The organism is Tahibacter harae, assembly GCF_024437735.1.
In the GTDB taxonomy this organism is placed as follows: domain Bacteria; phylum Pseudomonadota; class Gammaproteobacteria; order Xanthomonadales; family Rhodanobacteraceae; genus Tahibacter; species Tahibacter harae.
The window spans coordinates 110802-166864 of record NZ_JANFQO010000008.1 but is presented as its reverse complement, the minus strand read 5'-3'; the positions used below and the strand labels follow the sequence as shown (position 1 = coordinate 166864).

The window sequence follows — 56063 nt, the reverse complement described above, 5'->3', positions numbered from 1 at the left end:
TTGGCCAGGCTGAGGTTGTGGCGGATGGTGGTGGCCTCGTCCAGGTCCAGCAGGGCCTGGGCGCAGCGCGCGATCACGCCGCCGGAGCTGACCACCAGCGCCGTGCCGCTGCCGGCGCGGGCCTGGGCGCGTTCGTGCGCGCGGCGTACGCGGGCGCGGAAGGCGGCCAGGGTCTCGGGCATGGCGTGGTCCAGCACGCCCTGGTCCCAGGCGGCGAAGGCGCGGCCGAGCAGGGCCTGCACCCGGTCCGGTTCGTGGCCGGTCTGCAGGCTGGGCAGGTCCGGATCCTGCGGCGCCCAGGCCACATAGCCGCGCAGCAGGCTTTCGTGATCGAACTCGTTCCAGTCCGCATCGATCTCGGCTGTGGGCAGCGGTTTCTGCAGCGCGTGGGCAGCGGCCTGCAATGCCTGCAAGGTCTGCGCATGGCGCTTCTGCGCGCCGCTGACCACGTGGCTGAACTGCTCCGGCTGCGCGGCCAGCCAGTTGGCCAGCAGCTCGGCCTGGCGCAGGCCGCGCTCGGAAAGCCGGTCGTAGTCGTCGGTGCCGAAGCTGGCCTGGGCGTGGCGGATCAGCAGCAGGCGGGTCGAAGCCGCGGCATTCATGCGTAGGGCAGGTCCGTGCAGTTGTTGTTCGCTGTGGCCGTCAATTCGGCGCGGCCATCGGCTGGCAGGCGTCCATCGGCGTGCGCCGGTCGATACGTCCGTCAGTCGGTAATGTAGTTCTTGCTGAATTTCAGCGCGTAGCTGCGCGCGCTGCCGGCCGGCGTGATGGTCAGGTCGAAGTTCAGCGTGTCGCTGCCGCGCACCGGAAATTCGCCGAGGTAGTAGATCGCGTCGGCTTCGCGGATCTCGCGCAGGACCAGCTCGCTGCGCTGGCCGGCGAGGTTGGCCGCGGTGCCGCGGATGCTGGCCGCGACCGCGACCGGCGTCTGCGTGCCGTCGAGCTTCTGCACGGCAATATTCACCAGGCCCTGCTTGCTGGAACGGCTGAACTTGTACTGCGCCGCGACTTCGGCCGGCAGCATGTCGCTGGACAGCGCGTTGTAATGCACCTGGTAATCGTCGAAGCGCTGGACCTGTTCGGCGCGGCCGCGCGCCGGAAGCAGCATCAGCAGTGTGGCGCCGGCGAGCAGGCCGATCTTGTAGGCGAGTTTCATGGGCGGCTTCCGCAGCAGAATCGGACTGATCTTATCCCGGACCTGCGCTACAGCGGCAGCATGAAGCGGTACAGCGGCCCCAGCAGGTGCTGCAGCGCGAGCAGGATCAGGCGCAGCGCCACCGTCGCGTACAGCGGCGAAAGGTCGAAGGGCAGGCCGCGCGGCGGCAGGCGGCGGAACGGCTGCAGCAGCGGATCGGCCAGGCCGTACAGGGCTTCTACCGCGGGATTGCGCCGGTCCGGCGAGAAAAAGCTGGCCACGGCCGCGAACAGGACCACCCAGAACGCCAGGCCGACCAGGAAATGGACCACGCCGACCGAACTGATGAGCAATATCCAGTCCGCGCGCAGCGGATAGCCGAGGATCAGCAACAGCAGCACGACTTCCAGCAGCAGGATCAGCCATATCGCCAGCAAGGTCGCCAGGCTGAACTGGCGCAGCGCCCGCACCACCTGGCTGAGCGGGCCGATCACCGGGTTGGTGGCCTTGTATACGAATTGGCAGACCGGATTGTTGAAGCGCACCCGGGTCAGCGGCAGCAGCAGGCGCAGGGCGAACACCAGCAGCACCAGGCCGAAGGCGACCTGGATCAGCAGCAGGGCCGCGTCGCGGAAGAATCCCATGGTTCAGTCTCCGGATTTCGCTGCCAGTTCGCGTCCGCGCTGCGTCGCCGCGGCGACCGCGTCGGCGACGACGTCGCGCAGGCCGCGCGCGGCGAAACGGTCCAGCGCGGCCTGGGTGGTGCCGTTGGGCGAGGTCACGCGCTGGCGCAGCTGGGCCGGCGCCTCGCCGTCCTCGCGCAGCATGCGGCCGGCGCCGAGCGCGGTCTGGCAGGCCAGCAGGCGCGCCGCGTCGCGCGGCAGGCCTTCGGCCACAGCGGCGTCTTCCAGGGCTTCCACCAGCAGGAAGAAATAGGCCGGGCCGGAGCCGGAGATCGCGGTGACGATGTCCATTTGCTCCTCGGCCTCGATCCACACAGTGAGGCCCGCCGCGCCGAGGATCTGTTCCGCCCGGGCGCGCTGGGCCGCATCGACGCGGCCGTTCGCGCACAGGCCGCTGGCACCGGCGCCGATCAGCGCCGGCGTGTTCGGCATGCTGCGCACCACGGCCACGCCGCCGCCGCACCAGGCATCGAGCTGGTCCATGCGGATGCCGGCGGCGATGGAAATGAGCAGCGGCCGGTCCGCCTGCAGCACCTCGCGCAGCGATTCGCAGACAGGACGCATCACCTGCGGCTTGACCGCGAGCAGCACCGCCTCGGCGCCGGCGGCGGCGTCGCGGCCGTGCTCGAACACGGCGACGCCGAAGTCCCGTGCCAGGGCCTGGCGCAGGTCGGCATTGGGCTCGGCCACGCGGATGGCCGCTGCGTCATGCCCCTGGCGTACCAGGCCGCCGATCAGGCTGCGCGCCATGTTGCCGCCGCCGACGAAGGCGATGCGCGCGGAGGAAGAAGAGGTCGGATCGTGCATGGGTTCCACAGCCGTGCGGGGAGGGCCGGAGCATAGCCGCTGTCGCGGCCTGCGCGCAGCGGATAAGCCGCCGCGGCGCGGCAGGACGGGGCGGGTTGCGGTGTGGCTGGAGGGTGCGGTTTCGTGCGGGTCGCGCACCGCTGGCGCTGCAGGGCGGTCTCGGCGACGGCGCCGGCAACTGGGCGCAAGCGGCCTGCCTTCGGCCGCGCGTACCGCAGGCCGCTTCGCCCTTGGCCGCCGCCGCGTCAGCGCGCGCCGAACAGCGCCGAGCCTATGCGCACCAGGTTGGCGCCTTCGGCCACGGCCAGTTCAAAATCCTCGCTCATGCCCAGGGACAAGGTATCCACGCCGGGGTAGCCAGCCTGCAACTCGCGGTACAGCGCATGCATGCGGGCGAAGGCCGCGCGGCGCAGGGCCAGGTCCGCGTGCGGCGCCGGTATCGCCATCAGTCCGCGCAGGCGCAGCTGCGGTTCGGCGGCGACGGCCGCGGCCAGGGCCGGCAGCTGCGCCGGCGCGCAGCCGGACTTGGACGCCTCGTCGTCGATATTCACCTGGATCAGCACATTCAGCGGCCCGCGTTCGGCCGGGCGCCAGCGTGCCAGCGGCGCGATCAGCTTGGGCCGGTCCAGGCTTTGCAGCCAGTCGAAATGTTCCGCCACTTCGCGGCATTTGTTCGACTGCAGCGGGCCGATCAGATGCCATTCCAGGTCCAGGCCGGCCAGCTCGCGCTGCTTGGCCAGGGCCTCCTGCACATAGTTCTCGCCGAAGCGGCGCTGGCCCAGCGCGGCCAGTGCGCGCACCGCCGCGGCGGGCTTGGTCTTGCTCACGGCGAGCAGTTCGGCGGGGTGTCCATGCTGCGCCGCAACATGCCGCAGCCGGGCCTGGATCTCAGTAAAGGCAGTTTCGGAAGAACTCATCTCAAGCACGTGCGCCGGCGGAAAATTGGCGAGCTATACTCGACCGGAACCACGCCGGCCAGCGGCGCTTCGATTGCCTTTGGGGGAATACGCATGGATATTGCCGAGCTGCTTGCGTTCTCGGTCAAGAATAAGGCTTCCGACCTGCACTTGTCCGCCGGTCTGCCGCCCATGATCCGCGTCGACGGCGACGTGCGCCGCATCAATATCCCGGCGCTGGACCACAAGCAGATCCACTCGCTGATCTACGACATCATGTCGGACAAGCAGCGCCGCGACTACGAAGAATTCCTCGAAGTCGACTTCTCCTTCGAGATCCCCGGCCTGGCGCGCTTCCGCGTCAACGCCTTCAACCAGAACCGCGGCGCCGGTGCGGTGTTCCGTACCATTCCCTCGGAAGTGCTGAGCCTGGAAGACCTGGGCTGCCCCAAGGTGTTCAAGGACCTGATCGCCCAGCCGCAGGGCCTGATCCTGGTCACCGGGCCCACCGGTTCGGGCAAGTCGACCACGCTCGCGGCGATGGTCGACCACGTCAACAAGAACGAATATGCGCACATTCTTTCGGTCGAGGATCCGATCGAATTCGTGCACACCTCGCAGAAGTGCCTGATCAACCAGCGCGAGGTGCACCGCGACACCCACGGCTTCAACGAGGCGCTGCGCTCGGCCCTGCGCGAAGACCCGGACTACATCCTGGTCGGCGAGTTGCGCGATCTGGAAACCATACGCCTGGCCCTGACCGCCGCGGAAACCGGCCATCTGGTGTTCGCCACGCTGCATACGTCCTCGGCCGCCAAGACCGTGGACCGCATCATCGACGTGTTCCCGGCCGGCGAAAAGCCGATGGTGCGCTCGATGCTGTCCGAATCGCTGCGCGCGGTGATCTCGCAGTCGCTGCTGAAGAAGGTCGGAGGCGGCCGCATCGCGGCGCACGAGATCATGGTCGGCATCCCCGCCATCCGCAACCTGATCCGCGAGGACAAGGTGGCGCAGATGTACTCGTCCATCCAGACCGGCGCGCAGTACGGCATGCAGACCCTGGACCAGTGCCTGCTCGATCTTGTGAAGCGTGGACTGGTTACGCGACAGCAGGCCATCGGCTATGCGAAGAGTAAGGAAATCTTCAAGTAGCGCCGCCGGCGCGGCGGGGCGCAGCGTCCCGTCCGGCGCGCGCCGCGCGCTTGAGGTTTCCCGTACCCCGGTTCACGCGGACGCAACGGCAGACAGCGAGGCAGGCCCCGGCGCCGCATCGCGGCCGGCCCCGGTCCGCTCTTGGAGCAGGCAATGAGCAGCGTAGATTTCACCTCGTTTCTGAAGCTGATGGTGCACAAGAAAGCGTCCGACCTGTTCATCACGGCCGGCGTGGCGCCTTCGATGAAAGTGCACGGCCGCATCAGCCCGATCACGCAGAACCCGCTCACGCCGCAGCAGTCGCGCGACATGGTGCTGAACGTGATGACGCCCTCGCAGCGCGAGGAATTTGAAAAGACCCACGAATGCCAGTTCGCCATCAGCGTGACCGGCGTGGGCCGCTTCCGCGTGTCCTGCTTCTACCAGCGCAACTGCGTCGGCATGGTGCTGCGCCGCATCGAGACCAAGATCCCGACCATCGATGAATTGTCCCTGCCGCCGGTGATCAAGACACTGGCCATGACCAAGCGCGGCATCATCATCTTCGTCGGCGCCACCGGTACCGGTAAGTCGACCTCGCTCGCGGCCATGGTCGGCTACCGCAACCAGAACTCCACCGGCCACATCATCACGATCGAAGACCCGATCGAATACGTGCACAAGCACGAGGGCTGCATCATCACCCAGCGCGAGCTGGGCATCGACACCGATTCCTGGGAAAACGCGCTGAAGAACACCCTGCGTCAGGCGCCGGACGTCATCCTGATCGGCGAAGTGCGCACGCGCGAGACCATGGAACACGCGATCAACTTCTCCGAAACCGGCCATCTCTGCCTGTGCACGCTGCATGCGAACAACGCCAACCAGGCGCTGGACCGCATCATCCACTTCTTCGGCGAAGACCGCCGCGAACAGCTGTTCATGGACCTTTCGCTGAACCTGAAAGGCATCGTCGCGCAGCAGCTGATTCCCACGCCCGACGGCAAGGCGCGCCGCGTCGCCATGGAAGTGATGCTGGGCACGCCGCTGGTGCAGGACTACATCCGCAAGGGCGAGGTGCACAAGCTCAAGGACGTGATGAAGGAGTCCACCAACCTGGGCATGCGCACCTTCGACCAGAGTCTGTTCGAGCTGTACCAGTCCGGCGAGATCAGCTACGAGGATGCCCTGCGCCATGCCGACTCGGCCAACGAAGTGCGCCTGCGCATCAAGCTGGCCCAGGGCGGCGACGCCCACACGCTGAGCCAGGGCCTGGACGGCGTCGAGCTGATGGAAAGCTGAGGAATCTGCGATGAGCACCCAGATCCGCCTGTTCGACAAGCACGACGGCCGCGAAGTGGCGCGCATAGAGCGCAGCGACCTGGATTTCCTGATCGACGTGTTCGAGGAGGAATCCAGCACCGACCGCGATTACTACCTGGACCGCGATTCGCTGGACTACCTGGCCGAGCGCGGCGCCGAGGCCTCGCTGCTGCACGCGCTGCGTGCGGCCCTGGGCGGGCGCGAGGAAATGGAGTTCCGCTGGGCGCCGGCCTGAGCCGCGCTTCTGCTGCATCGGCCTGCCGCCTGTACGCGGCGGGCCTGCCCTGATCCGCTGCACCGGCACGATCACGCCGGCGTGACCGGCGGATTCCAGGCAGTGTCAGCACGGACGGCGGCCGCTTGCCGCCGTCCGCGTCGTTGCACTCAGCGCGTCTGTATGACTTCGACGAAGACCAGGCCCTGATCGGTGGCGGTCAGGCTGAACTCGGCGTGGTCTATCCATTTCTGGTACAGGTCGAACAGCTTTTTCTGGCTGTCCATGTCGGCGCGCTGTTCCTCCGGCAGGAACAGGGCGAACTTCTCCATCATGCTGCCGAACTGGGCGTACAGGCTGCCGCTGAAATAGGTGCGCAGGAATACGACCTTGTTCGCGGCCGGCGCTTCCAGATAGGCGCCGAGGCCGGCTTCCTCGCCGGCGCCGGCGGAAAGCGCCAGCGCGCTGTTGTTCATGGCGGCGAACATCGGCGGCAGCTGCGCCGGCGCCAGGTCCGCCGGCAGGGCGACGGGCTTGCCGTCCGGCATCAGTTTCAGGTCTTTCAGCGGTGCCAGCGCGAGTTGGCCCATGGCCACGGCGCCGGCCGGATTGGTCAGCGCGACCAGCAGCTTGCCGGCGTAGTCCGGCGCTTCCTTGTCGTTCTTGAATTCCAGCTTGCTCAGGCTCACGCGCAGGCCGGTGAGATCGCTGGCCGGCGGCGGGATGGTGGTGTCCAGGCTCTTCTTCAGATTGGCGAAGGCGTCGTTGAGATCGGCCAGGTCGGGGCAGGCGTAGGGCTGGTCGGTGACCGCCTTGGCCTGCTTGAGCCAGAACGCCTTCTGCTTGAGCACCGGCAGGGACAGGCTGAAATCCAGCAGGCCCTCGGCCTTGGCGCCGGTGCCCGGCGCGGCCGTCCAGGCGGCAGTGAAGTCCTTGGCCAGGGCGGCGTCCATGTCCAGCTGCGCATGCAGGGTCATGCGCTTGGTGTCCAGTTCGGTATAGCCCAGGCTGATGCGCGGGAAGCGGCTGGCGATCTGGCCCAGCTCGGTCTTGCATACCGGATCCACCTTCTGCAGCGCATCGCCGGGCAGGGCCTGGGCCAGCTCGCGCCGCACCGGATCGGCTTCATTGGTGTAGAAATCCATCAGGCGGGCAATGTCCACATAGCCGGAGCCCTGCGGGGTGTAGCCGTGGCGCTTGTTCAGCGCGACCAGCACTTCCGGATCCAGCGTCTTGGCCGGGCGGGTGATGCCCAGCAGCTGCTTGCGCAGCTCGTCGCTGATCGCGGCCGGGGCCACGCTCAGCACCAGCTGCCTGCCGCTGACGGCAAACAGCAGCTGCGCCTTTTCCACCGTCAGCGACCAGTAATCCTGGCCGCCGAGAGTGGCCACGGGCAGCTTGGCGCCGGACTTGGCCTCGACCCGGGCGATGGTGGCGCGCAGCGCGTCGGGGTCGGCCAGCTGCAGGCGCAGCACCGGCAGCAGGCCTATGCCGTAGACCGCGGCATGGGTGCTGCCCTTGAAGCCGAGTTTTTCCGGCGTGTTCGCCGCGAGATTCGCGCTGACTTCCTCCAGCACCGCGCGGGCCGCCTTGATCTGCACGCTGTCCTGCGGCTCGGCCTTGTCCAGCATGCGCCGGTACATATCCAGCGAGATCGGCCAGACCTCGCGCGACATGCTGGTCCACTGATCCAGCACCGGCTGCGCCACCGGCTCCAGGTTGGCCATCACATACGGCGTGTCGGCCGGCACGAAAGCCAGCGGCGAATCGGGATCGGGTTTCTTGGTGCAGGCGGCCAGGGCGAGCAGCAGGGCCAGCGGAACCAGGCGTCGTGCAGTGGCGGACATGAGTTTTCCCCAGGGGTTGGCTGCGTTGAACGTCGCGGCGTTCAGGTGTCGAACAATTCGGCCAGCACGGCCATGCGCACGAAGACGCCGTTGCCGACCTGCTCCAGGATGCAGGACTGCGCGCCGTCGGCCACGGCCGACGCGATCTCCACTTCGCGGTTGATCGGCCCCGGATGCAGCACCAGGCAGTCCGGCCGTGCCAGGCGCAGGCGCCGCGCGTCCAGGCCGTAGCGGGCGTAGTACGCCTGTTCCGACGGCACCTGGGCCTGCTGCATGCGCTCTTTCTGCAGGCGCAGCATGATGACCACGTCCACGCCGGCCAGCGCCTGGTCGAAATCTTCCACGATCTCCACGCCGGGCAGTTCTTCCTGCGCCGGCAGCAGGTTGGCGGGGGCGCAGATGCGCAGTGCGCCCACGCCCAGCGCGCGCAGGGCGTGGATATCCGAGCGCGCCACGCGCGAATGCAGGATGTCGCCGCAGATCAGTACGCGCAGGGCGGAAAAATCCGGCCGGTGGCGGCGGATGGTGAAGGCGTCGAGCAGGCCCTGGGTCGGGTGCGCGTTGTTGCCGTCGCCGGCGTTGATCACGCAGGCGCTGCCGCGCACATGGCGGGCGAGGAATTCGGCGGTGCCGTTCTCCTTGTGCCGCACCACGAAGGCATCGCAGTGCATGGCTTCCAGCGTGTGCAAGGTATCGACCAGGCTTTCGCCCTTGCTGGTGGAGGAACTGGCGATATCGAAGTTGATCACGTCGGCGCCCAGGCGCTTGGCGGCCAGGTCGAACGAGGTGCGGGTACGGGTGGAGTTCTCGAAGAACAGGTTGACCACGGTGCGGCCGTGCAGCAGGTCCAGCTTGCGCCGCTGGGAAAACCATTCCGCGCGCAGCGCCTCGGCGCGGTCGAGCAGGCGCGTGATCATGTCGGCGCCCAGGTTTTCCAGGGTGATCAGGTGACGCAGGCGGCGCGGGGTGGAGGCGGAAACGGTCATGAGGGATCGGCAAGCCAGGTTTCGGTAATGACTTCGGCGGCGACGGCGTCGATGTCGGCCGCATGTTTTTTCTTGGCCAGGCCGGCGGCGCGGCGCTGGGCGAAGCGGCGTGCCGCCTCGATGGAGCTGCGCCGCTCGTCGACCAGGTGCAGCGGCAGGCCGCTGCGCTTGTGCAAGGCGGCGGCGAAGGCGCGCGCGCCGCGGCTGGCCTTCTGTTCCTCGCCGTCCAGGGTCAGCGGCAGGCCGACCAGCAGGGCTTCGGGCTGCCATTCGCGTATCCAGGCGTCTATGCGCTCCCAGGCCGGGCCGCTGCCGCCGTTGCCCACGGTGCCCAGCGGACGCGCGGTGCCGGTCAGGCGGTTGCCCAGGGCTACGCCGATCACGCGGCTGCCGTAGTCGAAACCCATCACGTTCATGCCGCTGTTCCGCGCGCGCGCCGGCGCGCTTCACGCATGGCCGGCGTAATCGGTCAGCTGCGCCATGCTGCTGACGCCAAGCAGGGCGGCGGCGGCTTCCCAGCGCGTGTCCAGCGGCGTGGTGAACAGCAGCTGCTCGCGCACGTCGACGGTGAGCCAGGCATTGTCCATCAGTTCCTGTTCCAGCTGGCCCGGGCTCCAGCCCGCATAGCCCAGCGCGACCACGGCATGTTCCGGCCCTTCGCCGGCCGCCATCGCGATCAGGATGTCGCGCGAGGTGGTGACGGAGATGCGCTCGGAAATGCGGAACGAGGATTCCCAGTTGCCGCTGGGCGCATGCAGCACGAAGCCGCGCTCGGGCTGGACCGGGCCGCCGATCAGCACGGGTGCGTCGTTGACCTCGGCGATGTCCGAGGTCAGGTTCATCTGCGCCAGTACGTCGCCGAGGCGGTATTCCGACAGGCGGTTCACCAGCAGGCCCATGGCGCCGTCTTCATTGTGCTGGCAGACGAAGGTGACTCCGCGGGCGAAATTCGGATCGCGCATGGCCGGCATGGCGATCAGCAGCTGATTGGATAGCGAGGCGAAGGTCATGGGGCGGATTGTACCGGCATTCGCGCCGGGGCGACCCGCGTGCCGCAGCATATGTGCCAAGGACAACGGCGTTAGCTGCGGGTGAAGAACCATGGCCGGGGCGGACTCGTCCGCGCTGCGGCCTGGGGCGCCGAGCGCGGCGGCCGGGCGCCTGCGCGCCTGTCCTTGTCTTGCGCGCGCCGCGTTCCTCAGCGGTTGCGCAGCACGTCGCCCGGCAGGAACTGCCAGGTGCGCGTGATGTACAGCTCGTCGATGTCCTCGGCCGTCTTGGGAATCGGCGGGAAGGGCGCGGCCAGCTGGACAATGCGCTGGACCGCGTCGTCGAGCACCTTGTGGCCGGAGCCCTGGATCACGTCCATGCGCTTGACCGTGCCGTCCTTGTTCAGGGTGACGGTCAGCAGCACGTCGCCGTGCAGCTTCTGCCGGCGCGCCTCGTCCGGATAGTTGAGGTTGCCTATGCGCTCTATGCGCGCGGCCCAGCCGGCCAGGTAGGAGGCGTAGGCGTATTCCTTGGTATTGGCAGAGAGGAATTTCTTCTTCGGCCGCTTGGCGTAGGAATCCTTCTGGCGCTGATATTCCTGCGCCAGCTGGGCCATTTCGGCGTTTTTCTCGATCAGTTCCTGCGCCGTGGGCTTGGGCAGTTCCGGCGATTCGGGCGCCTCGCGCGCGGTGGCGACGGCGAATTCGGCCTGCTTCTGTGTCAGCACCTCGGCCGGCGTGGCCGGCGTGGGGCGCGGCGCGCCGGCTTCCAGCGGCCGCGGCGCCACGCCCGGCGTGGGCTTGGGCAGCGGGCTGGACAGCGGATCGGCCGGGCGGCGCGCCTCGTCGCGGTCGCCGCCGCCGGAGTTGTTGGCCTGGGCCAGGAAATCCGCCTTGTCGGCTTTTTCCTTGTTGGTGGACTGAATCAGGATCACGTCCAGCGAGGGCAGGCGCGAGGCCGGCGCCGCATAGGTGAAGGTGATGCCGAGGATCACCACGGCATGCGCGATCAGCGAAAACAGCAGGGTGACGCCGAAGCGGTCGTTGCTGGAGGCGGTGCGGGTCGTGCTCACGCGAGTCGGGCTTCGATGCAGTCGAACAGGGACCCGGCGATGTTAAGGCCGAACTGGGCATCCAGTTCGCGTATGCAGGTGGGAGATGTGACGTTGATCTCGGTCAGCCAGTCGCCGATCACGTCCAGGCCGACGAAGATCATGCCGCGGCGCTTGAGTTCCGGGCCGACCTGGGCGGCGATCCAGCGGTCGCGCTCGCTCAGCGGACGGCCTTCGCCGCGTCCGCCGGCGGCCAGGTTGCCGCGGAAATCGTCGCCCTGGGGAATGCGCGCCAGGGCATAGGGCACCGGCTCGCCGTCGATCAGCAGGATGCGCTTGTCGCCGGCGCTGATCTCAGGCAGGTATTTCTGCGCCAGAGCGAAGGCGCGGCCGTTCAGGGTCAGGGTTTCGAGGATGGAATTCAGGTTGGGGTCGCCGTGGTGCGAGCGGAAGATGCCGCGCCCGCCCATGCCGTCCAGCGGCTTGAGCACGACCTGGCCGTGCTCGGCGACGAAGCGGCGCAGCTCGGCGCGGTCGCGCGCGACCAGGGTGGGGGCGCAGCACTGCGGGAAATGCTGGGTGAACAGTTTTTCGTTGGCGTCGCGCAGGCCGCGCGGGTCGTTCACCACCAGCACGCCGGCCATCTGGGCCAGCTCCAGCACCATGGTGTCGTAGAGGAACTGGGCATCGAAGGGCGGGTCCTTGCGCGCCAGCACCGCGTCAACTTCGGACAAGTCGGTCCAGGCGGCCGTTTCCAGGCTGAACCAGTCGTAGGGATCGTCGCGCACCGTCAGCCGGGCCAGCTGGGCCCAGGCGCGGCCTTCGCGTATGGCCAGGTCGCCCTGGGTGCAGTAATACAAGGTCCAGCCGCGCCGCTGCGCCTCCAGCAGCATGGCGAAGGTGGAGTCCTTTTTTGTCGTGATCGTGGCGATGGGGTCCATCAACACGGCGAGGGAGCGGGCCATGCGGGGGCGGTCCTGGCAGGGTGGGAAGCGGCGTGCGTGCGCACTGCGGGTCCCATCTATACTAGCATCGCGCTACACTGGCGCAGCCGTAGGGGAAGCGTCGCCCGGGCAAGGTTCCTAAGCGACGGCGGCTACTTAGGCGATTAACTTGACATGTTTGCTGACTAGCGGTTAAACAGCGGTAAAGCCCAGCTACAGCGCCCCGTGCAGCGTTGCGGCAAGGCTGCGGACCAACGTCGCAGTGGCAATGGCAAGACTCGTGCATGGGGATTCCCCCGTGCCACAGACTCAGGTGGCTTGGAGGGTACGTGGAAGACGCGACGAAATCGGGCAGTCTCAGCGGCATGAAGGTAATGGTCATCGACGACTCGAAGACCATTCGCCGCACGGCCGAGACGCTGCTGAAGAAGGAGGGCGCCGACGTCGTCACCGCGACCGACGGCTTCGAGGCATTGGCGAAGATCTCCGATCACCAGCCGCACATCATCTTCGTCGACATCATGATGCCGCGGCTGGACGGCTATCAGACCTGCGCGCTGATCAAGAACAACCAGATGTTCAAGGGCACGCCGGTAATCATGCTCTCGTCCAAGGACGGGCTGTTCGACAAGGCCCGCGGCCGCATCGTCGGCTCGGAACAATATCTGACCAAACCGTTTACCCGCGAAGAGCTTCTCGGTGCGATCCGGCGCCACGTGGATCTGAAGGCGTGACGCGGCTGCAGTAGTTGGGGTAACGCCATGGCGCTCACAGGGGGAAGCGATGGCTCACATTTTGATCATTGACGACTCGCCTACCGACATCCGCGTCTTCACGACGCTGCTGGAGAAGGCGGGTCATCGCGTCAGCAGCGCGGGCAATGCCGAGGACGGCATCGTCGCGGTGAAACGCGAACGGCCGGATCTCGTCATCATGGACGTGATCATGCCGGGCATGAACGGCTTCCAGGCGACGCGTACCTTGAGTCGCGACGAAGCCACGGCGCATATTCCGATCCTCATCGTGACCACCAAGTCGATGGAGACGGACCGCGTCTGGGGCCTGCGCCAGGGAGCGAAGGACTTTGTCACCAAACCGGTAAGCGAGAAGGAACTGCTTGCCCGAATCCAGACCCTGTTGCCGAGTTGAGCGTCCATCACATGTCTGCAACGACCGACACGCTGCAACTGACACCGTTCGAAGTGCTCGCCGACTACGAGCGGCGCAGCCTCGCGCACATTGCAGGCATGCCGGAGGAGGTCGAGGCCTCCGGCCTGTGGCGCGGCATCGGCTTCCGCGTCGGCTCGCGCTATCTGGTCAGCAGCATCGCCGAAGTCAACGAAATCCTGACCTTCCCGCAGCTCACCGTCGTGCCGGGCACGCGGCCGTGGCTGCTGGGCGTGGCCAATGTGCGCGGCAACCTGGTGCCGATCATCGACCTGCGCAACTTCGTCGAGAACGAGCGCAGCCAGCTGGCCGATTCCAGCCGCGTGCTCATCATCCGCCAGCACGGCGGCAGCGTCGGACTGCTGGTCGACGAAGTGCTGGGACAACGCAATTTTTCCGACGAACAGCGGGCCGAGGCCGAGGCGGAATCCGACTCGCGCTACGGCCGCTTCGTACCCGAGCGCTATCAATTGGGGGATGTGCTCTGGGGGCTGTTCAGCATGGCGTCGCTGGTACGCACCCCCGAGTTCCTGCAGGCATCGGCGTGATCCCGCGCGCGTCCAGCCACACAAGACGCGGGGCGAACTCATTGGCTGTTGAGGTGAAGGCATGAGCACAACATCGGGGGCCGTCAAGGAACGTGCGTCGGGCACGAACACTTGGCTGATCATTCTTCTGCTGCTGGCGCTGGCCGTCGCGGCAGTCGACTTCTTCCTGCTCAACAAGAAGAACGGCGAGGATCGCCAGGCGGTTGCGCTGACCACGCAGATCCAGGTGTTGTCGCAGTCCATCGCGAAGTACGCCGCGGAATCCGCCGGCGGCAACATCGAGGCCTTCAAGGAACTGGAAGCCACGCGCAACAGCATCGACAAGTACATCCAGGCGCTGAACCGCGGCTCCGCGGCCGCCGGGCTGACCGGCCGCGAATACCTCGGCATGCCGGGCTACGCCAGCGAGGCCATCGTCGAGAAGCAGCTGGGCGAACTGGGCCGCGCCTGGGCCTCGCTCAACACCAACGCCACCAAGATCCTCGGCAACAAGGAACTGGTGCTCAGCTCCGCCGCCACCGCGACGGATTTCTCCGGCCAGATCCCGATTCTCAATTCGCGCATGGACGAGGTGGTCAACATCCTGACCAACCGCGGCGGTTCCACCCAGCAGGTGCTGATCTCCACCCGCCAGATGCTGCTGGCCGACCGCATGATCCGCCGCGTGCAGGAAATCCTGCTCGGCGGCCAGGGCGCCCAGTCCGCCGCCGACGGCTTCTCGCGCGATGCGCGTCTCTACGGCGCGGTGCTCAACGGCCTGATCAACGGCAGCCCGGATTTCAACATCAAGGCGCTGGACAACCCCAACGGCCGCGAAATCCTCACCGACATCTACGCCAAGTGGACCGGCATGGCCGAGCCGGTGCAGAAGATCCTCGATTCCGCCTCCGGCCTGCAGGAAGTCAAGGAAGCCGCCGACAACATCTTCCCGGATTCGCAGACCGTGCTGCTGCGCGCCAACGACGTCGCCACCAAGGTCGGCGAGCTGGCGACCAAGCGCCTGTTCCCGAACGTGTGGTGGGGCCTTGCCGCCGCCGGCCTGCTGCTGCTGCTGCTCGTCGCCCAGGCGCGCGACCAGCGCCGCCGCTACTCGGTCACGGCCGAACTGAACCAGCGCAACCAGGAAGCCATTCTGCGTCTGCTGGACGAAATGGGCTCGCTGGCAGAAGGCGATCTCACGGTGAAGGCAACGGTGACCGAAGACATCACCGGCGCCATCGCCGACTCGGTCAACTTCGCCGTGGAAGCACTGCGCTCCCTGGTGACGACGATTAACGAAACGGCCGTGCAGGTGTCCGCCGCCGCCCAGGAAACCCAGGCCACGGCAATGCACCTCGCAGAGGCCGCGGAACACCAGGCGCAGCAGATCACCTCGGCCTCGGCGGCAATCAACGAAATCGCCGTCTCCATCGACGAAGTCTCGAAGAACTCGGCCGAATCCGCCGACGTGGCGCAGCGCTCGGTGCAGATCGCGTCCAAGGGCGCGGCCATCGTGCGCCAGACGATTCAGGGCATGGACTCGATCCGCGACCAGATCCAGGAGACGTCCAAGCGAATCAAGCGGCTGGGCGAGTCCTCGCAGGAAATCGGTTCGATCGTGGAACTGATTAACGACATCGCGGAACAGACCAACATTCTCGCCTTGAACGCCGCCATCCAGGCGGCCTCCGCCGGTGAAGCGGGCCGCGGCTTCGCGGTCGTGGCCGACGAAGTGCAGCGCCTCGCGGAACGCGCGTCCAACGCGACGAAGCGAATCGAAACGCTGGTGCAGACGATTCAGTCCGACACCAACGAAGCGGTGAGTTCGATGGAACAGACCACCGCGGAAGTGGTGGCCGGTGCCCGCCTGGCCGAGGACGCCGGTCTGGCCCTGGGCGAGATCGAAAAGGTGTCGAACGACCTTGCAGACCTGATTCAGAACATCTCCGAGGCGGCGCGCCAGCAGTCGGCAGCGGCAACCAACATCTCGGCGACCATGAACGTGATTCAGGAAATTACGACGCAGACCTCGCTGGGCGCGAGCCAGACCGCCGAATCGATCGGAAACCTGGCCCAGCTCGCCGCGGACCTGCGCCGTTCGGTTGCGGACTTCAAGCTGCCGACCTGACGGTCGGAAGCTTGCTTGACGGGAGGCATAGCGGCGCGCATGGCCCTCGCGATCGGCAATTGGTCGGCGCTTTCAGCCCTTCCGGGGATGGACGACGCCGAGTTCGCGCGCTGGGCAGACCTGCTCGAACGGCGCACGGGCGTCGTTGTGCCGCCGGCGAGGAAGCCCTTCCTCGTCACTGCGGTGCGCGGACGCATGCGCGAGACCGGCCATCTGCGCTTCGACGACTACTACCGCGACCTGCACCGCGTGCCGGAAGGGGCGATCGAGTGGACCACGCTGGTCGACCGCCTCACCGTGCACGAGACCCATTTCTTCCGCCATCCGCCGTCGTTCGACCTGATCGCCAGCGAATGGCTGCCGCGCCTGGTCAAGAGCGGCAGCCAGGGCGCGCTGCACGCCTGGAGCGTGGGCTGCTCCACCGGCGAGGAGGCATACACCCTGGCCATGGTGCTGGACCGCCATATCAGCGCGCTCAGCGACGCCCGCGTCTACTTCGGCGTGACCGCCACCGACGTGAGCCAGCCGGCGCTGGCGGTGGGCCGCTCGGGCCTGTATCCGCGCAACAAGTTCAATGAAATCCCGGCCGATTACCGCGAGCGCTATGCCGAGGAAATCGACGCCGATTCGTTCCAGGTGCGCGAAAGCCTGCGCAAGCGCGTCGGCTTCGCCCAGTTCAACCTGCTCGACGTGGCGCGTTCGCCGCTCAAGCGGCTCGATCTGATCTTTTGCCAGAATGTATTGATTTACTTTGCACGGGATCGCCGGCGCGAGCTGCTCGCGGCGTTGGCGGGATTGCTCAAGCCCGGCGGCATGCTGGTGCTGGGCGCCGGCGAAGTCACCAGCTTCGCCCATCCCACCCTGAGCCGCGTGCCGCACAAGCAAGCACTCGCCTTCCTGCGCAACCGTTGAGAGAAAAGCGCATGAGACTGCAAGACGACATCGACTTCACCACGCTCAACTGGGTCAAGCAGGAGCTGGACGAGACCCTGAAGCAGGCGCGCCAGGCGCTGGAGGCGTATGTCGACGATCCCGCCGACTCCAGCCTCATGCGCTTCTGCGCGACCTACCTGCACCAGGTGCAGGGCACCCTGCGCATGGTCGAGCTGTACGGCGCCTCGATGGTCGTGGAGGAGATGGAGCGCCTCGCCCAGACCCTGCTCGACGGCGAGATCCGGCAGAAGGACGAAGCCTATTCCGTGCTGATGCGCGGCATCGTGCAGCTGCCCGACTACCTGGAGCGCCTGCAGAGCGGCCACAAGGACATTCCCATCGTCCTGCTGCCGCTGCTCAACGACCTGCGCGCGGTGCGCGGCGAGGAACTGTTCTCCGAAAGCGTGCTGTTCTCGCCGGACCTTGGCCTGCCGCTGCCGGCCGCGGCCAACGGCGCGCCCCAGGCGCTGTCCGAGGGCGAACTCAAGCTCAGCGCCGGCCGTCTGCGCACGGCCTACCAGGTCTCGCTGCTGAAATGGCTGCGTGCGGCCGACCCGCGCGCGGAGACCGACAAGCTCATCGACCTGCTCACCCGCATCCAGGCCATCAGCCACGCGGTGGAACCGCGCCGGGTGTGGTGGATAGGCAGTTCCGTGCTCGAAGGCGTCGGCGTCGGCGCGATCGAGGCCAGCCCGGCGGTGAAGCTGCTGTTCGGCAAGATCGACCGCGAGATCAAGCGCCTGGTCGACAATGGCGAGGCCGCGTTCCAGGCCGCGCCGCCGCGCGAACTGCTGAAGAACCTTCTCTACTACGTCGCCCATGCCAACGGCGATTCGCCGCGCCTGGGCGCCGTGCGCCAGGCCTTCAAGCTGCAGTCGCTGCTGCCCAGCGAGAAGGAACTGGAACACGCCAAGGGCTCGATCTCCGGCCACAACCGCGCACTGCTCGACACCGTTTCCGCGGCGATCAAGGACGACCTGCTGCGCGTCAAGGAAGCGCTGGATATCTTCCTGCGCGCCCAGGGCAACGATCCGGCCGAACTCATGGCCCAGGTCGACGTGCTCGACCGCGTCGGCGACACGCTGGGCATGCTCGGCCTGGGCGTGCCGCGCCGCGTGGTGGTGGAACAGCGCGGCATCGTCGAGGAAATGGCCAACAAGACCCGTTCGCCGGACGAGAGCACCCTGCTCGACGTAGCCGGTGCGCTGCTCTATGTCGAAGCCTCGCTGGACGACCACATCGAACGCCTGGGCGCCGATACGCCGGAAGACACCGGCAGCGGCGGCATGGAACTGCCCAAGGCCGAAGTGCGCAAGATTCTCGACGCGCTGATGAAGGAGGCCACGACCAACCTGGCCCAGGCCAAGAACGACATCGTCGCCTTCATCGAATCGCCCTGGGATCACGCCAAGGTCGAGCAGATACCGCGCCTGCTGGAGGAAGTCTCCGGCGCGCTGCGCATGCTCGATCTGCAGCGTCCGTCCGAACTCATGCACGGCCTGGTGCGCTTCATCGAAGTCGAGCTGATGCGCTGGCGCCGCGTGCCCACGGCCGAGCAGATGGACAAGCTGGCCGACACCATCGCCTCGATCGAGTACTACCTCGAAGCCACCCGCGACCAGCGCGCCGGCCGCGAGAAGATCCTCGACGTCACCCGCGAGAGCCTCGAAGCCCTGGGCTACTGGCCCGTGCCCGAGGACGACGGCGATGCGCCGGAACCGCCGCCGCCGCCGCGTGCGCCGCTGCCGGACACCTCGGCCGGCCCGTCCGCGCCGACCGCCGCGCCGCTGGTCAGCAGCGCGCCCACGCCGCCGCCGGCGTCGCGTGGCGGCAGTGCCTTCAGCCTCGAACTCGAAACGCCGGCCGCGGCGGAGCCGGATCCGGTTGCGGCCGCCGCGGCGCCGCTGGCGCTGGATCCGATCGCTCCCGCCGAAGCGCGCGCGGCGGATCTGTCCATAGGCCAGTTCGTCTCCTTTGCCGAAACCCTGCCCGACGGCCGCGGCCCGGCTCCGCGCCAGGAACTGGATTTCAGCAGCAGCGCCGATTCCGACCTGCCCAGCGTCGAGATGGACCTGGGCAGCGATGTCGACGAATACATCGCCCGCCTGGGCCTGCCGGATGCCGGCGAGCCGGTGGTCGAGGAACTCACCCTGGCCGAGGTGGAACCCGACCAGGCCGAGCAGCCGCGCGAACTCGAAGTCGCGGTGGAGATCGCCCCGGGCCGCGCGCTGGACGACCTTGTCATCGGCGAGGCCTCCGTTGTCGTCGACGAAGCGCAGGACCTCACCGGCCTGCGCCTGACCGAGACCGAACCCACCCAACCGCCGCCGGCCGAAGTGCCGGCCGTCGCCGTCGCGCCGGTGTCGCCGGCGCCCGTGGTTCCGGCCGCGCCGCCGGCGCCGCGCTTCCGCACCATCGAGATCGAGGAAGAGATCGAGGAAGAAGTCGAGGACGACGCCGCGCCCGCCGGCGCCGACGCCAGCTTCCAGGCGGTCGCCTCCGACGATATCGACGAGGAAATCCGCGAAGTCTTCGTCGAGGAAGTGCAGGACGAGATCGAGAATCTCAACGTGCACATGCCGGTGTGGAAGGCCGACCTCAACGACTTCGAACGCCTCAAGCCGGTGCGCCGCTCGTTCCATACGCTCAAGGGCTCCGGCCGCCTGGTCGGCGCGATGGCGCTGGGCGAGTTCAGCTGGAAAGTCGAGAACATGCTCAACCGCGTGCTCGACAAGACCATCCAGCCCAATGTCGCGGTGATCACCCTGGTCGACCAGGCCGTGGCCGCGCTGCCGGAACTGCTGGCGGCGCTGCGCGGCGAAGGTGCGCCCACCTCCGACATCGCTGGCATCATGGCCGTGGCGGACAAGCTCATCGCCGGCGAGGAAGCCTTCCTCGCGCCGGCGCGCAAGCGCACCCGCCTGGTCAAGCGCAAGATCAAGCGCCTGGTCGAAGTGCCGGTGGAGGACGAACCCGTCGCCGCCGCGGCGCCGGAACCTGTAGCTGCGGTTGCCGCCGCCAGCGTGGTCGCCGCGCCGGTGGAACTGACCCGCACGCTGGATATCGAGCGCGAGATCGAATCCGCGCCGCCCGCGAACGAGATCGATGCCGACGCATTGCCGTCGTTCGGCCCGCTGCCGAACATCGATCCGGTGCTGTTCGACATCCTGCGCAGCGAAGTCAGCCAGCACCTCGCCGTGGTCGACGGCTTCGTCGACGGTTCCAGGCACCATCCACAGGTTGCAACCGATACCTTGCTGCGTTCCGTGCATACCCTGCATGGTGCGATCGCGATGGTCGACATCCCGGTGATCAGCCAGGTGCTGGCACCGCTGGAAGGCTATATCAAGCGTCTGCGCGCGCGCGACGCCGCGCCGGAACCCGCCGGCCTGGCCGTGCTGGCCGACGCCAGCACCCTGGTGCGCCATGTGATGCAGTCGCTGGAACGCGGCCAGCTGGAGCTGCCGCACTCGGAAACCCTGATCGAGCGTATCGTCGCCCTGCGCGACGACCTGCCCGAGCCGGAACTGGCGCATACCCTGTACGTACCCAGCGACGACGATTTCGACACGATCGAACTCGGCGGCAGCGCGGCCGCCGCGGATGCCGCGGGTGAGTCCGCGCCGGCGGCCGAGGCGGTCAGTGCGCTGGCCGGGCTGGCGCTGGAATCCAATGTGGAAGACGCCGCGCCCGACGCGGCGGTACAGGAACCGGCCCGCGCCGAAATCACCTTCGACCTGCCGGCCGCGGCCGATGCCGCGCCGCAGGAGTCGTCCGGCGCCGAGTTCACGTTCGACATTCCGGCCGCGTCCGAAGCAGCGCCGCAGCAGCCGACAGGCGCCGAATTCACCTTCGACATTCCGGCCGCGGTCGAGGAAATCTCCCTGGCGGAGCCGGTAGCGGAAACGCTCGATACGCTGGAGCCGGCCTCCATCGAGATCAGCGCCGAACCCGTTTCCGCGCTGGACCTGGATTTCGACGGAGCCGCGGCCCAGGACGACGGCGCCGTCTCCATTCCGCTGGAGGACGAACTCAGCATCGCCCTGGACGGCGATTTCGTCAGCGACATCCCCAGCGCCGCGGTCAGCCCCGGCAATGCCGACGACGCCTCGCTGCAGATCGAGGAACTGTCGCTGGAAGACCTGGCCCAGTTCGATTTCCCCGGCCTCAAGGATGCGGCGGAAACGCCGGACGAATCCGTCAGCCTGAGCCTGGCCGGGCCGGCCCCGGCCGACGATGCGTTGATGCTGGACAGCCTGTTCTCCAGCGACGAGCAGGCCGAGTTCGATGCCATGCTCGCCGGTGTCGCGCCGGCTGAAAGCAGCCCCGTGATCGCCAGCGGCCTGGCCGACATTCCGCTTGCCGGCGGCGCCGATCTTTCCGCCGAAGCCAGCGAACTCGATGCGCTGCTGGCCAGCGCCGCGGCCGAGGAAGCTGCCGAAGCCGCCCGCGCCGCGCAGGAAGCCGCCCGCGCCCGCGCCGAGGCCGAACGCGAAGCCGCCGCCCTGGCCGAAGCCGAAGCGCGCGCCGAGCGCGAACGCGCCGAAGCCGAAGCCCAGGCCGCGCGCGCCGAAGCCGAGGCCGCCGAACAGGCCCGCGCCGAGGCCGCCGCCCGCGCCGAACGCGAACAGGCCGAAGCGCAGGCCCAGGCCGAACGCGCCGCGGCCGAAGCCGCCCAGCGTGCCGCCGCCGAAGCGGCCGAGCGTGCCCGCGCCGAAGCCGCCGCGGCGAGCCAGGCGGCGCAGCGCGATATCGTGCTGCCGCCCATCGCCGAGGATCCGCAGCCGGAAGGCAAGCTCGATCTGCCCGATATGGACGAGGACCTGCTCGAAATCTTCGTGCAGGAAGGCAGCGACATCCTGGATCACTCCGACGGCCTGATCGCGCGCCTGCGCGAAGCGCCGCACGACCGCGACATCGTCACCGGCATACAGCGCGACCTGCACACGCTCAAGGGCGGTGCGCGCATGGCCGGCCTGGCGCCGATCGGCGATCTCTCGCACACCATGGAATCGCTGCTGGAGGCCATTTCCGAAGGCCGCCGCAGCATGGACCGCGCCACGGTCGAATCCTTCGAGCGCGGCTTCGACCGCCTGCACGCCCTGGTCCAGCGCATCGCCAAGCGCCAGGCCATCGCCATGCCGGAGAACGCCATCGCGCGCTTCGAGGCGCTGGTCTCCGGCGACCTGTCCGGTCAGCTCGGCCCGGCCGGGGGCGATGCGTCCGCGGCGCCGGTCGCGGAAGCGCCGGCCGCACCCGCCGCACCGGCGCCGGTGGAAGCCGCGCGCGCACCGGCCAGGCCCGCCGCGCCGGCGCGTCCGGGCGCGCTGCCGCCGGTCGAGGACGACGAGCCGCGTCCGGCCCAGGAAATGATCCGCGTACGTTCGGACCTGCTCGACTCGCTGGTGAACTACGCCGGCGAAGTGTCGATCTATCGCTCGCGCCTGGAACAGCAGGTCACCACCTTCCGTTTCAACCTGGTCGAATTTGAACAGACGGTCGCCCGCCTGCGCGAACAGCTGCGCAAGCTGGAAATGGAAACCGAAGCGCAGATCATCGCGCGCTACCAGCGCGAGCATCACGAACCCGGCGAGACCGTGTTCGATCCGCTGGAACTGGACCGCTTCTCCCAGCTGCAGCAGCTCTCGCGCGCACTCGGCGAGTCCGTGTCGGACCTGGTCTCGATTCAGAACCTGCTCGACGACCTCACGCGCCAGTCGGAAACCCTGCTGCTGCAGCAGTCGCGCGTCAGCTCGGACCTGCAGGAAGGCCTCATGCGCACGCGCATGGTGCCGTTCGATTCGCTGGTGCCCAGCCTGCGCCGCACCGTGCGCCAGGCGGCGCAGGAAATCGGCAAGCGCGCCCAGCTCAAGGTCGAAGGCGCCCAGGGCGAAATGGACCGCAACCTGCTCGAACGCATGAAGGCGCCGTTCGAGCACATGCTGCGCAATGCCCTGGCCCACGGCATCGAATCGCCGGAAGAGCGCTCGCGCAACAACAAGAACCCGGAAGGCACGGTCACCATCCAGGTCAGCCGCGAAGCGACCGAAGTGGTGCTGCGCGTGTCCGACGACGGCCGCGGCATGGACCGCGACGCGATCCGGCGCAAGGCCATCGAACGCGGCCTGCTCAATGCCGAAGCGCAGCTGTCCGACCGCGACCTCTACGCTTTCATCCTGGAAACCGGCTTCTCCACCGCCGAGCAGGTCACCCAGCTCGCCGGCCGCGGCGTCGGCATGGACGTGGTGCACAACGAGATCAAGCAGCTCGGCGGCGGCCTCACCATCGATTCCGAACGCGGCAAGGGCTCAGTCTTCACCATCCGCCTGCCGTTCACCCTGGCGGTCACCCAGGCCATCCTGGTGCGCCTGGGCGAAGCCACCTACGCGATTCCGATGTCCTCGGTGCAGGGCGTGGTGCGCATAGGCCGCGAGGACCTGGAGCGCCGTCTCGCCACGGCCAACCCGGTCTACGCCTACGCCGGTGAAGAATTCCACATCTACGAACTGGCGCAGTTGCTCAACGTGCCGGTGCCGCGCCTGGCCGACGAAGCCCAGGTGCCGCTGCTGATGACCCGCACCGGCGACCAGCGCGCCGCAGTGCGCATCGACGGCGTGGTCGGCTCGCGCGAAGTCGTGGTGAAGTCGGTCGGTCCGCAGATCAGCTCGGTCGCCGGCATCTTCGGCGCCACCATCATGGGCGACGGATCGGTGGTGATGATTCTCGACCTCGCCCCGCTGGTGCGCCGCTACGTCGCCCTGCGCGCGGCCAGCGTCGAAGCCGGCGTGGATATCGCCACGCTCGCGCCGCAACCCGTTGCACCGCCGGTGGAGGAACGCCGCCAGCCGCTGGTCATGGTGGTCGACGACTCCATCACCATGCGCAAGGTCACCACGCGCGTGCTGGAACGCAACGACATGGACGTGATCACGGCGAAGGACGGCCTGGACGCAGTCGAGAAGCTGCAGGACAAGGTGCCCGACCTGATGCTGCTCGACATCGAGATGCCGCGCATGGACGGCTACGAACTCGCCACCTACATGAAGAACGACCCGCGTCTCAGGCTGGTGCCGATCATCATGATCACCTCGCGTACCGGCGAGAAGCACCGCCAGCGCGCGCTGGAAATCGGCGTCGAGCGCTACCTCGGCAAGCCGTACCAGGAAGTCGATCTGCTTCGCAATGTGCAGGAAACCTTGAGGTTGAGCCGTGCCTAAATCTGTCGATCGTGACGAGGCGGTCAGCGTTGCGCTGCTCTATCAGACCAGCCAGCTCGAAGGCCACCTCAAGGATGCGCTGAAAGAGCTGGGCGCCGCCGTCGTCTACGAGGCCCTGACCGCGCAGATGGACCGCGATGCGCTCGAAGGCTCGGGCGCCCATGTCGTCATCGTGAACCTGGATCCGGAGATCGAGTCGCACCTGGACGAGGTCTACGACCTGCTCGACGACGAGCGCTACAACGTCGTGTTCAACGACGCCCAGGTCAGCTCGGAACTGTCCGGCTGGGAACAGGCGCGCTGGTCGCGCCATCTCGCCGCCAAGATCATGGGTCGGCCCGAAGTGGCCGATCCGCCGCGTCCGCCCGGTGCGGAAGCACCGCCGTCGCCGGCACAGAAGATTGCCCGCAGCATTCCCGACGCAGCCCAGCCGCAGCCGCCCAGCGCCACCTTCGCGCCGGACGCCGCGGCCGCCGCGCTGTTCGGCGGCGAGAGCGGCCTGTCCGATGCGCTGGACGCGCTGTTTGCGCCGGAACCGCCGGCGGCCAGATCCGCCGCCGCACCGCCGGCCGCCGCGGCGCCCGCCGCCGGCTTCGGCTTCGATCTGGATGAATTGCTCGGCCCCGCCGCCGCACCGCCGGCTGTCGAGCCGCCGGCTGCCGCGCCGTCCCCGGCGGCCGTGACGCTGGAACTGCCGCAGCCGCCGGCCGCGGCCGCAGCAGCCGCCAAGGCCGACGCCTTCGATTTCGACTTCGATCTCGCTCCGGCACCCGCCGCCCCGGCGGCAAGGGCCGATCTCGACCTGGACCTGGATCTGGATTCGCTCGGCCCGCCGGCACCGGCCGCCGCGGCCAGCAGCGACTTCGGCCTGGATCTGGACCTCGACGCCGCACCGCCGGCGGCGACCAATCCCGAATCGCTGGATTTCGATTTCGACCTCGGCTCGCTGGACCTGCCGCCGCCCTCGGTCACCGCACCGCCGGCGCGCAGCGCAGCGCAGGATGCCGCCGCGGACTTCGGCTTCTCCGAAAGCGACTTCGGCACCGATCCCTTCGGCGGCATCGAGGCGGCACTGGATCCCGGCAGCATCAAGCCGGCGATGGGCGACGACACCGAGCCGGATTTCAGCTTCGGTGCCGAACTCGACGCCATGTTCGGCTCCACCCCGGCCGCACCGCCGGTGCAGGAAGAGAAGCTGGTCGATTTCGACGCCACCTTCGCCGGCGGCGCCGCCTCCGCGGCGGCCGACGAATTCGCCGCCAAGGTGCCGACCGCACGCGAGGCCCAGCCCGCCGCGCCCCGGCGCGAGGCGGCAGCCGAGGGCGGGCGCACGTTCGACCTGTCCAAGTTTTCGCTGGAACCGATCAGCGACGAGGACGCCGCGCCGGCCGCGGACGCGGGCAAACCCGAGGTGGCCAAGGTGCAGAAGGTGTCGGCCGAAGATTTCCTCTCCGGCGGCAACTGGACGCTGGAGGAAGTGGTCGAATCCGATCCGGACGAAGCCGCGCCGGCCGCGCCCGCCGCACCCGCCGTCGACAAGGTCGCCGCCCAGGACTACCTCGCGCCCGAGGGCGGCGATGCGAGCAAGTTCGATTTCGATACCACGCTCAAGCTCGACCTGATCCCGATGGAGGAAGCTGTCGCGCCGCAGGAATCGCGGGCGGACTTCTTCGTCGAGCACCGCCTGGACGGCTCGGCGGTGGCCAAGCCCATCCGCCGCGTGATCGTGCTGGGCGCTTCCATCGGCGGTCCCGAGGCCGTGCGCGAATACCTCGCCGCGTTGCCCGCGCGCTTCCCGGCCCTGTTCGTGCTGGCCCAGCACATGGGCGCGGAGTTCCTCGAACTGATGGCCTCGCAGCTGGCCAAGGCCACGCCGCTGACCGTGCGCGCGCCCGGCCACGGCGATCGCGTCAGCCATGGCGAAGTGCTGGTCGTGCCGACCACGCACCGCCTGCTGGTCGACGCCGACGGCGTGATCCAGCTGGCCCATCTGCCGGAGGCTTCGCCGTACACCCCGTCCATAGACCTGGTGCTGCGCGATATCGCCGACCGCTTCGAGGGCGCCGCCACCGCGATCATCTTCTCCGGCATGGCCCATGACGCCATCGAGGGCGCCAAGCACCTCGCCGGCAAGGGCGGCCAGATCTGGGTGCAGGATCCGGACACCTGCGTCATCAGCTCCATGGTCGACGGCGCCCGCGATGCCGGCATCGTCACCTTCACCGGCTCGCCCGCCGAGCTGGCCAAACAAACCATCGCCGCCATCGGCAAGGCCTGACGACCATGATGGAAACTCCCCGCGAAATCCGTGGCGTACTCATCCCTATCACCAACGGCCGCGTGCTGCTGCCCAATGCGACCGTGGCCGAGGTCATCACCTTTGCCAATGTGGAAAAGATTGCCAATGCGCCGGAGTGGATCCTGGGGCGGCTGTCCTGGCGCGGCTGGCGCCTGCCGCTGTTCTCCTTCGCCATTCTTTCCGGGCTCACCCACGAAGAGGGCTCCACCGGTGCCCGCGTCGCGGTGCTGAAGGCCATTGGCGGCCACGCCAAGATGCCGTTCATCGCAATGCTGACGCAGGGCTTCCCGCGCCTGACCACGGTCAGCCAGGAACTGCTGATTCCGACCGGCGACGAGCATCATCATCCGCAGGGGGTCAGGGCGCAGGTGCTGGTGCGGGATGACCAGGCGGTGATTCCGGACTTGAACCAGATCGAGATGTTGATGGCGGAGGCGCTGGCAGCCTAGGACGGTTGGCCCGGGAGCGCAGTTTATTCGGCGTGTCGGGAGCTTGGGGTGTGGGCTGGGCGTCGTTTGGTGCTTGTTTTTGAAGCAGCGCGCTTAGGGCGCGAGTTGGGCGATGGTGCCCTGGTGAGGCGGCGCACATCCTTGTGCGCAGAAGCGAAGGCAAAAGCAGCGACAGCTGCACGGGCCGCAGCGGCGGGAAAGTCACAGCGTTATTGATTGCTGGTTTCAGGGCCGGAGTTTCGGCTCGTGCCTGATCTGGGCTGAGGTCGATCTGTGCTGAAACCGGAGTGGGCGTGCTGATTTGCGCCGCTGCATCCGGTGGCCGCCGAAATGCCTACGAATCCCCGGCGTCGACCCTCTCTCCCAAGCTTGCTTGGGGGAGGGCTGGGTGAGGGGCGACGCTTCAGTCGCGTGGGATTTCGATGTTCGCCGGCTCTTCGTGTGTTGAAGATTTCGGCGAAAATCCAATGGCGAGGCGGGTTGGTCGTCGCCCCTCACCCCAGCTCTCTCCCCCAAGCGGGCTGGGGGGAGAGGGAGCTTCCGTTTTTTCTCGAACAAATCCGGCAATTCCACTTGCCGGAAGCCCCGGCTTCCGCCGCACAGTCCCTGCGAACCCGAACCCGAACCCGTACCCGTACCGGAACCCAAATCCCCTCAGACAAAATCCCCGGCCACCGTCTGCAGCGCCGCGATCGCCGCCAGCCCGGCAGTTTCGGTGCGCAGGATGCGCGGACCCAGGCGCAGGCCGCGGAAGCCGGCGTTGCGGGCTACGGCGATGTCGTGGTCGGAAAGGCCGCCTTCGGGGCCGATCAACAGCAGGGCGCCGCGGGGCAGGGGGCCGATAGCGCGTGGGCCGGCTTCGGCTTCGGGCAGCAGGGCGAAGCGGGCGTCGGTGTCGGCTTGGGTGAGGCTGGCGCAGTAGTGCATCAGTTTCTGCGGGGCGAGGATTTCCGGCAGCACGTTGCGGCCGCATTGTTCGCAGGCGGAGGCGATGACCTGGGTCCAGTGGGCCAGGCGGCGGCTGCCGCGTTCCTCGTCCAGGCGGACTTCGGTGCGTTCGGTGACGACGGGGACTATGCGCGCGACGCCGAGTTCGGTCGCTTTCTGCAGGATCCAGTCCATCTTTTCGCCGCGGGCCACGCCTTGCACCAGGGTCAGCGGCAGCGGTGATTCGAGCGAGACCTCACGCCGCGCGCCGACTTCGGCGGTGACGCCGCGCTTGGCCAGCGCGGCCAGGCGGGCGTCGTATTCGGCGCCGTCGCCGTTGAACAGGACCAGTGGGTGGCCGGCTTCCAGGCGCAGCACGCGGGCCAGATGTTCGCCGGCCTGTTCCGGCAATTGCAGGACGTCGCCGGCATGCAGCGGAACGGGGACGTGGATGCGGGGAATGCGCATGGGAAAGGAATTTCACGAACGGCCTGCCATTGTCAGTGCGGTCCGGCGGCTTTGGCAAATACGCTGCAGCGGTGCGGTTTCACTGCACGCTGACCAGCTCCGGCGGCGCGGCGGGCTGTGCGGTTACCGGGTTCGATGCGCAGCCGTGCGGGCAGGCATCACGCGGTCGTCGTGCTTCCGTATTGCCGGAAACGAATCCGGTCGCCAGGTCCCCGCAGCAAGCGGAGAAACAGGCTGAATTTCAACGCCTGTCCGGATGAGCGGCAGTCCTGGCCGCGGGTCCGGCTTCAACCTGCCCGCGCCAATCCCTGCAAGGGCGGAATCGCCCGTCCCGTCAATCGTCCCAGCAAAAACGGCCGCTGCGTTGCTGCAGCAGCCGGGAAAAAACGAGTCGGATTTCAATACGGGATTCAGTGCACCGCGGCCGCCGCCGCCGGCCTGGCATGCGCCTGCCTGGCGTCGGCCTGCCCGGCCAGCGCACGCTCCAGCACTGCATCGATCTGCGCGCGCGTGATGGTCTCGCCGTTGCCGGCTTTGTCGGCGAGGTCGAACAGTGCCTCGAAGCGAGGGCGCTCGTCCAGCATATGGGCAAGATCGTATTCGCGCCGCTGCTGCGCCGCATCGGCCCAGGCCTTGCGCACTTCGGCCCAGAAGGCAGCGGTCTTCTGCCAGTAGACGCGGCCGGGTGAAAAATCCACCTTGTCGGTGCGTTCGTAGCTGTTGATGCCGACTTCGCGTACCAGCGCGGTGACCTTGCCGTCGGCGGACAGTTCCAGCTTCTGGTTGTCCTGCTCGTGCATCCAGCCGCCGGGCGTCAAGGTATGGCGGTTGATCGCGCCCAGTACCTGGTAGTCGTTGCGCTTGGTGTATTCGCGCCGCGGCAGGGGACGCCAGGTGAAGTCCGAAGTCCAGGCGTCGATGCCGTTGGCGTGGGTCCAGCGGCCGACGCCGGCGTAGCGCGGCGCGTCATCCACTTCGTAGACCGACTGCGCCCAGGCGCCGCGGGCCTGTTCCGCAGGCACGGCCTGCAGGGCGAAATGCTTGTTGCCGCGGAAGGCCAGGATCTCGCGCGGCTGGTATTGCCAGTCCTGGCGCCAGTGCTTGATGACCATGGCGTCCTTGCCGCTGCCGGCGACCAGGATGTGCTGCAGGGCGATGAAGTCGCCGCGGTCCTCGGCCACGAACACGTATTCATCGCCGCCGGAGCGTTGCGGCGCCTTGGGCTTGTAGCCGGGCTTGAGCGCCAGGGTTTCGTCGAAGGCGAACTTGACGCGGAAATCGCCGACCATAGCCAGAATGCTGCGGCGGTCGCAGTCGAAGGCCTGTTCCGGCGTTGCCGGCGCGTCCTGGCACGGGCGCTGGTAAGCGGCCGGTGCCGGCGTGGCCGGTGCCAGCCCGGTCAGCGCCGGCGCGCGCTTGGTAGCGCCGGCGGCGCAGGCGCTGGTCAGGGCGGCGACCAGCAGTATCGAAAAATGTCGCATTGTAGTTTTCTCCAGTATCTGGCTCAGTCGAAGCTCAGCTTGATGCCGGCGCTGGCGGCGCGGCCGGGGGCGCTGTAGCGGTCGATGGCGGGAATGGCGCCGAGGCTGCGCACGCTGTTCCATTCCCAGTAGCGCTTGTCGGCGATGTTGGTCACGCCCAGGTAGACGGTCAGGTTGTCCAGCGCGGCGTAGTTCAAATAGGCATCGACCACGCCGTAGCCCGGCGCGGCAAAGGCCGTGCCGCTGGCGGCCGGGGCCAGGCGCGTCTTCTCGCGGGCGAAGCTGCCGAGGATCTCGGCGCTCCAGTTTTCCGCCTCGTAAGCCAGGCCGAGCACACCCTTGACCGGCTCTATGCTGCTGAGCGGCACGTTGCGCACACGGTCGTCGCCGCGGGCGCTGGCGACGGCGGCGCGGATCTCGAAGCCTTCCAGCGCTGCGCTGAAATGCCCCAGGCGCAACGCGGCGCCGGCTTCCACGCCGCGGATGTCGACGCGGCCTATGTTCTGCGACTGGAACAGCATCAGCCCGGTGGCGGGATCGGTGCCGACATTGACCAGGGATTCGATGAAGTCGCGATACCGGTTGCGATAGGCCGCGACCGAGGCATAACCGGCGTCGCCGTCCACGCGCAGGCCGACCTCGACGCCGCGGCTGGTCTCGGGCTTGAGATCCGGATTGGGCAGGGCGGTATAGCCGAACTGCAGGTTGGTGAAACCGACATTGATGTCGCTGTAGGGCGGTGCGCGGAAGCCGGTGGTGTACTGGCCGTACAGACGCCAGCGGCCGGCGATGTTCCAGATCGCGGCGAACTTGGGCGAGAAATGGCCGCTGTCCAGCTGCACCGGCTTCACGCCGGGGTTGTCGGCGTTGAACACCGCGTCATTGCGCGGATCGATTTCAAAGCGGTCGTAGCGCAGCGCCGGCACCAAGTGCAGGCGGCCGTCGAGCAGGCGGATGTCGTCCTGGGCGAACACGGCGTAGCGGCGGGTGTCGGTGAGCGGGAAATCGCGCACCGGGAACACGTCGGGCGAGACCACATTGCTGACCGCGCCGGTGGTCAGGTTGCGCTGGAAGCCGTCGCGCTGCTCGCGGATGCGGCCGCCGGCGTATTCCAGGCCGTAGGCCAAGGTGTGCGTGGCGGTGCCGGCGGCGATTTCCTTGTGCGCCAGTGCCTCGACGCCGTTCTCGCGCTGCTCGTACTCGAAGCGGCGGTAGCGGGCGATGGGATTGACCGGCGCGCCGTTGGCGAAGCCGGAGCGGTCCTCGTAGGTGTCCTGGCGGGTTTCGCTGGTCTGCACGTAGGCGCGCCATGCCAGCGTGTCGGCGAAGCCGCCGTCCCAGCGGTATTTCTGGTCGAAGGACAGGCGCGCGCGTTCCTTGCGGTCGTCCGCGTCCAGGCGCGTATACAGCTGCGGCGCACCGCCCACGCTGCGCAGGCCGAGCTGATCCAGCGCATTGGTGAGGGAATCGTTGCGTGCTGCGTCCAGCGTCACGCGGGAGAAATTCTGCGCGTCGCCGTAGACGTACTTGGCCAGCAGCGCGTTGCTGTCGGTTTCCTGCGGATTGGGCCGGGTGCGCATGCTGCCCAATGAATCGCGCTCGCCGCGATTGTCCAGCGCGCGGCCGTCGCGGTGGGTGAGCACGGCGAGGAAGCCGTGTTGGCCGCTTTGCAGCGCGCCGGTAACGCTTTCGGTGGACTGGCGATCGGCGCTGTCGTACAGCGCCTTGATGCCCAGATGCGTGCCGTCGGCACCCCGGGTGTAGTCGACCGGGTCCTTGGTGACGAAGCTGACCACGCCGCCCAGCGCATCCGAGCCCTGCAGGGCCGAAGCCGCGCCGCGCACGATTTCCACGCGCTTGAGCGTGTCCAGATCGACGAAGTCGCGCCCGGCATTGGAAAAGCTGCCGATGGCGAAGGCGTCCGGCGCGCTGACGCCGTCGACTTCGATGCGCACGCGGTTGCCGTCCAGGCCGCGGATGGAGAAGCCGCTGAGGCCGAAGCGCCCGCCGCCGGTCACGCTGATGCCGGGCTCGTAGCGCACCAGGTCGCGCAGATCCTGGTTGAGGCGCCGGTCCATGTCTTCGCGCAGCAGCACGGTGGTTTCGGCGGCGACATCCTTGACCGCCTGGGCGGCCAGCGTGGCCGAGACGATGATGCGTTCGAGCTGGTCGTAGGTTTCCGCGGCGGGGGCGGGCGCCGGCGCGGGAGCGGCCCGGGCGGCGGAAACGGCAAGTGCGCCTGCGATGGCAAGCGAAAGACGGGTAAGCGGCATAGAGCGGTCAGCCTGTGCGTGCGAATGAACGCGGCTGGCAGGCATCCTGGGATGACCGGCTGGCTATGCGGATGGAGAGGTCAAAGTTTCGTTAATGATAATCATTCTTGATTGCGAGTCAAACGGATGTTGGAGCGTGCCAGGCAGCAGATGGCCGCGCCGGTACACAGCGCCGCCTATTCCGTCGCGCGATCGATCCCTGCCGCAGCCACCGCCACCATGGCGTCGATCTGCTCCGGCGTAATCACGTACGGCGGCATGAAATAAACCACATTGCCCAAAGGCCGCAGCAGCATGCCGTGTTCCAGGCCGTGGCGGTACACGCGCAGGCCGCGGCGTTCCTCAGCCGGGTACGGTTCGCGTGTGCGCCTGTCGCGCACCAGCTCCACCGCGGCGATCAGGCCGCACTGGCGCACGTCGGCTATCTGCGGGTGCGCGCGCAGCGGTTCCAGCGTGCGCGCCAGATGGGCGGCCAGTTCGCGGTTGCGCTGCAGTATGGGTTCGTCGCGGAACACGCCCAGGGTGGCCAGCGCCGCGCGGCAGGCCAGGGCGTTGCCGGTATAGCTGTGCGAATGCAGGAAGGCCTTGCCGCTGCGGTATTCGGCGTAGAAGGCGGCGTAGACATCCTGCGTGGTCAGCACCGCCGACAGCGGCAGCATGCCGCCGGTGAGTCCCTTGGACAGGCAGAGAAAATCCGGTGTGATGCCGCCTTGCTCGCAGGCGAACAAGGTGCCGGTGCGGCCGAAGCCGACGGCGATCTCGTCGGCGATCAGATGGACCTCGAATTCGTCGCACAGCGCGCGCAGGCCGCTCAGGTAGTCCGGGTGGTACATGCGCATGCCGGCGGCGCATTGCACCAGCGGCTCTACGATCACTGCGCAGGTCTGCGCGGCGTGTTGTTGCAGCAATTGGCGCAATTCGCCCAGGCGGCGCGCGGCGACGTCGGCCGCGCTTTCGCCGGGTTCGGCTGCGTAGGCGTCGGGCGAGGGCGTGAAGACCGGCTGCAGCAGCAGCGGCGCGTAGGTGTCGCGGTACAGCGCGACATCGGTGACCGACAGCGCACCCAGTGTCTCGCCGTGGTAACTGCCGCTGAGCGCGATGAAGCGCTGCTTGGCGCCGCGGCCCTGGTTGCGCCAGTAGTGGAAACTCATCTTCAGCGCGACTTCGACCGCGGCCGAGCCGTTGTCGGCGTAGAACACGCGCGCCAGCCCCGGCGGCGCGATGCGCAGCAGTTCCTCGGCCAGTTCCAGCGCGGGTTCGTGGGTGAAGCCGGCCAGCATGACGTGGTCCAGCGTATCCAGCTGCTCCTTCAGCGCCGCGACCAGGCGCGGATGGCGGTGGCCGAAGATGTTGGTCCACCAGGAGCTGACCGCATCCAGGTAGCGGCGGCCGTCGGCGTCGTACAGCCACACGCCTTCGGCGCGCACGATCGGCAGCAGCGGCAGGGTTTCGTGGTCGTGCATCTGGGTGCAGGGATGCCAGAGCACGGCGAGGTCGCGCGCGGCCAGCGCGGCGTTGGAGCGGGGCAGGGAGGATGACATGGCTTTGCTATGATCGGCGACGATTTCGTCCCGCCGCAAGCAAAGGCCCCGCATGACCTGCGCCAGAACCGCGTCCCGCCCCACCGCCGCCCTGTCGCGCGGCTTCACCCTGATCGAAGTGCTGGTCGTGGTGGTGATCCTCGCCATCCTCGCCGCCGTGGTGGTGCCGCGGGTGATGGAGCATCCGGGCGAGGCCCGCGTGGCCCGCGCCAAGGCCGACATCCAGGCCATAGGCACGGCACTGAACACCTACAAGCTGGACAACTTCGTCTATCCCGCCACCGAGCAGGGCCTGGAAGCCCTGGTGAGCAAGCCCAGCGGCGCGCCGGAAGCGCCGAACTGGCGCAAGGGCGGTTACCTCGATGGCGTGCCCAAGGATCCCTGGGGCCGTCCCTATCTCTATCTGCAGCCCGGCGCACACGGCGAAATGGACGTCTATACCCTGGGCGCCGACGGCAAGACCGGCGGCGAAGGCGAAGCCGCCGACCTGGGTAACTGGAAGAACTGAACACCATGGCTCCGCGGCGCCGGCCGCCATCGCCGCGCGGCTTCACCCTGATCGAGATTCTGGTCGTGGTGGTGATCCTGGCCGTGCTCGCCGCGGCGGTCAGCATCGCGCTGTCCGGCGCCGGCGGCGAACGCCAGCTGGAGCGCGAGGCGGAACGCCTGCAGGCCCTGCTGGGCTATGCCTGCGAACACGCCGAGATCGGCGGCAAGCCGGTGGGGCTGAGCCTGGTCGAGGACGGGTACCTGTTTGCCCAGCCCGGCCCGCCCAGCCAGGCCAATAGCGAAACCTGGAAAACCTTCGACAAGGGCGAACTGCGCCGGCGCGAATGGCCGCGCAACCTGCGCGCCGAACTCAGCCGCGACGGCCGGCGCGTGGAAATCACGCCGCAGCCGCCGGAGCGGCCGCAGATCGTCTGCTTCGCCTCGGGCGAGCTGACTCCGTTCCGGCTGGAACTGGGCCTGCCCGATCTCAACCTGCGCTGGCGCCTGGAACTGGCCGCCGACGGCAGCGTCACACGGGAGCGGCGCGATGCTTCGCGCTGAATCACGGCGCCGGCCGCGCCGCGCTGCGCCGGCCGAGCGCAGCGGCCGCGGTTTCACCTTGCTCGAAGTGCTGATCGCGCTGGTTGTGCTCAGCCTGGCGCTGACCGCGCTGGTGCATGCGGCCAGCGTCAGCACACGCGATTTCAGCGGCCTGCGCGAGCGCAGCTACGCCGGCTGGATCGCCGCCAACGTGCTCAGCGAGACGCGGCTCAAGGAACGCCTGCCCGAGGCGGGACGCCGCGACGGCCAGCTCAACTACGCCGGCCGGCCCTGGTTCTGGCGGCTGCAGATTTCCACCACGCAGGATGCGCAGATCCGCCGCCTCGACGTGCAGGTCTATACCGACGCCCAGCGCAGCGATCCGGTCGCCCAGCTCAGCGGCTTCACCGGCGACAGCATCGCGCCATGAGGCCGGCGGCGCGCGCGCGGGGCTTCACCCTGGTCGAGGTACTGGTCGCCACGGCGGTGTTCGCGATCATGTCGGCGCTGGCCTGGGGCGGGCTGAACGCGGTGATCCGCGCGCGCGCCGCGCTGGTCGCCGAGCAGCAGGATTTCAGCCGCACCCTGCGCGCCGTCGGCGCGCTGGAGCGCGATCTGCAGGCCGCGGTGGCGCGGCCCGTGCGCGGCAACTACGGCGAAACCCTGCCGGCGCTGCGCGGCGACGGCGATCATCTGGAACTGACCCGGCTGGGCTATGCCAGTCCGCTGATCGAGGCGCGCTCGGCGCTGGAGCGCGTGATCTACCAGCAGGACGGCAAGACCCTCAAGCGCGGCCGTTTCGCCGTGCTCGACCGCGCCGCCGGCAGCCTGCCCGAGTTCAGCGAGCTGCGCGACCGCCTGCGCCGTTTCCAGCTGCGCTACATGGACGCCCAGGGCAACTGGCTGGAAGCCTGGCCGCGCCGCGACGATGCGCCCGAAGCGCTGCCGCGGGCGGTGGAGTTCCGCCTCGACATCGACGGCGTGGGCGAGATCCGCCGCCTGATCGAGCTGCCGTCTTCCGCCGTACAGGCGGCCAACTGATGCGCCGCGCCCAGTCCGGCGTCGCCCTGGTCATCGCCCTGCTGGTGGTGGCGCTGGCCACGGTGCTGATCGCCGGCCTGCTCGACCGCGGCGAACTGGCCGCGGCGCGCACGCGCAACCTGCTGCGCACCGAGCAGGCCGATGCCTATGCGCGCGGCCTGGAGCAATACGCCGCGCGCGTGCTGCTGCGCGACGCCGAACAGGGCGGCGGCGACAACAACAGCGATATCTGGGCCAATCCGCTGCCGCCTACGCCGGTGCCCGGCGGCCGCATCACCGCCCAGCTGCGCGACCAGAACGGCTGCTTCAATCTCAACAACCTGGTCTCCGGCGACAGCAGCCAGCCCGAGTGGCGTGCGCGCTTCAGCCGCCTGCTGACGGCGCTGCGGCTGGATCCGACCCTGACCGAAGTAGTGGTCGACTGGATCGACAAGGACGGCGAGCCCGGCGGCAGCGGCGGCCATGGCAGCGGCGCCGAGGATGGCGTCTACGCCGGCGCGCTGCCGGCCTACCGGGCGGCCAACCGCCAGTTCAGCCATGTCTCCGAGCTGCGCCTGCTGCAGGGCTTCGACAGCCGCGTCTACGCCGCGCTGCAGCCGCATGTGTGCGCGCTGCCGCCGCGCAGCCTGCTCAATGTGAACACCGCCAGCATTCCGGTGCTGCAGTCGCTGGACGCGCGCATCACCGAGGAAATGGCGCGGCGCCTGTGGAACGACGGCCAGGCGCGCTGGAGCAACGTGATGGAGTTCAAGCAGGAGCTGGCCAAGCTGATCCCGCTGCAGCCCACGCTGGACCTGGGCCTGGGCACTGAAAGCGACTACTTCGTCGCCCGCGGCGAGATCGAGCTGGACGGGCTGGTATTCCATCCGACCAGCCTGATCGAGCGCGGCCAGCGCGGCGTGCGGGTGCTGCAGCGGGCGCGTGGGGAGTAGGAGCTGGAATTGGGGATTCGGGATCCGCGACGGCGCGAGCGACGTGGCGCGCTGGTCGGAGCGGTTGTCCCTTGGGGCTGACTCCGGAGTAGTGAGCCTGGAGTGGTGCGCCCGGAGCGGCTGCGCAATCTGTGAGCGCGCCGACATTCCGGCGGCTTGTCGCGAATCCTCAGTCTCGAATCCCCGATCCCACGCCTAGGCTACAATCCCGCGATCCCCTTCGCCCCTGGCCGTATGTCGCAACGTCTGCTGATTCGCCTGCAAACCTCCGGGCGCCATACCTGGCTGGCGCCGGGCGCCAGCGCCGCCACGGCGGGGCTGCCCACCGCCCAGGCACTGGCGCGGGCGCAGCAGGTCATCGTGCTGGTGCCGGCCACCGAAGTGGTGCTGCTGGAGGCGCCGGCGGTCAGCCGCAACCGCGCCCAGCTGATGAAGGCCGTGCCCTACGCGCTGGAAGACCAGCTCGCCCAGCCGGTGGAAGAACTGCATTTCGCCCTGGCCGCGCGCGTGGACGGGCCTACCGTCGGCGTGGCCGCGGTGGCGCGGCGCCGGCTCAAGAGCTGGCTGGAAGAACTGGCCGCGGCCGGCGTCCACCCCGATGTACTGTTTCCCGAATCGCTGGCCCTGCCGTTGGGCCATCTGCTGATCGAAAGCGGCAATGCCCAGTTGCGCCTGGGGCCCTGGCGCGCCGCGGCGATGGAGCCGGACCTGCTGGCCGAATGGCTGGAGTTCGCCGACGACGGCAACCTGCCCGAGATCGAAGTCTTCGATACCCGCTTCCAGCCGCCGCAGGCGCTGCCGCTGGCTCCGCGCGCCTATCACGAGCGCCAGGGCGATGCGCTGGTGCTGCTGGCGCGCGGCCTGGACACGGAGCTGCCGCTGAACCTGCTGCAGGGCGAATACGCCCCGCGCCACCGCAGCGCACCGGCGGCGCGCTGGTGGCGGCTGGCCGCGCTGGCCGGCGCCGGCGTGCTGCTGCTGGCCTTCGCCCAGCTGTTGCTGGAACGCCAGGTGCTGGCCGGCGAGTCGGCGCGGCTGGAGGCAGCCATGCGCAACGTGCTGGTGCAGAGTTTTCCGGAAATGGAAAAAGTCGCGGGCGATCCGCCGGCGCTGATGAAGAGTGCGCTGGCGCGCCTGGGCGGCGGCGAGTCCAGCGGCGGCCTGCTGCGCACCCTGGGTCAGATCGCGCCGGTGCTGGGTTCGACTACGCGCCTGACCACGCGCGGCATGGAATTCCGCAACGGTGTGCTGGAGCTGGCGGTGACTGCGCCCGACGTGCCCACGCTGGATTCTTTGCGCGAACGCCTGGCTACCTTGCCGGGCCTGAAAGTGGAGCTGACGGCGGCCAATCCCGGCCAGAACGGCGTGGACGGGCGCATGCGCCTGAGCGGGGCCACGCCATGATGCGGGCCTGGTGGAATGCGCGCGAGCCGCGCGAACGGCAGGTGCTGCTGATCGGCGGCGTGCTCAGCGCGGTGCTGCTGGTCTGGGCGCTAGTGTGGCATCCGCTGCAGCGCTCGCGCGCCGAGCTGCGCGTGCGGGTGGAATCCCAGCGCAGCGACCTGGAGCAGATGCGCAGCGACGCCGCGCGCGTGGTGCAACTGCGCGGCCAGGGCGCGCGCGCCAAGGTGGAGCGCCAGGGCAAGTCGCTGCTGGCGCTGGCCGACGCCACCGCGCGCGGCGCCCAGCTGGCCAACGAACTGCGCCGCGTGGAGCCGGTCGGCCCCAAGAGCGTGCGCGTGAGCTTTGAAGGCGCGTCCTTCGACGCCGTCGCCGACTGGCTGGAAGGCCTGGCGCGCGATTTCGGCGTGGTCGCGACGGATTTCTCCGCCGACCGCGCCGAGGGCGACGGCCGGGTCAACGCCCGCGTAACACTGGAAGAGCCATGATCGGCGGGTTCGCCGCGCGGCGCGGCCCGGCGCGGGAATTTGCCGGCAATGCGATGATGTTGCCGAATCCACAAACCGGCAAATGGGTAGCGTGCATGCTGTCTGCGCGCCGCACCGCCGCAGCCCCGGCGCCCGACACGAATCCCCAATCCTCCATCCCGAATTTCCCATGAAACTGCTACGCCGCCTGTTCCTGCTGCTGCTCGTCCTCGCTGCCATCGGCGGCATAGTCGCCTGGACCTTGCCGGCCGACCTGGCCTTGCGCTGGTTCAAGCCCGACCTGGGGCCGCTGCAGCTGTCCGGTGTGTCCGGCACGGTGTGGAAGGGACGCGCCGCCTCGGTGTCGGCCTTCAATACATCGCTGGGCGCGCTGGATTGGTCGGTGCAGAAGACGCCGCTGCTGCTGCGCCAGGTTGCCGCGCGCGTGGGCCTGAGCGGCGGCGCGATCCGCGTGGACGGCGATCTCACCCGCGACAGCGACGGCAGCGTGCTGGTGCGCGCGATGGACTTCGCCTTCCCGGCCGAGCTGGCCGCACCGGCGCTGGATATTCCCTCGCTCAAGCTGCACGGCCGCATCGAAGGCCGCCTGGACGAGGCGCGGCTTGCCGCCGGCTGGGTCAGCGGCGCGCGTGGCACGGCGCGCTGGCGCGAGGCGGCGGTCAGCGGCGAGGCCGAGGCGCGCCTGGGCGAGATGATCGCTGAATTCGCCTCCCAGCCCGACGGCAGCATCGCCGGCACGGTCAAGGACGACGGCAGCAGCAATCTGGAGATCGCCGGCCAGTTCACCGTGCAGTCCGGCCAGTTCAACGCCACCGCGCGCCTGGTCGCGCGCAACAACGATCCGCAGGTCACCGAGGCGCTGCGCTATATCGGCGAGATCCAGCCCGACGGCAGCAGCCTGCTCAAGATCCACGGCCAGCTGTTCAAGCTGTTCTGAGGTCGCTACCACCATGCAGCCCAGCCCCGAGTTCCTCGACCACGCGCTGAGCATCGCCCGCGCCGCGGCCGAAGCCGCCGCCGGCGTGATCCGGCGCTATTACCACGCCGGCTTTGAAGTCGAGATCAAGTCCGACCAGACGCCGGTCACCGTCGCCGACCGCGAAGCCGAGGCGGCAATCAAGCAGGTGCTGCGCGCCGCCTTCCCCGATCACGCTTACTACGGCGAAGAGGAAGGCCGCGAAGGCGACAGCGAATTTCTCTGGCTGATCGATCCCATCGACGGCACCAAGAGCTTCGTGCGCGGCTATCCGTTCTTCTCCACCCAGATCGCGCTGATGTACCGCGACGAACTGGTGCTGGGCGTATCCCATGCCAGCGAATACGGCGAACTGGCCTGGGCCCGCCGCGGCGGCGGCGCCTGGCTCGACGGCACGCGCCTGCAGGTCTCCGGTGCCGCGGATTTCACGCCGCAGACGGCGATTTCCTTCGGCAACGTCAAGACGCTGAGCCGCGATGCGCGCTGGCAGGCGCTGGCCGGTATGGTGCAGCGCTGCGGCCGTACGCGCGGCTACGGCGATTTCCTGCACTACCACCTGCTGGCGCGCGGCAGCATCGACCTGGTGATCGAGTCGGATCTGAATATTCTGGATATTGCGCCGCTGGTGGTGATCCTGCGCGAGGCCGGCGCGGCGGTCACGGATCTGGACGGCTGCGACATAGGGCTTGCGACGACATCCTTGCTGGCCGGGCCGGCGGAGCTGCAGGCGCGGGCGTTGCGTGAGTTTCGTGTTGCGTTGCAAGGCTGAGATGGTTGCGAGGCTGAAGGCTGAAGGCTAGAAGGCTGAGATGGCTGGAATGCTGCGATGGCCGGAATGCTGCGATGGTTGCGAGGCTCGAAGGCTGAAGGCTCGAATGCTTGAATGCTTGAATGCTTGAATGCTGAGATGGCTGGAAGGCGATCTCGCGATTGATTTTGCGGGCCGCCCAAAAAGCCTTCTCCCCCAAGCGAGCTTGGGGGAGAGGGGAGCTTCCCGCTTTTTCTCGAAGAAATCCGGCAAATCTCACTTGCCGGAAACTCCGGATTCCGCCGCACACTCCCTGCGAATCCCGAATCCCGAATCCCGAATCCCGAATCCCGAATCCCGAATCCCGAATCCCGAATCCCGAATCCCGAATCCCGAATCCCGGCCACTCAGTACGGATCGGCAATTCCCAGCCCGGCCAGCGCCTTGCGCTCCAGCGCCTCCATGCGCTCGGCTTCCGCGTCGGCCATGTGGTCGTAGCCCAGCAGATGCAGTACGCCGTGTACGGTCATATGCGCGTAGTGGCTGCGCAGCGGCTTGCCCTGTTCGGCGGCTTCGCGAGCAACTACGGGGGCGCAGATGATCAGGTCGCCCAGCAGCGGCAGGCGCAGGCCGGGCGGCAGGTCGGCGGGGAAGGACAGCACATTGGTGGCGTAGTCGCGGCCGCGATAGTGATGGTTGAGTTCGCGGCCTTCGGCGGCGTCGACGAGGCGGATGGCCAGTTCGCTGGCGCGGCGCCGGCGCGCGACCTGCAGCGCGGCCTGCACCCAGCGCTGGAAACTGTCGCTGCGCGGAATGCCGGCGGCGGGAAGGCCGGGCGCGCGGCTCAAATGCAGGGACAGGTCCATCAGCGTTCGAAGCCGTCGGCGAACAGGCTGGCGGGGCAGCTGGTCTGCACGAAGGTCACCCGGTTGGCGCTGGATTCGGGAATCGCGATCTGGCCGCTGCGCGCGCCGAAATCGATATCCGCCGGTGCGGTCAGCGCGCCGCCTTCGGCAACCGGCGCGGAGGCCAGCGTGAACGGCGGATCGAAGCGGCGCAGACAGCCGCCGCCGCCGGGGCAGCTCCAGGCAGCGACGTAGAGCGAGCCGTTGCAGTCCAGCGCGATGCCGTCGATGTTGCTGTAGCCGGTGACATTGATCAGCGTCGTCGGCGTGCCGCCGGCGACGAGGTCGTAGCTGAGCACGCGGGCCGAGCCCCAGGTCGCGATCAGCAGGCGCTGGCCGATGCGGTCGTAGACCAAGCCGTTGGGCGTAGGTGTCAAGGTGGTCAGCACCGACTGTACCGGCGCGGCGATATCGCTGACGTCGACCTGGACGATCTTCGGACTGGAGCTGAAGTCGCTGATATACAGCTTGCTCACGCCATCTGAAGTGATGCCGTTGAGAAAGCTGGCATTGGCAATCTGCAGGTTGACCACGCGCGCCGCGCTGTCGATGTCGTAGCCGCGCAGGAAGCCCGAATCGAGCACGTAGAGCACACCGCCGAGCAGTTCGATGCCGTAGGGCGAGTTCGGATCGCTGGTGAACAGGCTGAGCGTGCCGGCCCCGTCGCGGGCGAGGATGTTGCCGCCGCTGGTGTTGCTGATGAGCAGGCGGCCGCTGCGCGGATGGAATTCCACGCTTTCCGGGCTGCTCAGGGTCTGCGCCGGGGCCGTGCCGGCGGCGCAGACAAGCAGGGCGGCGATCCACGACTTCATGCGGAGGGACTCCCGGATTTGTCGGCGTGCTTCTCGTAGGCGCGCACGATCTTCTGCACCAGCGGATGGCGCACCACGTCGTTGGCGGTGAAGAACGAGAAACTGATGCCGGACACTTCGCGCAGTACCTCGATCGCGTCGCGCAGGCCGGAGCGCACCTGCTTGGGCAGGTCGATCTGGGTCACGTCGCCGGTGACCACGGCGACCGAGCCGAAGCCGATGCGGGTGAGGAACATCTTCATCTGTTCCACCGTGGTGTTCTGCGCTTCGTCCAGGATCACGAACGAATCGTTGAGCGTGCGGCCGCGCATGTAGGCCAGCGGTGCAATCTCGATCACGTTGCGCTCGATCAGCTTGGCGACCTTCTCGAAGCCCAGCATCTCGTACAGCGCGTCGTACAGCGGGCGCAGGTAGGGGTCGACTTTCTGGGTCAGGTCGCCGGGCAGGAAGCCCAGTTTCTCGCCGGCCTCCACCGCCGGACGCACCAGGATGATGCGCTGCACGCGGTTGTCTTCCAGCGCATCGACCGCGCTGGCCACGGCGAGGTAGGTTTTGCCGGTGCCGGCCGGGCCTATGCCGAAATTGATGTCATGTGTGGCGATGGCGTGCAGATAGCGCGCCTGGTTGGGGCCGCGGCCCTTGATGGTGCCGCGCTTGACCCGGATCACCACATCCTGGGCGCCGGCCGCGGCGGCCTCGTCCAGTGCGGCGACGTTGGATTCCTGCAGGAACAGGTTGATGCGGTGGGCATCCAGCACCTCGTCCTCGGTCGCGGCGTAGAGCTGGCGCAGCAGACGCGCGGCGGCGGCGACATGGCTTTCCTCGCCGCTGACGCGGAAGATGTTGCCGCGGTTGTCCACAGTCACGCCCAGGCGCAGTTCGATCTGGCGCAGGTGTTCGTTGAACGGGCCGGACAGGTTGGCCAGGCGCTCGGTCTGGTCCGGTTCCAGGGTGAAATCGAGATGGGTATGGGGCATAGGGCGGGCAGGGTAGCGCCAGCTTCCGCCGCTTGCCAGCAACGGCGGCAGGACACTGTGCAGGGCGCACGGATGCGGCGCGGTGTCCGGCGGCATAATCGGCGCGGCATCCGCGTACGGCGGACTTTTCCGGGAGAGATGGCCATGCACTGGACTGCCGCGGTGTCGATCGCGATTGCCGGGCTCTGCGCCGGTGCGGCCCAGGCCCGGCTGGTGCCGGTGGGCGACGTGGCCGGGCTGCGCGCGGCACTGCTCGCTGTGCAACCCGGCGACGATATCGTGCTCGCGCCCGGTACCTATGCGCTGGATTCCAACCTGAACTGCAGCGTCAACGGCACCGCCGCGCAGCCCATCCGCCTGCGCGCCGCCGCGCCGCGCAGCGTGCTGCTGCGCTTCGCCCCCGGCGGCATTGCCGAAGGCTTCCGCGTCAGCGGCGCGTACTGGACCTTGGAAAGCCTGGACATCGAAGGCGCCTGCGCCACGGATTCCAACTGCGAGCACGCCATCCACCTGTTCGGCAATGCGGAATTCTTCACCTTGCGCGACAGCGTGCTGCGCGATTTCAACGCCCAGCTCAAGGCCAACGGCGTGCAGTCCGGCGCGGCCTATGTCTACCCGGACGATGCGCTGATCGAATACAACCTGTTCTACGACAGCCGTGCGCGCAATACCGCCAATCCGGTGACCAAGCTGGACGTGGTCGGCGGGCGGCGCTGGATCGTGCGCGGCAATACCTTCCGCGATTTCCAGAAAGGCGGCGGCGACACGATCAGCTATGCCGCCTTCCTCAAGGGCAATTCCCGCGATGGTCTGTTCGAGCGCAACCTGGTGCGCTGCAGCCAGCAGTTTTCCGGCGGCGTACGGCTGGGGCTTTCCTTCGGCGGCGGCGGTACTTCGCCGAATTCCATCTGCGAGGATGGTTCCTGCACGCCGGAGCACCAGAACGGCGTCATGCGCAACAACCTGGTGATGTCCTGCAACGATGTCGGCATCTATCTGAACAAGGCGGCCAACACGCGCCTGCTGCACAACACCTTGTACGCGACTACTGGCATCGATGTGCGCTTCGCCGCATCGACCGCGGAGATACGCAACAACCTGCTGGCCGGCGCGATCCGCCTGCGCGACGGCGGCAGCAGCACCAATGCGGGCAACCTCGCCGGCGTCAGCCCGGCGAATTTCAGCGCCTGGTTCCAGGCGCCGGCGGCGGCGGATTTCCGCCTGCTCGACGGTGCGGCTTTCGTTGACCTGGGCGTGGCGGAACCGCAGGTGACGAACGATTTCTGCACGAACCTGCGCCATGACGGCCTGCCGGACGTGGGCGCAGTGGAATACGACGCCCAGGCCGGCTGCGAAACCACAGCCGGCGGCGGCCTGCCGCTGCGCCTGTTCCGCGACGGTTTCGACGGCTGAGGCGTGCGCCGCGGGCCGTCGCGGCCCCGCGGCGCAGCGGCGCAGCGGCTTACTCAGAAACGGAACTCGGTATTCACGCTGACCGTGTCGGCGCCGAAGTCGAAGCCGTTCTTGCCGGCGCGGTAACGGTCGTAGTTCAGGCCCACGCCGAAGCGTTCGCTGAAGTCGTAGCCGACACCGACGCCGGCGTACCAGTCGTTGCCGTTGAACTTCGCGTTGCGTGGATTGTTGGAAAGGTCCACATCGGCCTTCCAGTGGAATACGCCGGCACGGGCCGACAGATACCAGTTCGGATTGAGGTTGAAATGGCCGTTGACGCCGGCGGTCCAGCCCTTGAGATCGATGCCCGAATACGCGCCCATGTTGCTGCGGCCGGCGCCGGCATCGGAGCTGCCCAGGTCGATGTAGCCGCCTTCCAGGCCGAAGGCGCCCCAGCGATAGCCGCCGTTGATGCCCAGCGCGGTGTCCTTGCCCGAGCTGTCGAAATCCGAGCGGCCGAAGCGGCCGTCGACGAAGAAGCCGTCGGCCCGCGCGCTGGAGGAATAGGCCGCGGCCGCGGCGATGGTCAGCGCCGCTGCCGTCACGAAGATCTTGTTCATCGCGTTTCCTGTTTTTGTGCTGTGGGAATGCCGCGGCGGGGCGCGCTCCCGCCGGGCTGCGCGACTATCGGCAAATCGAGCTGAACCAAGCACCGGGGAAATACTGAACGATTTGGGGCGCGTTCATTCCTGTCCGCCGTGCGTTGCGGGCGGACAGGAAGGAAGTCACGGGTGCTTGTTGTAGGTGTCGCCGCGGCGCCCGGGGATTCACTGGAATCCGTTGGCGAAGATGGCATCGGCGCTGCGTTCGTCTGCACCGATGTCGTTCGCGCCGCTGCGGTTCTGGCGGTCGAAATCGTCGCTGACCTGGGCCAGGGTCTGGCCGGCGTCGATGGCGGGACTGGCGGCCGGCAGATGGCCGTCCGCGCTGAGGCTGAGCGGCGTCTCGAAGCTCTGCGCGTCGCCGCCCAGCGCGCTGCGCCATTGCGCGAGCGTGCCGCCGCTGCCCAGCGGGCTGCCGGGACGGCGGTCGAAGAAATTGCACGCGCCGGCGGTGTTGAAGAACGCATTGTGATTAGTGCCGGGACTGCCGCTGAGGCCGGACAGACCGCCCAGTTCCGCCGAATAGCGTATGCCCACGCAGTCGCGCCCGTTCTGGATGACGAGGTTGTTGCGCACCAGCGCATTGCTGTTCGGCGGCCGGCCGGCTTCGGGCTCGTAGTCCTGGAAGGTCACGCCGTAGTACAGCGCGGCGTGGCCGGACAGGGCCGTGTTGATGAGGGTGTTGTTGGCGACAACCGCGTCGCGCGAGGCATACAGGCCTATGCCGGCATAGTTGGTATTGCGGATGATGTTGTTGCGCACGATGCCGCGCACGGCTTCGTAGTAGCCGGGATTGGCGGCGATGTCGAAGAATTCGGGACTGGTGTCGAAGCCGACCAGGATGCCGGCCTCGCCGGCGTTCTCGATGCGGTTGCGCTGCACGAGCGCGTCCGCCGCGCCGCCCTTGAAGTACACGCCGGTGGTGGCGGTGTCGTGGATGTAGTTGTCCTCCACCAGCATGTTGGCGCCATTGACGTTGTCTATGCCTTCGGCGTTCTTTTCCTCCGGCGGCGTGCCGGGCGGATAGCTGGCGCCGGAGGCGTAGATCTCGTTGCGCCGTATGGTCACGTTGTTGCACTTGGGCGTGATCTTGATGACATCGCGGCCGCTGCCGTGCAGTCGGGAATCCTCGATGATGACGTTGGAAGCGCCAGTCAGACTCTCGCCGCCGGGCCGGTACCAGTCGGTCTGCAGGAATACCGCGTAGTAGTAGCCGCCGCTGATTTCCAGGCGCGACAGGCGGCTGCCGGACGCTTCCGGATCGATCTGTACGCAGACCGTGTCGGGCACGTTGATGGGGCAGCGGATATGCGCCCATTCGCCGGGATGGCTGCGCAGGGTCAGCGGAATGCGCAGGCGCACTTCGGTTTCGTCGTACACATTGTTGCCAGCCGGGCCGCGCAGGGTAATGGTGTCGCCGGGCTGGGCGATGGCATTGGCCGGATCGACGACATGGGTGACGGTGCGGAACGGCTGGCCGATGGAGCCGGTACCGCTGCTGTCGCTGCCGCTGGTGGAGACGAACCATTCGGCCGCCTGCAACGGCGGCAACGCACTCAGCAGCACGATGGCGAGCGAGACACGGCGAAGATTGGGCAGGGACATGGGCAGGGACCGTAGCGTGGACAGGTGGCGGCGGACCGGCGCGGCGGCCGGCGTGTGCCAGCGCGTACGCCAAACGCCGCGCACGCCTGACACCACGCGCGGCGGCACAGGCCGGGGCCAGCACTGGAGGCGCGGAAACGTCGACTCGCGCACAGCCGCTGCGCAAATCGCGCCAAGGGCCGGCCGGCAGCGGGCTGCTAGACTGCCGGCGGCCGCGGGGAGCGGCACGGGGGAGCCATGGCGCCGCAGGAATTCGAGGTCACCCAGCTGCTGCGGCAATGGCAGGACGGCGATGCGGCGGCGCTGGAATCGCTGCTGCCGCTGGTGTACGACGAATTGCGCCGCATCGCCGCGCACGAGCTGCGCGTGAACCGCGGCCACGAGACCCTGCAGCCCACCGCGCTGATCAACGACGTGTTCGTGCGCCTGCTCGGCACCGGCAGCCTGGACATCGCCAACCGCAAGCACCTGTTCACCACCGCGGCCAAGCTGATGCGCCAGGTGCTGATCGACCGCGCCCGCGCCCAGCTGCGCGACAAGCGCGGCGGCGGGCAGTGGCAGCGCGCCGAGTTCACCGAGGCCCTGGCGCTGCCGCTGGAGCAGAGCACCGACCTGCCTGCGCTGGATCAGGCATTGACCGCGCTGGCCGGGCTGGATGCGCGCATGGCCGAGATCGTGGAGCTGCGCTATTTCGTCGGCCTGGAAGTGAGCGAGGTCGCCGTGCTGCTGGGCGTGGACGAGCGCACCGTCTACCGCGACTGGGCCATGGCCCGCGCCTGGCTGCGCCAGTATCTGGGCGAGTGAAAAACACGTCAGTTCCCGCGCCGTTGCGACGTAGGCATAGCCGATGCCAGAACTCCCTCACGCCGCCATGAACGCCGCCGAATTCGGCGCCTTGCGCGAGGCTTTCCATGCCGCGGTCGAGCTGGAAGCACCGGCGCGCGCGCAGTATCTGCACCAGCTGGCGGCGCGCGACGCCGGTCTGCATAAGGCGGTCTGCGAACTGCTGCAGCGTGTCGATGCCGACGATCTGCACGGCGGCGGGCGCGGGCGCGCGCCGGCCGTGGTAGGTCCGTTCCGGCTGCTGCAGCCGCTGGGCAGCGGCGGCATGGGCGAGGTATTCCTGGCCGAGCGCATCGACGGCGGCTTCGAGCAGCGCGTGGCGCTGAAGCTGGTGCGCGCGGGCGCGCTGTCGGCCCAGCTCACGCGGCGCTTCCTGGCGGAGCGGCAGATTCTGGCGCGGCTGGAACATCCGCATATCGCGCGGCTGCTCGACGGCGGCGTCAGCGAGGAAGGGCGCCCCTGGCTGGCGATGGAATACGTCGCCGGCGTGCACATCGCCGAGCATGTGCGCCGCGCCGGCCTGGATGTGCGTGCGCGCGTCGCGCTGGTGGCGCGCGTGGCCGCGGCGGTGGCCTATGCCCAGCGCAATCTCATCGTGCACCGGGACATCAAGCCGGCCAACATCCTCGTCGGTGCCGACGGCGAGCCCAAGCTGCTGGATTTCGGCATCGCCAAATTGCTCGACGACGGCGAGGCCGATCAGACCCGCACCGCCTGGCGCGCGCTGACCACGCGCTATGCCGCGCCGGAACAGATTGCCGGCGAACGCACCACCACGGCGACCGACGTCTACGCTCTGGGCCTGCTGCTGTTTGAACTGCTGGCGCAGGCTTCGCCGTATGCCGCGGCCGAGGCTGGCCAGACCGACTGGACTTCCGCCATCCTGCGCGATGCGCCGCGCAGCCTGCTGCAGGCCTGCCGCGCGGACTACGCCGCGGTGCAGCGGCGAACGCTCGGCGGCAGCCTGGAGCGCATCGTGCAGAAGGCGCTGGCCAAGGCGCCGGCCCAGCGCCATGCCGGCGCGGCCGCCTTCAGCGACGACCTGGACGACTGGCTGGCCGGCCGGCCGCTGCGCAGCGGCATCGACGGCGCGCGTGCGCAGACGCGCCTGCTGCTGGCGCGCTACCGCTGGCCGCTGATCGCGCTGACGGCGAGCATGCTGGCCCTGGGCGCGGGCGCGTTGGTTGCCCTGGGCGAGGCGCGCGAAGCGGCGCAGCAGGCGCGTATCGCGCAGTCGCACCGCGACGCCATGCTCGGCGTGCTTGGCGCGGCCAATCCGCATCACTACGCCGGACGCGATCCGCATGCGAGCGAGTTCCTGCTGCACGCAGCGCAGGACCTGCAGCGCGACCACGCCGATGACCCGGCCCTGTTGCAGCGCGCGCTGAGCGAGATCGGCCACGGCCTGATCAATCTGGGCAAGCCGCAGGCGGCCGAACCCGTGCTGCGCGCGGCGGTCGCGGCGCTGGAGCGCGATGCCAGCGCGGGCACCGCCGGCAAGCTGGGCAGCTATCGCCTGCTCGCGGCGGTGCAGGACCGCCCCGCCGATGCGGCCAATCTGCGCGTGACTGCCGCCCGCATCGAGGCGCTGGCCGCCCGCGGCGACGTGGATGCGGCAGCGGCGCTGGATGCCTTGGGCGCAGTAGGCGGGTCGCTGTCTCGCCTGGGCGAATTCGCCGCGGCCGATGCGCTGTTCGCGCGCGGCGACCAGCTGCTGGCGGCTGCACCGCTGCGCCCCGGCGGCGGCGAGAACTTCTGGCGCCAGCGCGGCTGGAGCGCATTGCGCGCCTTCGATCTGCCGCGCGCCCGCGCTGCGCTGGAGCGCGCCGAGGCCGCCATCGCCGCCGCGCCGGCGGATTTCTCGCCCATGCGCCGCGCCGAAGGCGAGTTGCTGCTGGCGGAGACTGCGCTGGCGCTGGGCGATGCTGCCGCGGCGCAGCGTCACCTGGACGCGGCGCGCCCGGTCTATCTGGCGGAATACGCTCCCGGCCATGCCGAGCGTGCGGTGTTCGAGCTGCACCAGGCGCGTCTGCACCTGCTGCGCGGCGAGATCGTGGACGCGGCGCCGTTGGCGCAGAACGTCGCCAGCGTGCTGCTCACGGACAATGCGGCGCCGAACAAGGAGCTGCTGCTGTTGCAGCTGGTGCGCGCGCAGATCGCCGCGGCGCAGGGGCAGTGCAATGCCGCGGCGGAATCGCTGGCTGCGGCCGCGGCGCTGCTGGCGCAACTGCAGCCGGCGCTGCCGCGGGAGCGCGCACTGAGCGACGCGGCCAGGCGCAATATCGCCAGTTCAGGGTGTCGCGGTTGAAGCGCGGGGACTGGTTTTCGGGGAGGAGGATTCGTTGCCAGGCACGCCAATGCCTGGGGCTGCGAATCCCGCCCCTCAGACCGCAACGCGCCCGCGCAGCGAATTCGCCATCGCCTCGGTGATGACCACGTCGACGAACTGGCCGGTCATGCGCGGGTCGCCGGGGAAGTTCACGTAGCGCATGTTCTCGGTGCGCCCGGTCATCTCGTTCGGATTCTTGCGGCTGGGGCCTTCCACCAGCACGCTCTGGCGCGTGCCTACCATGGCCTGGCTGATGCGGTTGGCATGGGCGGTGACGGCGGCCTGCAGGCGCTGCAGGCGGTCGTGCTTGGCCTGCGCCGGAGTGTCGTCGTCCAGGTTGGCCGCCGGCGTGCCGGGGCGCTTGGAATAGATGAAGCTGAAGCTCTGGTCGAAGCCCACGTCCTCGATCAGTTTCATGGTCTTGTCGAAATCGGCGTCGGTCTCGCCGGGGAAGCCGACGATGAAATCGGAAGAAATGGAGATGTCCGGCCGCACCGCGCGCAGCTTGCGGATCTTCTGCTTGAACTCCAGCGCGGTATAGCCGCGCTTCATCGCCGCCAGCACGCGGTCGGAGCCGGCCTGCACCGGCAGGTGCAGATAGTTGGCGAGCTTGGGCACGCTGGCATAGGCCTCCACCAGCGAATCGGAGAATTCCAGCGGATGCGAGGTGGTGAAACGGATGCGGCCTATGCCGTCGAGCTGGGCGATGGCGTGGATCAGCAGGGCCAGGTCGGCCACGCTGCCGTCGTGCATGGGGCCGCGGTAGGCATTGACGTTCTGGCCCAGCAGGTTCACTTCGCGCACGCCCTGGTCGGCCAGGGCGGCGACTTCGGCGATCACGTCGTCGAACGGGCGGCTGACTTCATCGCCGCGGGTATACGGCACCACGCAAAAGGTGCAGTACTTGGAACAGCCTTCCATGATGGAGACGAAGGCGCAGGGGCCTTCGGCGCGGGGCTCGGGCAGCTTGTCGAATTTCTCGATCTCGGGGAAGGAGATGTCGACCTGGGGCCGGCCGGTACGGCGCTTGGCCTCGATCATCTCGGGCAGGCGGTGCAGGGTCTGCGGGCCGAACACAAGATCGACGAAGGGCGCGCGCTTGACGATGGCTTCGCCTTCCTGCGAGGCGACGCAGCCGCCGACGCCGATGACGACATTGCCGTTGGCCTTCTTCAGCTCGCGCCAGCGGCCCAGCTGGGAGAACACTTTCTCCTGCGCCTTCTCGCGGATGGAGCAGGTGTTGATCAGGATGACGTCGGCCTCGGCCTCGTTTTCCGTCAGCTCCAGGCCGTGGGCGGCGCCCAGTACGTCGGCCATCTTGGACGAGTCGTACTCGTTCATCTGGCAACCGTGGGTCTTTATGAACAGCTTGCCGGCCATGGGCGGGAACCAAAAAAGCGAATGGACTCGATAGTTTACGCGCGATTCCTGGGCCTTTCCAGGGGCCGGGGAACCGCGACCCGACGAAGTGGTCTTGGAATTTCACCTTTCCTGTCAGAAACTTGGGCCAATGAGTTGGGGAATCCATGAAGTCACGCCTTAGCCATCGCCATGTCCGCTGGCTGGCCCTGCTGCTGTTAGCAGGGCTGGGTTCGCCCGCGTTCGCGGGCAGTCTGTACCGCTGCAGCGGCAACAATGGCGAACTGGCGTACACCAACAAGCCGGCCGGCTACCGCAATTGCGTGCAGGTGGCGAGCTATGCCGAGACCAAGGCCAAGCCGGTGACCGAGGCCACCGCGCCGGATATCAGCAAGCCCACGTTCTCGGTCGAATCGGCCAAGGCTGCACCGCAGCCGGGCCAGTGGCAGTACAGCGAAGGCAATGCCACCGCCACGCCGCCGGCGAGTCCGGCGCCGGCGGCGCCTGAAGTGGCCAAGGCCGAACCGTCCAAGGTGCTGCGCGGTGCGGTATACAAGATCAACAAGCGCAACGGCATCACCGAGTACACGAATATCCGGCCGCAGGGCAGGAACTACCAGGTGCTGTTCACCTACATCTCGACCTGCTTCGCCTGCGACGTGCATTCCAAGGTCAATTTCTCGCTGACCAAGCTCAATCGCGAAGCCTTTCGCGCGGAAATCGCCGCGGCCGCGCTGGAGTTCGGCGTCGATGAATCGCTGCTGCGCGCGGTGGTGCACGCGGAGTCGGCGTTCAATCCCAATGCCCTGTCCAAGAAGGGCGCCCAGGGCCTGATGCAGCTGATGCCGGGCACTGCCGACGATCTCGGCGTGAGCAATCCCTTCGACGCCACCCAGAACATCCGCGGCGGCGCCCAGTACCTGGCCATGCAGCTGAAGAACTTCCAGGGCAACGAGAAGCTGGCCATGGCCGCCTACAACGCCGGCCCGGCCAATGTGACCAAATACGGCGGCGTGCCGCCGTTCGACGAGACCCAGGTCTACGTCACGCGCGTATCCACCCTGCGCGACCGGTACCGCGACACCGCCGCCAACTGAAACCGCCGTACACCGGCTGCGGCCCCTGCGGTGTTTTGTCGCAGGGGCCGCGCCGTCGAGGCGCCAGTCAGTCCGTGACGATCAGCCCGTGGGGATCGGCACGCCGCGGTTGAGCACCGGCCGCTGGATCAGTTCCGCATCCGCCTCGAAGGCGATGCCGGCGCGCAGGCCGGTCACGTGTACGCGGGTGCCCGGCGCCAGTGCGGCCTCGCGCTTGCGCAGTTCCAGCGGATCATCGATTTCCTCGCCGTTGAAGCTCAGCAGCACATCGCCGACCTGCAGCCCGGCCCGCGCTGCGGGGCTCTGCGGATAGATCGCCAGCACCTGGGCGCCGCGCGCCATGCTGGCCAGGTTGGCATCGGCCTGGATGGGCATGCGGCCGTATTCCACCCCCAGCCAGCCGCGCACCACCATGCCTTTCTCCACGATCTGGTCCAGCACGCCCTTGGCTGTGGCCACCGGGATGGCGAAGCCGATGCCTTCGGCGATCTGGCGCTGGGGCACGTTGGCCGTGTTGATGCCGACCAGCTCGCCGCGGGCGTTGACCAGGGCGCCGCCGGAATTGCCGGAGTTGATCGCGGCGTCGGTCTGGATGAAATCCTCGTAGGCCCATTGGTCGAGCTGGCGGTCGATCGCGCTGGCAATGCCCATGGTCACGGTCTTGCCCAGGCCTATGGGATTGCCTATGGCGAGCACCACATCGCCGACATTCACCGGCGGGGCCTCGTCCAGCTTCATGCTGGGCAGGTCGCTGGCTTCTATCTTGAGCACGGCCAGGTCGGTGTCCTCGTCGCCGCCGACCAGGCGCGCGGTGGCGATGCGGCCGTCGTAGAGCAGTACCTGGATGTCATTGGAACGGGCGATTACGTGGTTGTTGGTCAGCACATAGCCGTCTGCGCTGACGATCACGCCCGAGCCCAGGCTCTGCTCGCGGCGATAGGCCGGCGGACCTACGCTGACCCCGCCGAACATGCGCTGGGTGACCGGATCCACCGAGATCAGGCGGCGCTGGGAGGCGATCACCTTATTGGCGTATATGTTGACCACCGCCGGCGCGGCGCGGGCGACCGCGTCCGCATAGGAGACCGGGCCGCTGCCCAGGCCGGCGCCGGCCGGCGCCGGTGCTGCCGCGGGCAGGGGCGCCGGCATCGGCTCCGCCTGGCCGCGCAGGCGTGCGGGCACATCCGGCCAGAGGCGGGTGACGACGAAGGCGATAGCCAGGCCGAGTACGGCAAACTGCAGGACGAAGGCAAGCGTCCGTAACGCTGGTTTCATGACCGGTCCAAGGGGGATGCACGAGTGCTTTGCAACGTGCCTTAGCGGGCGGCAGGTTTGATTGTGCGCTGCCGGTTCAGTCGCTAAACTAACACGATTTTTGGGGCCAGCCGTCACGCAGGCCGGTGATCCGGCAGCAGTTTCGACTTCGGTTCAGCGCAGCGGCAGCGGGTGCGGCGGCTTTTCGCGTCGCCCGTCGCGGCGGCGCCGGCACCGCGGCGTAGCGTATATGGCGGCCCCGAACGTATTCCCAAGTATTGAACCGGAGATCCGGATGGCGAACGAAGGCGTCAATCATGGCCGCCGTCGGTTCCTCACGGCCACGACAGCAGTCGTCGGCGGTGCAGGGGCCCTGGCAGCGGCAGTGCCATTCATCAAGACCTGGCTGCCCAGCGCCAAGGCGAAGACCGCCGGTGCTCCGGTGCAGCAGGACATCAGCAAGATCGAAGTCGGTCAAATGGTCATCACCGAATGGCGCGGCCAGCCGGTGTGGATCGTGCGCCGCTCGCAGGCGCAGCTGGATGCGCTGCCTTCGCTGAACTCGCGCCTGCGCGATCCGGATTCCAAGAACGAGGATCAGCAGCCCAAGTTCGCGCAGAACACCGAGCGCTCGCTGAAGAAGGAATGGCTGGTCATGGTCGGCGTGTGCACCCATCTGGGCTGCTCGCCGAAATTCCATGGCGAGATCAAGCCCGAGCCGTTCGACGCGGAATGGAAGGGCGGCTTCTTCTGCCCCTGCCACAAGTCGCGCTTCGACATGGCCGGCCGCGTGTTCGACGGCGTGCCTGCGCCGACCAACCTCAAGGTGCCGCCGTACCGCTTCGCCGATGACAAGACGCTGATCATCGGCGTGATGCCGGAAGGAGCCGCGTGATGCAGAACCGTATCAACGCCGCCGTCGCCGGCCTGCAGGACTGGTTCAATTACCGCGCCAAGGCTTTCGGTCCCATGTACCGCAAGCACATGTCGGAGTACTGGGCGCCGAAGAATTTCAATATCTGGTACTACTTCGGCTCGCTCGCGCTGGTCGTGCTGGTCAACCAGATCCTCACCGGCATCTTCCTCACCATGCATTTCAAGCCCAGCGCCGCGGAATTCGCGCCGGGCATCTCGCAGGCGTTCGCCTCGGTCGAACTGACCATCATGCGCGACGTGGAGTGGGGCTGGCTGATCCGCTACATGCACTCCACCGGTGCGTCGGCGTTCTTCATCGTGGTCTACCTGCACATGTTCCGCGGCCTGCTGTACGGCTCGGCGCAGAAGCCGCGCGAGCTGGTCTGGCTGCTCGGCATGCTGATCTATCTGGTGCTGATGGCCGAGGCCTTCATGGGCTACGTGCTGCCCTGGGGCCAGATGTCGTTCTGGGGCGCCAAGGTGATCATCTCGCTGTTCGGTGCCATCCCGATGATCGGCGACTCGCTGGTCGAGTGGATCATGGGCGACTACCTGCCCGCCGACGCCACCCTCAACCGCTTCTTCGCCCTGCACGTGATCGCGCTGCCGCTGGTGCTGCTGCTGCTGGTCGTGTTGCATCTGGCCGCGCTGCACGAAGTCGGTTCCAACAATCCCGAAGGCGTGGACATCAAGAAGGTGAAGGATGCCAGCGGCAAGCCGCTGGACGGCATCGCCTTCCACCCGTACTACACGGTCAAGGACCTGTTCGGCGTCGGCTTCTTCCTGACCATCTGCGCCTTCGTGCTGTTCTTCGAGCCGACCTTCGCCGGCTGGTTCCTCGAGCACGACAACTTCGTCGCGGCGAACAAGCTGGTCACGCCGGAGCACATCAAGCCGGTGTGGTACTACACGCCGTACTACGCCATGTTGCGCGTGGTGCCGGACAAGCTGCTCGGCGTGCTGGTCATGTTCGGCGCGATCATCGTGCTGTTCTTCGTGCCGTGGCTGGACCGCAGCCCGGTCAAGTCCTACCGCTACCGCGGCTGGATCTCCAAGATCGCGCTCGCCCTGTTCGCGCTGTCCTTCATCTGGCTGGGCAAAATCGGCGCCGGTCCGGGCACCGATCCGATCGAGACCGTCATCGGCCGCGTGCTGACCTTCATCTACTTCGCGTTCTTCATCACCATGCCGATATGGTCGAAGATCGATTCCACCAAGCCTGTACCGGAGCGGGTGCCCGCGCATGATTAAGAACGCCATGACCAAGCTGGGTCTCACGCTGGCCGTAGCGTTGACCACTCTCGCGCCAGCCGCCCTGGCCAGCAGCGGAGGCGGCAAGTTGCCGGCGGCCAACACCCGTCCCGACAACATTGCTTCCGTGCAGCGCGGCGCCAAGCTGTTCTTCAACTATTGCGTCGGCTGCCATTCGCTGCAGTTCATGCGCTACTCGCGCATCGGCGAGGATCTGGGCCTCACCGAGGAACAGGTCATGGGCAACCTGAACTTCACCGGCGCCAAGTACGGCGAGACCATCGTCTCGTCCATGCCGGCGGCCGATGCCGAGCGCTGGTTCGGCAAGGCGCCGCCGGACCTGTCGCTGGAAGCCCGCTCCAAGGGCCCGGACTGGATCTACAACTACCTGAAGTCGTTCTACGTCGACCACTCGCGTCCGCTGGGCTGGAACAACACGGTATTCCCGGGCGCTTCCATGCCGAACGTGCTATGGGAGATGCAGGGTGTGCAGCACGCCAAGATGAGCGCGGCGCACGACGGCGGTGAAGCCCATGTCGAGGGCCTGGAGCTGAAGACCCCGGGCACGCAGACCGCGGCCCAGTTCGACGAGACCGTGCGCGACCTGACCGCCTTCCTGCAGTACGTCGG

50 protein-coding genes (2 of these 50 cut by a window edge) are annotated in these 56063 nt (G+C 68.1%); 28 read left to right on the top strand and 22 right to left on the bottom strand.

Annotated elements, in window-relative coordinates; all coding sequences use genetic code 11:
* The 5 genes from NM961_RS10915 to NM961_RS10895 form a co-directional block, all read right to left on the bottom strand.
* On the bottom strand, window positions 1-602 hold the 5' portion of the coding sequence (locus NM961_RS10915; RefSeq protein WP_255914326.1) for a histidine phosphatase family protein. It extends 112 nt beyond the left edge of the window; only the first 602 of its 714 coding nucleotides appear in the window; its start codon is at window positions 600-602; its stop codon lies off the left edge, out of view.
* A gap of 101 nt (window positions 603-703) precedes the next feature.
* Complete coding sequence (locus tag NM961_RS10910; RefSeq protein WP_255914325.1) at window positions 704-1156, bottom strand: DUF4426 domain-containing protein; 453 nt, start codon at window positions 1154-1156, stop codon at window positions 704-706.
* Between the two features lie 47 nt (window positions 1157-1203).
* A complete protein-coding gene (locus NM961_RS10905; RefSeq protein ID WP_255914324.1) occupies window positions 1204-1779 on the bottom strand; it encodes a YggT family protein in 576 nt (191 codons plus the stop codon).
* 3 nt (window positions 1780-1782) lie between these two features.
* The gene (gene proC, locus NM961_RS10900; RefSeq protein WP_255914322.1) at window positions 1783-2625 is read right to left on the bottom strand and encodes a pyrroline-5-carboxylate reductase; all 843 of its coding nucleotides are present in this window, start codon (window positions 2623-2625) and stop codon (window positions 1783-1785) included.
* 245 nt (window positions 2626-2870) lie between these two features.
* A complete protein-coding gene (locus NM961_RS10895; protein ID WP_255914320.1) occupies window positions 2871-3542 on the bottom strand; it encodes a YggS family pyridoxal phosphate-dependent enzyme in 672 nt (223 codons plus the stop codon).
* 93 nt (window positions 3543-3635) lie between these two features.
* On the opposite strand from NM961_RS10895, the gene NM961_RS10890 reads away from it, so the two are divergent.
* The 3 genes from NM961_RS10890 to NM961_RS10880 all read left to right on the top strand — a co-directional run bounded on the left by NM961_RS10890 (window position 3636) and on the right by NM961_RS10880 (window position 6210).
* Window positions 3636-4673 (top strand): type IV pilus twitching motility protein PilT, encoded by a 1038-nt coding sequence (locus NM961_RS10890; protein WP_255914318.1) that lies wholly within the window; start codon window positions 3636-3638, stop codon window positions 4671-4673.
* 153 nt (window positions 4674-4826) lie between these two features.
* On the top strand, window positions 4827-5954 hold the full coding sequence (locus NM961_RS10885) for a PilT/PilU family type 4a pilus ATPase (RefSeq protein ID WP_255914317.1): 1128 nt from the start codon (window positions 4827-4829) through the stop codon (window positions 5952-5954).
* 10 nt (window positions 5955-5964) lie between these two features.
* The gene (locus NM961_RS10880) at window positions 5965-6210 is read left to right on the top strand and encodes a hypothetical protein (RefSeq protein WP_255914314.1); all 246 of its coding nucleotides are present in this window, start codon (window positions 5965-5967) and stop codon (window positions 6208-6210) included.
* A 149-nt stretch (window positions 6211-6359) separates the two neighbouring features.
* Here NM961_RS10880 and NM961_RS10875 read toward each other — a convergent pair whose 3' ends face one another.
* The 6 genes from NM961_RS10875 to gshB form a co-directional block, all read right to left on the bottom strand.
* Window positions 6360-8036, bottom strand: coding sequence for a hypothetical protein (locus tag NM961_RS10875; RefSeq protein ID WP_255914313.1), 1677 nt, complete (start codon window positions 8034-8036; stop codon window positions 6360-6362).
* A gap of 41 nt (window positions 8037-8077) precedes the next feature.
* On the bottom strand, window positions 8078-9022 hold the full coding sequence (locus tag NM961_RS10870; protein WP_255914311.1) for an aspartate carbamoyltransferase catalytic subunit: 945 nt from the start codon (window positions 9020-9022) through the stop codon (window positions 8078-8080).
* Window positions 9019-9438: a Holliday junction resolvase RuvX gene (gene ruvX / locus NM961_RS10865; RefSeq protein WP_255914307.1), complete on the bottom strand. Its 420-nt coding sequence runs from the start codon at window positions 9436-9438 to the stop codon at window positions 9019-9021. Before ruvX ends, NM961_RS10870 begins: the two co-directional genes overlap by 4 nt.
* Window positions 9439-9468: 30 nt before the next feature.
* Window positions 9469-10032 carry a YqgE/AlgH family protein gene (locus NM961_RS10860; RefSeq protein ID WP_255914305.1) on the bottom strand — a complete coding sequence of 188 codons (564 nt, stop codon included), beginning with the start codon at window positions 10030-10032 and terminating at the stop codon, window positions 9469-9471.
* 188 nt (window positions 10033-10220) lie between these two features.
* Window positions 10221-11084, bottom strand: a complete 864-nt coding sequence (locus NM961_RS10855; RefSeq protein WP_255914301.1) for an energy transducer TonB — start codon at window positions 11082-11084, stop codon at window positions 10221-10223.
* On the bottom strand, window positions 11081-12028 hold the full coding sequence (gene gshB, locus NM961_RS10850) for a glutathione synthase (RefSeq protein WP_255914300.1): 948 nt from the start codon (window positions 12026-12028) through the stop codon (window positions 11081-11083). Before gshB ends, NM961_RS10855 begins: the two co-directional genes overlap by 4 nt.
* A gap of 344 nt (window positions 12029-12372) precedes the next feature.
* On the opposite strand from gshB, the gene pilG reads away from it, so the two are divergent.
* From pilG to NM961_RS10810, 8 genes are all read left to right on the top strand, one after another.
* Window positions 12373-12741: a twitching motility response regulator PilG gene (gene pilG / locus NM961_RS10845; protein WP_243746142.1), complete on the top strand. Its 369-nt coding sequence runs from the start codon at window positions 12373-12375 to the stop codon at window positions 12739-12741.
* A gap of 49 nt (window positions 12742-12790) precedes the next feature.
* Window positions 12791-13156, top strand: a complete 366-nt coding sequence (locus tag NM961_RS10840) for a response regulator (RefSeq protein ID WP_255914298.1) — start codon at window positions 12791-12793, stop codon at window positions 13154-13156.
* Between the two features lie 11 nt (window positions 13157-13167).
* A complete protein-coding gene (locus NM961_RS10835; RefSeq protein ID WP_255914296.1) occupies window positions 13168-13722 on the top strand; it encodes a chemotaxis protein CheW in 555 nt (184 codons plus the stop codon).
* A gap of 61 nt (window positions 13723-13783) precedes the next feature.
* Window positions 13784-15829: a methyl-accepting chemotaxis protein gene (locus NM961_RS10830; RefSeq protein ID WP_255914295.1), complete on the top strand. Its 2046-nt coding sequence runs from the start codon at window positions 13784-13786 to the stop codon at window positions 15827-15829.
* A gap of 87 nt (window positions 15830-15916) precedes the next feature.
* The gene (locus NM961_RS10825; protein WP_255914293.1) at window positions 15917-16741 is read left to right on the top strand and encodes a CheR family methyltransferase; all 825 of its coding nucleotides are present in this window, start codon (window positions 15917-15919) and stop codon (window positions 16739-16741) included.
* 11 nt (window positions 16742-16752) lie between these two features.
* Complete coding sequence (locus NM961_RS10820; protein ID WP_255914292.1) at window positions 16753-23979, top strand: hybrid sensor histidine kinase/response regulator; 7227 nt, start codon at window positions 16753-16755, stop codon at window positions 23977-23979.
* A complete protein-coding gene (locus tag NM961_RS24155; RefSeq protein ID WP_255914291.1) occupies window positions 23972-26257 on the top strand; it encodes a chemotaxis protein CheB in 2286 nt (761 codons plus the stop codon). The genes NM961_RS10820 and NM961_RS24155 overlap by 8 nt, the downstream gene beginning before the upstream one ends.
* Before the next feature lie 8 nt (window positions 26258-26265).
* Entirely contained in the window at window positions 26266-26727 is a 462-nt protein-coding gene (locus NM961_RS10810; RefSeq protein WP_343231912.1) for a chemotaxis protein CheW, read from the top strand.
* Between the two features lie 654 nt (window positions 26728-27381).
* Here the strand turns inward: NM961_RS10810 and NM961_RS10805 are convergent.
* The 4 genes from NM961_RS10805 to NM961_RS10790 all read right to left on the bottom strand — a co-directional run bounded on the left by NM961_RS10805 (window position 27382) and on the right by NM961_RS10790 (window position 33417).
* Complete coding sequence (locus tag NM961_RS10805) at window positions 27382-28122, bottom strand: 16S rRNA (uracil(1498)-N(3))-methyltransferase (RefSeq protein ID WP_255914289.1); 741 nt, start codon at window positions 28120-28122, stop codon at window positions 27382-27384.
* A gap of 410 nt (window positions 28123-28532) precedes the next feature.
* A complete protein-coding gene (locus NM961_RS10800; protein WP_255914287.1) occupies window positions 28533-29603 on the bottom strand; it encodes a DUF6607 family protein in 1071 nt (356 codons plus the stop codon).
* 23 nt (window positions 29604-29626) lie between these two features.
* Entirely contained in the window at window positions 29627-31876 is a 2250-nt protein-coding gene (locus NM961_RS10795; protein WP_255914286.1) for a TonB-dependent hemoglobin/transferrin/lactoferrin family receptor, read from the bottom strand.
* 176 nt (window positions 31877-32052) lie between these two features.
* On the bottom strand, window positions 32053-33417 hold the full coding sequence (locus NM961_RS10790) for an adenosylmethionine--8-amino-7-oxononanoate transaminase (protein WP_255914285.1): 1365 nt from the start codon (window positions 33415-33417) through the stop codon (window positions 32053-32055).
* A 52-nt stretch (window positions 33418-33469) separates the two neighbouring features.
* Here NM961_RS10790 and gspG point away from each other — a divergent pair, with 52 nt between their 5' ends.
* From gspG to NM961_RS10740, 10 genes are all read left to right on the top strand, one after another.
* A complete protein-coding gene (gene gspG / locus NM961_RS10785; protein WP_255914284.1) occupies window positions 33470-33925 on the top strand; it encodes a type II secretion system major pseudopilin GspG in 456 nt (151 codons plus the stop codon).
* Window positions 33926-33930: 5 nt separating this feature from the next.
* The gene (gene gspH / locus NM961_RS10780) at window positions 33931-34467 is read left to right on the top strand and encodes a type II secretion system minor pseudopilin GspH (protein WP_255914283.1); all 537 of its coding nucleotides are present in this window, start codon (window positions 33931-33933) and stop codon (window positions 34465-34467) included.
* Window positions 34454-34876 carry a type II secretion system minor pseudopilin GspI gene (gspI, locus tag NM961_RS10775; protein WP_255914282.1) on the top strand — a complete coding sequence of 141 codons (423 nt, stop codon included), beginning with the start codon at window positions 34454-34456 and terminating at the stop codon, window positions 34874-34876. The genes gspH and gspI overlap by 14 nt, the downstream gene beginning before the upstream one ends.
* Window positions 34873-35487 (top strand): type II secretion system minor pseudopilin GspJ, encoded by a 615-nt coding sequence (gene gspJ / locus NM961_RS10770; RefSeq protein ID WP_255914279.1) that lies wholly within the window; start codon window positions 34873-34875, stop codon window positions 35485-35487. Before gspI ends, gspJ begins: the two co-directional genes overlap by 4 nt.
* A complete protein-coding gene (gspK, locus tag NM961_RS10765) occupies window positions 35487-36419 on the top strand; it encodes a type II secretion system minor pseudopilin GspK (RefSeq protein WP_255914277.1) in 933 nt (310 codons plus the stop codon). The genes gspJ and gspK overlap by 1 nt, the downstream gene beginning before the upstream one ends.
* Window positions 36420-36653: 234 nt before the next feature.
* On the top strand, window positions 36654-37823 hold the full coding sequence (gspL, locus tag NM961_RS10760; RefSeq protein ID WP_255914274.1) for a type II secretion system protein GspL: 1170 nt from the start codon (window positions 36654-36656) through the stop codon (window positions 37821-37823).
* Window positions 37820-38308 (top strand): type II secretion system protein M, encoded by a 489-nt coding sequence (locus tag NM961_RS10755; protein WP_255914271.1) that lies wholly within the window; start codon window positions 37820-37822, stop codon window positions 38306-38308. Before gspL ends, NM961_RS10755 begins: the two co-directional genes overlap by 4 nt.
* Window positions 38305-38481, top strand: coding sequence for a hypothetical protein (locus NM961_RS10750; RefSeq protein WP_255914270.1), 177 nt, complete (start codon window positions 38305-38307; stop codon window positions 38479-38481). The genes NM961_RS10755 and NM961_RS10750 overlap by 4 nt, the downstream gene beginning before the upstream one ends.
* Window positions 38478-39245 carry a type II secretion system protein N gene (locus NM961_RS10745; protein WP_255914269.1) on the top strand — a complete coding sequence of 256 codons (768 nt, stop codon included), beginning with the start codon at window positions 38478-38480 and terminating at the stop codon, window positions 39243-39245. The genes NM961_RS10750 and NM961_RS10745 overlap by 4 nt, the downstream gene beginning before the upstream one ends.
* 13 nt (window positions 39246-39258) lie before the next feature.
* Window positions 39259-40053: an inositol monophosphatase family protein gene (locus NM961_RS10740; RefSeq protein ID WP_255914268.1), complete on the top strand. Its 795-nt coding sequence runs from the start codon at window positions 39259-39261 to the stop codon at window positions 40051-40053.
* Between the two features lie 386 nt (window positions 40054-40439).
* Here NM961_RS10740 and ybeY read toward each other — a convergent pair whose 3' ends face one another.
* From ybeY to NM961_RS10725, 3 genes are read right to left on the bottom strand one after another with little or no spacing between them, the layout of a single operon-like run.
* Window positions 40440-40898: an rRNA maturation RNase YbeY gene (gene ybeY, locus NM961_RS10735; protein ID WP_255914267.1), complete on the bottom strand. Its 459-nt coding sequence runs from the start codon at window positions 40896-40898 to the stop codon at window positions 40440-40442.
* A complete protein-coding gene (locus tag NM961_RS10730) occupies window positions 40898-41749 on the bottom strand; it encodes an SMP-30/gluconolactonase/LRE family protein (RefSeq protein ID WP_255914262.1) in 852 nt (283 codons plus the stop codon). Before NM961_RS10730 ends, ybeY begins: the two co-directional genes overlap by 1 nt.
* On the bottom strand, window positions 41746-42726 hold the full coding sequence (locus NM961_RS10725) for a PhoH family protein (RefSeq protein WP_255914261.1): 981 nt from the start codon (window positions 42724-42726) through the stop codon (window positions 41746-41748). Before NM961_RS10725 ends, NM961_RS10730 begins: the two co-directional genes overlap by 4 nt.
* Window positions 42727-42870: 144 nt before the next feature.
* Between NM961_RS10725 and NM961_RS10720 the strand changes: the two genes are divergently transcribed.
* A complete protein-coding gene (locus NM961_RS10720) occupies window positions 42871-44139 on the top strand; it encodes a right-handed parallel beta-helix repeat-containing protein (protein ID WP_255914260.1) in 1269 nt (422 codons plus the stop codon).
* Window positions 44140-44192: 53 nt separating this feature from the next.
* Here NM961_RS10720 and NM961_RS10715 read toward each other — a convergent pair whose 3' ends face one another.
* Together NM961_RS10715 and NM961_RS10710 are read right to left on the bottom strand one after the other, a co-directional pair.
* The gene (locus tag NM961_RS10715; protein ID WP_255914258.1) at window positions 44193-44738 is read right to left on the bottom strand and encodes an outer membrane protein; all 546 of its coding nucleotides are present in this window, start codon (window positions 44736-44738) and stop codon (window positions 44193-44195) included.
* Between the two features lie 207 nt (window positions 44739-44945).
* Window positions 44946-46385, bottom strand: a complete 1440-nt coding sequence (locus tag NM961_RS10710; protein ID WP_255914257.1) for a right-handed parallel beta-helix repeat-containing protein — start codon at window positions 46383-46385, stop codon at window positions 44946-44948.
* 237 nt (window positions 46386-46622) lie between these two features.
* On the opposite strand from NM961_RS10710, the gene NM961_RS10705 reads away from it, so the two are divergent.
* Together NM961_RS10705 and NM961_RS10700 are read left to right on the top strand one after the other, a co-directional pair.
* Window positions 46623-47189 carry an ECF-type sigma factor gene (locus NM961_RS10705; RefSeq protein WP_255914256.1) on the top strand — a complete coding sequence of 189 codons (567 nt, stop codon included), beginning with the start codon at window positions 46623-46625 and terminating at the stop codon, window positions 47187-47189.
* A 43-nt stretch (window positions 47190-47232) separates the two neighbouring features.
* On the top strand, window positions 47233-49536 hold the full coding sequence (locus NM961_RS10700; protein WP_255914254.1) for a serine/threonine-protein kinase: 2304 nt from the start codon (window positions 47233-47235) through the stop codon (window positions 49534-49536).
* 75 nt (window positions 49537-49611) lie between these two features.
* Here NM961_RS10700 and miaB read toward each other — a convergent pair whose 3' ends face one another.
* Window positions 49612-50937 (bottom strand): tRNA (N6-isopentenyl adenosine(37)-C2)-methylthiotransferase MiaB, encoded by a 1326-nt coding sequence (gene miaB, locus NM961_RS10695; RefSeq protein ID WP_255914253.1) that lies wholly within the window; start codon window positions 50935-50937, stop codon window positions 49612-49614.
* Window positions 50938-51083: 146 nt separating this feature from the next.
* Between miaB and NM961_RS10690 the strand changes: the two genes are divergently transcribed.
* Window positions 51084-52013 (top strand): lytic transglycosylase domain-containing protein, encoded by a 930-nt coding sequence (locus tag NM961_RS10690; protein ID WP_255914251.1) that lies wholly within the window; start codon window positions 51084-51086, stop codon window positions 52011-52013.
* 81 nt (window positions 52014-52094) lie between these two features.
* Here the strand turns inward: NM961_RS10690 and NM961_RS10685 are convergent, their stop codons facing one another.
* Entirely contained in the window at window positions 52095-53288 is a 1194-nt protein-coding gene (locus NM961_RS10685) for a S1C family serine protease (protein WP_255914250.1), read from the bottom strand.
* 274 nt (window positions 53289-53562) lie between these two features.
* On the opposite strand from NM961_RS10685, the gene petA reads away from it, so the two are divergent.
* The 3 genes in view from petA to NM961_RS10670 are tightly spaced (each overlapping or abutting the next) and all read left to right on the top strand, a layout consistent with a single transcriptional unit that may run on beyond the window.
* Window positions 53563-54162 carry a ubiquinol-cytochrome c reductase iron-sulfur subunit gene (petA, locus tag NM961_RS10680; protein ID WP_255914249.1) on the top strand — a complete coding sequence of 200 codons (600 nt, stop codon included), beginning with the start codon at window positions 53563-53565 and terminating at the stop codon, window positions 54160-54162.
* Window positions 54162-55433, top strand: coding sequence for a cytochrome b (locus NM961_RS10675; protein WP_369334894.1), 1272 nt, complete (start codon window positions 54162-54164; stop codon window positions 55431-55433). The genes petA and NM961_RS10675 overlap by 1 nt, the downstream gene beginning before the upstream one ends.
* Window positions 55426-56063, top strand: the 5' portion of a protein-coding gene (locus NM961_RS10670) for a cytochrome c1 (RefSeq protein ID WP_439334205.1). The gene runs 115 nt beyond the window's last position; the window shows 638 of its 753 coding nt (coding positions 1-638); it begins with the start codon at window positions 55426-55428; the stop codon falls past the right edge of the window. The genes NM961_RS10675 and NM961_RS10670 overlap by 8 nt, the downstream gene beginning before the upstream one ends.

Excerpts from the sequence above, each read along its gene's own strand:
- NM961_RS10720 (WP_255914260.1), top strand. The coding sequence starts at position 42,871 with ATGCACTGGACTGCCGCGGTGTCGATCGCGATTGCCGGGCTCTGCGCC.
- NM961_RS10840 (WP_255914298.1), top strand. The coding sequence starts at position 12,791 with ATGGCTCACATTTTGATCATTGACGACTCGCCTACCGACATCCGCGTC.
- NM961_RS10725 (WP_255914261.1), bottom strand. The coding sequence starts at position 42,726 with ATGCCCCATACCCATCTCGATTTCACCCTGGAACCGGACCAGACCGAG.
- NM961_RS10905 (WP_255914324.1), bottom strand. The coding sequence starts at position 1,779 with ATGGGATTCTTCCGCGACGCGGCCCTGCTGCTGATCCAGGTCGCCTTC.
- NM961_RS10745 (WP_255914269.1), top strand. The coding sequence starts at position 38,478 with ATGAAACTGCTACGCCGCCTGTTCCTGCTGCTGCTCGTCCTCGCTGCC.
- NM961_RS10700 (WP_255914254.1), top strand. The coding sequence starts at position 47,233 with ATGCCAGAACTCCCTCACGCCGCCATGAACGCCGCCGAATTCGGCGCC.
- NM961_RS10690 (WP_255914251.1), top strand. The coding sequence starts at position 51,084 with ATGAAGTCACGCCTTAGCCATCGCCATGTCCGCTGGCTGGCCCTGCTG.
- NM961_RS10750 (WP_255914270.1), top strand. The coding sequence starts at position 38,305 with ATGATCGGCGGGTTCGCCGCGCGGCGCGGCCCGGCGCGGGAATTTGCC.
- NM961_RS10825 (WP_255914293.1), top strand. The coding sequence starts at position 15,917 with ATGGACGACGCCGAGTTCGCGCGCTGGGCAGACCTGCTCGAACGGCGC.
- NM961_RS10870 (WP_255914311.1), bottom strand. The coding sequence starts at position 9,022 with ATGACCGTTTCCGCCTCCACCCCGCGCCGCCTGCGTCACCTGATCACC.
- NM961_RS10730 (WP_255914262.1), bottom strand. The coding sequence starts at position 41,749 with ATGAAGTCGTGGATCGCCGCCCTGCTTGTCTGCGCCGCCGGCACGGCC.
- petA (WP_255914249.1), top strand. The coding sequence starts at position 53,563 with ATGGCGAACGAAGGCGTCAATCATGGCCGCCGTCGGTTCCTCACGGCC.
- NM961_RS10755 (WP_255914271.1), top strand. The coding sequence starts at position 37,820 with ATGATGCGGGCCTGGTGGAATGCGCGCGAGCCGCGCGAACGGCAGGTG.
- NM961_RS10810 (WP_343231912.1), top strand. The coding sequence starts at position 26,266 with ATGGAAACTCCCCGCGAAATCCGTGGCGTACTCATCCCTATCACCAAC.
- NM961_RS10910 (WP_255914325.1), bottom strand. The coding sequence starts at position 1,156 with ATGAAACTCGCCTACAAGATCGGCCTGCTCGCCGGCGCCACACTGCTG.
- NM961_RS10790 (WP_255914285.1), bottom strand. The coding sequence starts at position 33,417 with ATGTCATCCTCCCTGCCCCGCTCCAACGCCGCGCTGGCCGCGCGCGAC.
- ruvX (WP_255914307.1), bottom strand. The coding sequence starts at position 9,438 with ATGAACGTGATGGGTTTCGACTACGGCAGCCGCGTGATCGGCGTAGCC.
- gspI (WP_255914282.1), top strand. The coding sequence starts at position 34,454 with ATGCTTCGCGCTGAATCACGGCGCCGGCCGCGCCGCGCTGCGCCGGCC.
- NM961_RS10880 (WP_255914314.1), top strand. The coding sequence starts at position 5,965 with ATGAGCACCCAGATCCGCCTGTTCGACAAGCACGACGGCCGCGAAGTG.
- NM961_RS10830 (WP_255914295.1), top strand. The coding sequence starts at position 13,784 with ATGAGCACAACATCGGGGGCCGTCAAGGAACGTGCGTCGGGCACGAAC.
- gspK (WP_255914277.1), top strand. The coding sequence starts at position 35,487 with ATGCGCCGCGCCCAGTCCGGCGTCGCCCTGGTCATCGCCCTGCTGGTG.
- gspL (WP_255914274.1), top strand. The coding sequence starts at position 36,654 with ATGTCGCAACGTCTGCTGATTCGCCTGCAAACCTCCGGGCGCCATACC.
- miaB (WP_255914253.1), bottom strand. The coding sequence starts at position 50,937 with ATGGCCGGCAAGCTGTTCATAAAGACCCACGGTTGCCAGATGAACGAG.
- NM961_RS10860 (WP_255914305.1), bottom strand. The coding sequence starts at position 10,032 with ATGACCTTCGCCTCGCTATCCAATCAGCTGCTGATCGCCATGCCGGCC.
- NM961_RS10795 (WP_255914286.1), bottom strand. The coding sequence starts at position 31,876 with ATGCCGCTTACCCGTCTTTCGCTTGCCATCGCAGGCGCACTTGCCGTT.
- NM961_RS10705 (WP_255914256.1), top strand. The coding sequence starts at position 46,623 with ATGGCGCCGCAGGAATTCGAGGTCACCCAGCTGCTGCGGCAATGGCAG.
- pilG (WP_243746142.1), top strand. The coding sequence starts at position 12,373 with ATGAAGGTAATGGTCATCGACGACTCGAAGACCATTCGCCGCACGGCC.
- NM961_RS10740 (WP_255914268.1), top strand. The coding sequence starts at position 39,259 with ATGCAGCCCAGCCCCGAGTTCCTCGACCACGCGCTGAGCATCGCCCGC.
- NM961_RS10675 (WP_369334894.1), top strand. The coding sequence starts at position 54,162 with ATGCAGAACCGTATCAACGCCGCCGTCGCCGGCCTGCAGGACTGGTTC.
- gspJ (WP_255914279.1), top strand. The coding sequence starts at position 34,873 with ATGAGGCCGGCGGCGCGCGCGCGGGGCTTCACCCTGGTCGAGGTACTG.
- NM961_RS10890 (WP_255914318.1), top strand. The coding sequence starts at position 3,636 with ATGGATATTGCCGAGCTGCTTGCGTTCTCGGTCAAGAATAAGGCTTCC.
- NM961_RS10805 (WP_255914289.1), bottom strand. The coding sequence starts at position 28,122 with ATGCGCATTCCCCGCATCCACGTCCCCGTTCCGCTGCATGCCGGCGAC.
- NM961_RS10800 (WP_255914287.1), bottom strand. The coding sequence starts at position 29,603 with ATGCGACATTTTTCGATACTGCTGGTCGCCGCCCTGACCAGCGCCTGC.
- NM961_RS10820 (WP_255914292.1), top strand. The coding sequence starts at position 16,753 with ATGAGACTGCAAGACGACATCGACTTCACCACGCTCAACTGGGTCAAG.
- NM961_RS10715 (WP_255914258.1), bottom strand. The coding sequence starts at position 44,738 with ATGAACAAGATCTTCGTGACGGCAGCGGCGCTGACCATCGCCGCGGCC.
- NM961_RS10875 (WP_255914313.1), bottom strand. The coding sequence starts at position 8,036 with ATGTCCGCCACTGCACGACGCCTGGTTCCGCTGGCCCTGCTGCTCGCC.
- gshB (WP_255914300.1), bottom strand. The coding sequence starts at position 12,028 with ATGGCCCGCTCCCTCGCCGTGTTGATGGACCCCATCGCCACGATCACG.
- NM961_RS10885 (WP_255914317.1), top strand. The coding sequence starts at position 4,827 with ATGAGCAGCGTAGATTTCACCTCGTTTCTGAAGCTGATGGTGCACAAG.
- gspG (WP_255914284.1), top strand. The coding sequence starts at position 33,470 with ATGACCTGCGCCAGAACCGCGTCCCGCCCCACCGCCGCCCTGTCGCGC.
- proC (WP_255914322.1), bottom strand. The coding sequence starts at position 2,625 with ATGCACGATCCGACCTCTTCTTCCTCCGCGCGCATCGCCTTCGTCGGC.
- NM961_RS10685 (WP_255914250.1), bottom strand. The coding sequence starts at position 53,288 with ATGAAACCAGCGTTACGGACGCTTGCCTTCGTCCTGCAGTTTGCCGTA.
- NM961_RS10710 (WP_255914257.1), bottom strand. The coding sequence starts at position 46,385 with ATGTCCCTGCCCAATCTTCGCCGTGTCTCGCTCGCCATCGTGCTGCTG.
- NM961_RS10835 (WP_255914296.1), top strand. The coding sequence starts at position 13,168 with ATGTCTGCAACGACCGACACGCTGCAACTGACACCGTTCGAAGTGCTC.
- ybeY (WP_255914267.1), bottom strand. The coding sequence starts at position 40,898 with ATGGACCTGTCCCTGCATTTGAGCCGCGCGCCCGGCCTTCCCGCCGCC.
- NM961_RS10895 (WP_255914320.1), bottom strand. The coding sequence starts at position 3,542 with ATGAGTTCTTCCGAAACTGCCTTTACTGAGATCCAGGCCCGGCTGCGG.
- gspH (WP_255914283.1), top strand. The coding sequence starts at position 33,931 with ATGGCTCCGCGGCGCCGGCCGCCATCGCCGCGCGGCTTCACCCTGATC.